At 64.1% G+C, this 57,671-nt stretch carries 46 protein-coding genes and 2 pseudogenes (1 of these 48 running past the window's edge); 27 read left to right on the top strand and 21 right to left on the bottom strand.

All coding sequences use genetic code 11. From position 1 onward, the window contains the following. The 6 genes in view from E3T61_RS19910 to E3T61_RS19885 are tightly spaced (at most 46 nt apart) and all read left to right on the top strand, a layout consistent with a single transcriptional unit that may run on beyond the window. Positions 1-501, top strand: the 3' portion of a protein-coding gene (locus tag E3T61_RS19910) for a hypothetical protein (RefSeq protein WP_206751536.1). The gene continues 1,056 nt to the left of window position 1, outside the view; the window shows 501 of its 1,557 coding nt (coding positions 1,057-1,557); the start codon falls outside the window, past its left edge; the stop codon is at positions 499-501. Continuing rightward, on the top strand, positions 494-2,194 hold the full coding sequence (locus tag E3T61_RS19905; protein WP_134642577.1) for a hypothetical protein: 1,701 nt from the start codon (positions 494-496) through the stop codon (positions 2,192-2,194). The genes E3T61_RS19910 and E3T61_RS19905 overlap by 8 nt, the downstream gene beginning before the upstream one ends. Then, positions 2,191-3,723, top strand: a complete 1,533-nt coding sequence (locus E3T61_RS19900) for an ATP/GTP-binding protein (protein WP_134642576.1) — start codon at positions 2,191-2,193, stop codon at positions 3,721-3,723. The genes E3T61_RS19905 and E3T61_RS19900 overlap by 4 nt, the downstream gene beginning before the upstream one ends. A gap of 19 nt (positions 3,724-3,742) precedes the next feature. After that, positions 3,743-4,804, top strand: a complete 1,062-nt coding sequence (locus E3T61_RS19895; protein ID WP_241992708.1) for a hypothetical protein — start codon at positions 3,743-3,745, stop codon at positions 4,802-4,804. Between the two features lie 46 nt (positions 4,805-4,850). Continuing rightward, positions 4,851-6,584, top strand: a complete 1,734-nt coding sequence (locus E3T61_RS19890; protein ID WP_134642574.1) for a type IV secretory system conjugative DNA transfer family protein — start codon at positions 4,851-4,853, stop codon at positions 6,582-6,584. Next, the gene (locus E3T61_RS19885; RefSeq protein WP_134642573.1) at positions 6,577-6,984 is read left to right on the top strand and encodes a DUF4913 domain-containing protein; all 408 of its coding nucleotides are present in this window, start codon (positions 6,577-6,579) and stop codon (positions 6,982-6,984) included. Before E3T61_RS19890 ends, E3T61_RS19885 begins: the two co-directional genes overlap by 8 nt. Before the next feature lie 302 nt (positions 6,985-7,286). Here E3T61_RS19885 and E3T61_RS19880 read toward each other — a convergent pair whose 3' ends face one another. Further along, positions 7,287-7,748, bottom strand: a complete 462-nt coding sequence (locus E3T61_RS19880; RefSeq protein WP_241992711.1) for a DUF488 domain-containing protein — start codon at positions 7,746-7,748, stop codon at positions 7,287-7,289. Positions 7,749-8,217: 469 nt separating this feature from the next. On the opposite strand from E3T61_RS19880, the gene E3T61_RS19875 reads away from it, so the two are divergent. The 6 genes and pseudogenes from E3T61_RS19875 (at position 8,218) to E3T61_RS19845 (ending at position 13,730) form a co-directional block, all read left to right on the top strand. Then, the gene (locus E3T61_RS19875; protein WP_134642572.1) at positions 8,218-8,607 is read left to right on the top strand and encodes a VOC family protein; all 390 of its coding nucleotides are present in this window, start codon (positions 8,218-8,220) and stop codon (positions 8,605-8,607) included. Between the two features lie 514 nt (positions 8,608-9,121). Continuing rightward, a complete protein-coding gene (locus tag E3T61_RS19870) occupies positions 9,122-9,484 on the top strand; it encodes a TniB family NTP-binding protein (RefSeq protein ID WP_241992710.1) in 363 nt (120 codons plus the stop codon). A gap of 167 nt (positions 9,485-9,651) precedes the next feature. Beyond that, positions 9,652-10,434: an alpha/beta fold hydrolase gene (locus E3T61_RS19865; protein WP_134642571.1), complete on the top strand. Its 783-nt coding sequence runs from the start codon at positions 9,652-9,654 to the stop codon at positions 10,432-10,434. A 767-nt stretch (positions 10,435-11,201) separates the two neighbouring features. Further along, positions 11,202-11,657, top strand: a pseudogene (locus tag E3T61_RS19855) (recombinase family protein); the annotation flags it as partial. A gap of 110 nt (positions 11,658-11,767) precedes the next feature. Then, on the top strand, positions 11,768-12,880 hold the full coding sequence (locus tag E3T61_RS19850; RefSeq protein ID WP_134642569.1) for a type IV toxin-antitoxin system AbiEi family antitoxin domain-containing protein: 1,113 nt from the start codon (positions 11,768-11,770) through the stop codon (positions 12,878-12,880). Next, a complete protein-coding gene (locus tag E3T61_RS19845) occupies positions 12,870-13,730 on the top strand; it encodes a nucleotidyl transferase AbiEii/AbiGii toxin family protein (protein WP_134642568.1) in 861 nt (286 codons plus the stop codon). Before E3T61_RS19850 ends, E3T61_RS19845 begins: the two co-directional genes overlap by 11 nt. Here E3T61_RS19845 and E3T61_RS19840 read toward each other — a convergent pair. The 3 genes from E3T61_RS19840 to mobF form a co-directional block, all read right to left on the bottom strand. Next, positions 13,708-14,574 (bottom strand): hypothetical protein, encoded by an 867-nt coding sequence (locus tag E3T61_RS19840; protein ID WP_134642567.1) that lies wholly within the window; start codon positions 14,572-14,574, stop codon positions 13,708-13,710. The genes E3T61_RS19845 and E3T61_RS19840 overlap by 23 nt on opposite strands. Then, positions 14,574-15,260: a helix-turn-helix domain-containing protein gene (locus tag E3T61_RS19835; protein ID WP_255455717.1), complete on the bottom strand. Its 687-nt coding sequence runs from the start codon at positions 15,258-15,260 to the stop codon at positions 14,574-14,576. The genes E3T61_RS19840 and E3T61_RS19835 overlap by 1 nt, the downstream gene beginning before the upstream one ends. A 179-nt stretch (positions 15,261-15,439) precedes the next feature. Further along, positions 15,440-19,252, bottom strand: a complete 3,813-nt coding sequence (mobF, locus tag E3T61_RS19830; protein ID WP_134642607.1) for a MobF family relaxase — start codon at positions 19,250-19,252, stop codon at positions 15,440-15,442. Positions 19,253-19,562: 310 nt separating this feature from the next. On the opposite strand from mobF, the gene E3T61_RS19825 reads away from it, so the two are divergent. Next, positions 19,563-19,892, top strand: coding sequence for a hypothetical protein (locus tag E3T61_RS19825; RefSeq protein WP_134642565.1), 330 nt, complete (start codon positions 19,563-19,565; stop codon positions 19,890-19,892). A 236-nt stretch (positions 19,893-20,128) separates the two neighbouring features. Continuing rightward, on the top strand, positions 20,129-21,559 hold the full coding sequence (locus E3T61_RS19820; RefSeq protein WP_134642564.1) for a hypothetical protein: 1,431 nt from the start codon (positions 20,129-20,131) through the stop codon (positions 21,557-21,559). Positions 21,560-21,633: 74 nt separating this feature from the next. On the opposite strand, the gene E3T61_RS19815 is transcribed toward E3T61_RS19820, so the two are convergent. The 6 genes from E3T61_RS19815 to E3T61_RS19795 all read right to left on the bottom strand — a co-directional run bounded on the left by E3T61_RS19815 (position 21,634) and on the right by E3T61_RS19795 (position 27,218). Next, positions 21,634-22,725 carry a helix-turn-helix domain-containing protein gene (locus E3T61_RS19815; protein ID WP_166793325.1) on the bottom strand — a complete coding sequence of 364 codons (1,092 nt, stop codon included), beginning with the start codon at positions 22,723-22,725 and terminating at the stop codon, positions 21,634-21,636. Next, positions 22,709-23,431: a hypothetical protein gene (locus E3T61_RS21990; protein WP_166793324.1), complete on the bottom strand. Its 723-nt coding sequence runs from the start codon at positions 23,429-23,431 to the stop codon at positions 22,709-22,711. Before E3T61_RS21990 ends, E3T61_RS19815 begins: the two co-directional genes overlap by 17 nt. A 186-nt stretch (positions 23,432-23,617) precedes the next feature. Beyond that, positions 23,618-24,631: a zinc-dependent alcohol dehydrogenase gene (locus E3T61_RS19810; RefSeq protein ID WP_134642562.1), complete on the bottom strand. Its 1,014-nt coding sequence runs from the start codon at positions 24,629-24,631 to the stop codon at positions 23,618-23,620. Next, positions 24,628-25,488 carry a fumarylacetoacetate hydrolase family protein gene (locus E3T61_RS19805; protein ID WP_134642561.1) on the bottom strand — a complete coding sequence of 287 codons (861 nt, stop codon included), beginning with the start codon at positions 25,486-25,488 and terminating at the stop codon, positions 24,628-24,630. Before E3T61_RS19805 ends, E3T61_RS19810 begins: the two co-directional genes overlap by 4 nt. Before the next feature lie 27 nt (positions 25,489-25,515). Next, on the bottom strand, positions 25,516-26,418 hold the full coding sequence (locus tag E3T61_RS19800) for an SMP-30/gluconolactonase/LRE family protein (RefSeq protein WP_134642560.1): 903 nt from the start codon (positions 26,416-26,418) through the stop codon (positions 25,516-25,518). Beyond that, entirely contained in the window at positions 26,415-27,218 is an 804-nt protein-coding gene (locus E3T61_RS19795; protein ID WP_174777054.1) for an IclR family transcriptional regulator, read from the bottom strand. Before E3T61_RS19795 ends, E3T61_RS19800 begins: the two co-directional genes overlap by 4 nt. Positions 27,219-27,266: 48 nt before the next feature. Between E3T61_RS19795 and E3T61_RS19790 the strand changes: the two genes are divergently transcribed. The 4 genes from E3T61_RS19790 (at position 27,267) to E3T61_RS19775 (ending at position 33,365) form a co-directional block, all read left to right on the top strand. Then, entirely contained in the window at positions 27,267-28,982 is a 1,716-nt protein-coding gene (locus E3T61_RS19790) for an IlvD/Edd family dehydratase (protein WP_241992707.1), read from the top strand. 13 nt (positions 28,983-28,995) lie between these two features. Beyond that, positions 28,996-31,836 (top strand): FAD-binding and (Fe-S)-binding domain-containing protein, encoded by a 2,841-nt coding sequence (locus E3T61_RS19785; protein WP_134642605.1) that lies wholly within the window; start codon positions 28,996-28,998, stop codon positions 31,834-31,836. Further along, a complete protein-coding gene (locus E3T61_RS19780; protein WP_134642558.1) occupies positions 31,833-32,510 on the top strand; it encodes an SDR family NAD(P)-dependent oxidoreductase in 678 nt (225 codons plus the stop codon). Before E3T61_RS19785 ends, E3T61_RS19780 begins: the two co-directional genes overlap by 4 nt. An 87-nt stretch (positions 32,511-32,597) precedes the next feature. After that, positions 32,598-33,365 (top strand): HpcH/HpaI aldolase family protein, encoded by a 768-nt coding sequence (locus tag E3T61_RS19775; RefSeq protein ID WP_134642557.1) that lies wholly within the window; start codon positions 32,598-32,600, stop codon positions 33,363-33,365. A 50-nt stretch (positions 33,366-33,415) separates the two neighbouring features. On the opposite strand, the gene E3T61_RS19770 is transcribed toward E3T61_RS19775, so the two are convergent. The 6 genes and pseudogenes from E3T61_RS19770 to E3T61_RS19745 all read right to left on the bottom strand — a co-directional run bounded on the left by E3T61_RS19770 (position 33,416) and on the right by E3T61_RS19745 (position 42,313). Beyond that, positions 33,416-33,985: a Gfo/Idh/MocA family protein gene (locus tag E3T61_RS19770; protein WP_420898506.1), complete on the bottom strand. Its 570-nt coding sequence runs from the start codon at positions 33,983-33,985 to the stop codon at positions 33,416-33,418. Beyond that, positions 33,909-34,250: pseudogene (locus tag E3T61_RS22725) on the bottom strand (Gfo/Idh/MocA family protein); the annotation flags it as partial. The gene E3T61_RS19770 and the pseudogene E3T61_RS22725, both read right to left, overlap by 77 nt. Positions 34,251-34,384: 134 nt before the next feature. Continuing rightward, the gene (locus tag E3T61_RS19760) at positions 34,385-36,802 is read right to left on the bottom strand and encodes a glycoside hydrolase family 2 protein (RefSeq protein ID WP_134642555.1); all 2,418 of its coding nucleotides are present in this window, start codon (positions 36,800-36,802) and stop codon (positions 34,385-34,387) included. After that, positions 36,799-38,574 carry a family 43 glycosylhydrolase gene (locus tag E3T61_RS19755; protein WP_134642554.1) on the bottom strand — a complete coding sequence of 592 codons (1,776 nt, stop codon included), beginning with the start codon at positions 38,572-38,574 and terminating at the stop codon, positions 36,799-36,801. The genes E3T61_RS19760 and E3T61_RS19755 overlap by 4 nt, the downstream gene beginning before the upstream one ends. Then, the gene (locus E3T61_RS19750; protein WP_134642553.1) at positions 38,571-40,871 is read right to left on the bottom strand and encodes a glycoside hydrolase family 3 N-terminal domain-containing protein; all 2,301 of its coding nucleotides are present in this window, start codon (positions 40,869-40,871) and stop codon (positions 38,571-38,573) included. The genes E3T61_RS19755 and E3T61_RS19750 overlap by 4 nt, the downstream gene beginning before the upstream one ends. Positions 40,872-40,951: 80 nt before the next feature. Next, positions 40,952-42,313, bottom strand: a complete 1,362-nt coding sequence (locus E3T61_RS19745) for an MFS transporter (RefSeq protein WP_241992706.1) — start codon at positions 42,311-42,313, stop codon at positions 40,952-40,954. A gap of 163 nt (positions 42,314-42,476) precedes the next feature. On the opposite strand from E3T61_RS19745, the gene E3T61_RS19740 reads away from it, so the two are divergent. Further along, entirely contained in the window at positions 42,477-43,127 is a 651-nt protein-coding gene (locus E3T61_RS19740) for a TetR/AcrR family transcriptional regulator (RefSeq protein WP_166793322.1), read from the top strand. A 146-nt stretch (positions 43,128-43,273) separates the two neighbouring features. Here E3T61_RS19740 and E3T61_RS19735 read toward each other — a convergent pair whose 3' ends face one another. Then, positions 43,274-44,329: a LacI family DNA-binding transcriptional regulator gene (locus tag E3T61_RS19735; protein WP_198418735.1), complete on the bottom strand. Its 1,056-nt coding sequence runs from the start codon at positions 44,327-44,329 to the stop codon at positions 43,274-43,276. A gap of 215 nt (positions 44,330-44,544) precedes the next feature. Here E3T61_RS19735 and E3T61_RS19730 point away from each other — a divergent pair, with 215 nt between their 5' ends. The 5 genes from E3T61_RS19730 (at position 44,545) to E3T61_RS19710 (ending at position 51,005) form a co-directional block, all read left to right on the top strand. Then, entirely contained in the window at positions 44,545-45,522 is a 978-nt protein-coding gene (locus E3T61_RS19730; protein ID WP_134642550.1) for a glycoside hydrolase family protein, read from the top strand. Between the two features lie 109 nt (positions 45,523-45,631). Continuing rightward, complete coding sequence (locus tag E3T61_RS19725; RefSeq protein WP_134642549.1) at positions 45,632-46,957, top strand: sugar ABC transporter substrate-binding protein; 1,326 nt, start codon at positions 45,632-45,634, stop codon at positions 46,955-46,957. Between the two features lie 60 nt (positions 46,958-47,017). Next, on the top strand, positions 47,018-47,980 hold the full coding sequence (locus E3T61_RS19720) for a carbohydrate ABC transporter permease (RefSeq protein ID WP_241992705.1): 963 nt from the start codon (positions 47,018-47,020) through the stop codon (positions 47,978-47,980). Further along, positions 47,977-48,828, top strand: coding sequence for a carbohydrate ABC transporter permease (locus E3T61_RS19715; protein ID WP_134642548.1), 852 nt, complete (start codon positions 47,977-47,979; stop codon positions 48,826-48,828). The genes E3T61_RS19720 and E3T61_RS19715 overlap by 4 nt, the downstream gene beginning before the upstream one ends. Before the next feature lie 5 nt (positions 48,829-48,833). Next, positions 48,834-51,005: an alpha-galactosidase gene (locus E3T61_RS19710; RefSeq protein ID WP_134642547.1), complete on the top strand. Its 2,172-nt coding sequence runs from the start codon at positions 48,834-48,836 to the stop codon at positions 51,003-51,005. On the opposite strand, the gene E3T61_RS19705 is transcribed toward E3T61_RS19710, so the two are convergent. The 3 genes from E3T61_RS19705 to E3T61_RS19695 all read right to left on the bottom strand — a co-directional run bounded on the left by E3T61_RS19705 (position 50,981) and on the right by E3T61_RS19695 (position 53,487). Further along, positions 50,981-51,460: a TetR/AcrR family transcriptional regulator gene (locus E3T61_RS19705; RefSeq protein ID WP_134642546.1), complete on the bottom strand. Its 480-nt coding sequence runs from the start codon at positions 51,458-51,460 to the stop codon at positions 50,981-50,983. The two genes, E3T61_RS19710 and E3T61_RS19705, sit on opposite strands and share 25 nt — an antisense overlap. 267 nt (positions 51,461-51,727) lie before the next feature. Further along, on the bottom strand, positions 51,728-52,420 hold the full coding sequence (locus E3T61_RS19700; RefSeq protein ID WP_134642545.1) for an ABC transporter ATP-binding protein: 693 nt from the start codon (positions 52,418-52,420) through the stop codon (positions 51,728-51,730). After that, positions 52,417-53,487, bottom strand: coding sequence for an ABC transporter permease (locus E3T61_RS19695; RefSeq protein WP_134642544.1), 1,071 nt, complete (start codon positions 53,485-53,487; stop codon positions 52,417-52,419). Before E3T61_RS19695 ends, E3T61_RS19700 begins: the two co-directional genes overlap by 4 nt. A gap of 165 nt (positions 53,488-53,652) precedes the next feature. Between E3T61_RS19695 and E3T61_RS19690 the strand changes: the two genes are divergently transcribed. From E3T61_RS19690 to E3T61_RS22180, 3 genes are read left to right on the top strand one after another with little or no spacing between them, the layout of a single operon-like run. Next, a complete protein-coding gene (locus E3T61_RS19690) occupies positions 53,653-54,840 on the top strand; it encodes a sensor histidine kinase (protein ID WP_134642543.1) in 1,188 nt (395 codons plus the stop codon). Next, complete coding sequence (locus E3T61_RS19685) at positions 54,837-55,463, top strand: response regulator (protein ID WP_134642542.1); 627 nt, start codon at positions 54,837-54,839, stop codon at positions 55,461-55,463. Before E3T61_RS19690 ends, E3T61_RS19685 begins: the two co-directional genes overlap by 4 nt. Next, entirely contained in the window at positions 55,447-55,773 is a 327-nt protein-coding gene (locus tag E3T61_RS22180; protein ID WP_134642541.1) for a family 20 glycosylhydrolase, read from the top strand. Before E3T61_RS19685 ends, E3T61_RS22180 begins: the two co-directional genes overlap by 17 nt. 697 nt (positions 55,774-56,470) lie before the next feature. Here the strand turns inward: E3T61_RS22180 and E3T61_RS19675 are convergent. Beyond that, a partial coding sequence (locus E3T61_RS19675) for a sialidase family protein (RefSeq protein ID WP_206751535.1) occupies positions 56,471-57,671 on the bottom strand: 1,201 nt, incomplete at its 5' end.

Here is a 57,671-nt window from a genome sequence, read left to right as displayed (position 1 = left end):
GGGTCCCAGTCGATGCAGCAAGCCGATGCGAAGTACGGCGACAGCAGCCCCAACAGTTCGGCGAGCAGCAAGAGCGATGACAGCTTGTCGGTATCCGACGAATCCGGCAGCTCACCGGTCACCACCGGCGGCACCGGCAGCACCGGTGGCGGTGGCGGTGGTTCGGTCGCGGCCGAGGGCGACACAGCGACGTCGTCAATCTCGGAGGCGGCCTCGCTCGGCAGCACGTCCGGCGGAGCCACCGCCGGCGCTGCTGCAGGTGGCGGGGCCGCAGCGGCCGGCGGGAGCGCTGCGGTCGCGGAGACCGGGATGGCGGCGGCGGGTGCGGCCGAGTCGGCAACCGGTGTCGGGGCGGCGATCGGGATTCCCACGATGATCGCTGCCGGTGCGAAGGCTGGTTTCGATACGACGAAGAAGGTCACTGATTCGGTGACGGATGCGGCGGTCGCTCCCGTGGAAGACCACGAGCAGCACTATGGAAAGGACTCCACCCATGAGTAATCCGGAGTCCTACGTCAGGCACCTGGGCGGCGAGACGGGTCACCGCGGGTTCTTCGGCGGCACCGCCTCCAAGACCCGCGTATTCCTGTTGGCCGTGTTCATCGGCGGCGGCATGGCCGGCATGGTCATGGGTTTGGGCCTGCCGGCCCTGCTCGTGGCAGTGGCGGGTGTGGGCATCACGATGCTCACGACCGCACGCACGCACCGGGGCACGGTACTCGAGCGCCGCCGGAAGCGGGCCCGCGCCAGGGCTCGCCGCCGGCTCGGCACCGACGACTTCGTGCCCTACGAAGTCGGGGCGTGGGACCAGCTGCAGGAAGCCATCAACCAGGGCACCAAGGCGGAGAAACGGGCCGCGGAGCGCACCGCGTTGAAGATGCGGGCGAACCCGGACGGCTCCGATGGGATGGGCTGGCTGCAATACGCCTCGAACATGCCCGGCATCGCCTGGCACGCTCCGATCGGTGAGCAACCGTACCTGTCGGTGGCGTTCTCCGTGTCCGGGCAGCTGCGCGGTATGGAGACCGCGGCCGCGCTGACCCGGGCGGCGAACGCCTGGGGGAAGTTCCTGGCCCGCCGGGCGGCACCGTCGTCGTTGATCCGGGACGTGCAAACTCTCACTCGCGTGTTGCCGCCGGACTCCGCCCGGCAACAGCAGTGGGTGAAGACCCGCCTTGAGCCCGTCCAGGACGACTGGACGGCCGCCCAGCGGGAGTCGTTTGAGGCACAGAAGCTTTCTTACGACGAAGTGATCCGCAAATCCAGCGCCGACGCGATGGTGCAACGCCACTACGTTGTCGTGTCCTGGCCGTTGGATCAACAGTTCACCGACGCCGCCACCAAATTCGGCCGCGGCCGCGACGCCTGGCGGGCACTCATGGCCGACCAAATCCTGGCCACCGAACGCGGTCTAAACGACGCGAAGATGGGCGACGTGCGCGCCCTGACGGCGAAGCAGACGACCGCGTTAATGCTGCACCAGCAAAACCCACACCTGCCCATCGACCTCACCCGCACCGTCGACCCCCTCCAGGCCGGGCTCCGCTCCCACGATGAGTTCTCCGCACACGTCGTCCAGGACGTCGACCCGACGTCACTGATCATGGGGGAGGACGGCCCCGTGTCACCTCCGGTGACCTGGTGGCACCGGACGGCCGCGATCCACGGCCAGAACCTCGCCGTCGCCGCCCGCAGCCCGCTCTGGTGCCTGGACCTGCTCATCGGCCGCGAACTCACCTTCGTCCGGTCAGTATCGTTCCACCTGCACCTGGTCCCCGCCGGACAGGCCAAAGCGAAGGCCCGCGCGGACGTGGTCCGGGACCTCGCCGGGGTCATGGCCGACCAGCAGAAAGGCCGCCTGGTGTCCGACGATTCGACGACGCGGATGTCGGCCGCGCAGCGGCGCTCCGCGGACCTGGCCGCCGGTTCCCACCATCACGGCGTGGATTGGATCGGGTTCATCACCATCTCCGCGCCCACCCGCGACGACCTCGCCCAAGCGTCCCGCCAGCTTGAAGAAGCCTGCGCAACAGGCCTCGGCATCGAGCGCCTGGACTGGCAGGACTCGTTCCAGTCCGCCGCGTCCGGCACGACCTGGCCCATCGGTCGGGGCCTTCGCCCCGCAAGCCCGACATTGACGTCCCGGTCGATCAACCGGCTCGCCGGCCGCACCGAGAAAGAAGCACTCTCATGACCCACAAACCCGCCACACCCGTCGATACGGCCACCGACGGTCGTGCACCTTCGGCGACGAGGAAGCCTTGGTACGGGTCCGTGCCGGGCCTGAAAATCTTCCTTTCGCCCACGGAGAGCATCCCGCCGGTCCTCACCGGTGAAGAGGGCGCGGCGGCCACCGACCAGGTCGGGCCGACAGCCCGGCCGGTGGACGTGCCCCCGTTCTCCCGCCCAGGATCCATCCTGCGCGCCTCACCGGGCGCGGCAGCACGCGGTTGGTACGCGCCGAAGCTGGCCGGGGCACCGACAACAACCAGGCAGGCCGAGATCCTGAACACCGGCATCATTGGTGCCCCAACGGGGATCGAGGGTGTCGTCAACGGTACCGACAACCTCTCGTCGACGATGATCAGCCACGACGCCCCGACTGCATACAACGCGTCCCCAAGGAAGTTGACGTCGCCGAACGTGCTCATTATCGGCACCGTCGGGTCAGGGAAGTCGTCGTTTACGAAAACGGTGATGGTGATGCGACCGTTGCTGTTGAAAAACCATCGGGCGGTGGTGTTTGACAAGAAGGACGAGGGTGGCGAAGGCGAATACGCGGCTCTGACCCGGCGGATGGGTACCGAACCGCTCCGGTTCGACCCGGATGGCACGGGGACCAGGTTCAACCTTTTGGACCCCCACATTGCACGCGGCACTGGGCTGCAGGGGCAGATGCTGCTCATCAACGCGGTCGCCCGCATCGCCCGCGACGACACCGCCGCGACAGAATGGGAAGAAAAAGCCACCCGGCACGCCCTGCAGCTGCTCTTCGAGAAGTTCCAAGACACCGAAAGGGCTGCGACGACGACGGACCTGATGCCGTACTTGGGCATGGTGCCCACAGATCAGGGGCTGTCGCCGGAGGCGTCGGAGCGGTTTCACCAGGCTGGCTTGTCGATCCGGTTCGGCCTGCAGAACCTGCTGGAAACCTACGCCGGCGTCTTCGACGGCGAAACCAGTAGGCACGTGGACCTCTCCCACAAGCTCACCACCTTCGACGTTTCCCAGCTGCCGGACTCGGGGCCGGCAATTCCGACGGTGATGGCGATCGGGAACATGTGGCTGATGGGCCGGCTCCGCCAGGAGCGCGGATTCATCACCAACGTGATCTACGAAGAGGGCTGGCACATGATCGGCGGCCCCTCCGCCCAGCTCGTGAAAGCCAACCAGAAACTCTCCCGCTCCCTGGGGATCTCCAACGTCTTCGTCATGCACAAAGGCACCGACATTCCCGCCGACAGCCCCGGCTACACCGTCGTCCAGGAAGCACAGACGGTGTACGCGTTCCGGCAGGACCGCCCCGAAGACGCCAGGTGGGCGCAGGAGACGTTCAACTTCGCCCCCGACACCGCCGCCACCCTGATGGGATTGAACCCGGGCAACTGCGTGTTCAAGTACGGGTCGAACCCGGAAACCCACATCCGCCACATCCGCTCGGACTGGGAGATCGAGGTCACCAACACCGACTCCGCCATGGCCGCCGGCGACACCACCAGCTGACCGGCGTATGCAGAAAGGTATGTGGGGGACCGGGGCCGTCGTGCTCCTGGTGTTCATCTTCACGGGGCTGCTGCTGATCACCGGTGGTGGCCCCGGCACGAGCGCGTGCGCGGCGGTCGCGGCGAACCCGCAAGGCGCCGCAGAACGCTCCGCGGTCGCCGGGTACCAAGGCGACCAGCTCGTGAATGCGGCCCTGATCATGAACGCCGGGGCGACGCTGGGCGTCAACGTGCACGGGCAAACCATTGCTGTGATGACGGCGATGGGTGAATCCACGCTGCGCAACATCGAATACGGCGACCTGGCCGGCCCCGACTCCCGCGGCCTGTTCCAGCAACGCGACACCTGGGGCACCCTCGCCCAACGGATGAACCCGACCCAGGCGGCGTCGTTCTTCTTCGAACGTCTCCTGCGGGTGTCGAACTGGGAGACGATGACACCCACGGCCGCAGCGCACGCCGTGCAGATCAACGCCGACCCCAACCACTACACGAAGTACTTCAACGGTGCTGAAGCCGTCGTCACCGCGCTCACCACGGGTGATGCCGCCTGCGCGGCCGGGATCGGCGGGGACGCCCGGGCCCTCGCAGCCGGCCTGGTCGTCAAGATCGACGCGGGCAACATCACCGGGTTGTCGCCGGATCACCTCCGCGAGATCCGCTGGATCGCCGACGGCGAAACCAAAGAGAACTGCGGCATCGACACGCGGATCCTGCAGGTGATCACCATCGCCACGAACACGTTTGGCAGCGTCGGGATCTCCGACATCAACCGGGCCTGCACCGGCCAAGTCCTCGGCTCCGGATTGACGTCGCCGCACTCGGCGAACGGGGGCGGCCACGCCGTCGACTTCTACTCCTTCGACCGGATGCCCACCACCGGCGCCGACGCGAACGCGTTGAAGCTGCTCAAGGCGCTCAGCCCAGTCCTGCCGGCCGGGTCCGGCACCGGACAATCCCAGTGCCGCGCCGACGCCGGCGTAACCCTGGACCTGTCGATGACGCAGTTCAGCGACTACTGCAACCACGTCCACATCGCCGTCGACCCCTACAACACCGACCCCCTAAAACTCGGCACCTAATGCCCCACCTGACTACGCCTGCGCGCCAGGCTGCAAGGAGAATCCAATGATCGACTGGAAAGCCCGCATCATGACCGGCCTCCTCGCCATCCTGACCGTCCTCGGGCTGCTCGGCGCCGTGCACGCCGGCGCCGCCCTCACCCCCACGGGTGTGACATACCCGTGGAACCCCGCCGCCCTGGCCGGCGACTTCCTCTTCCGCGACGCACCCTGGCCGCCCGCGGCCACCTGGACGTCCCTGACGGCCCTGATTCTCGTGGTGGCGGTGTTCGCGTTCATCCTTGCCAAGCAAGCGCAGTGGGCGTCGACCAAGCGCAACAACGTGGCCCTCAAGCACATGGCCACTACCCGTCAGTCAGCCGTGCTGCGTGAAACGGCTCGGGCGAAGGAGGCGGCGCAGCTGCACCCGGCCGCGGTGAACCTGCCGGCGGGGGAGCGGGTCGGCCGGCTCGTTGGCCGTGGGAACCGGTGGGTGTATCAGGGGTGGCGGGATTTGGGCGTGTACGTGTTCGGGACCGGCCGCGGGAAAACCTCCGCCCTCGTCATCCGCCACATGATCGAAGCCCCGGGAGCGGCGATCATGACGTCCAACAAAGTCGACGGCGTCCGCGAAGCCCTCGCCGGCCGGGCCGGCCACGGCCATGCGTTCATCTTTGACCCGAACCGGATTTACCGCCGCGACACCCGACCGGATTTCGTGTTCAACCCGCTCGACTACGTGCAGAGCGCCGCGGACGCCCGCGAACTCGCGGCGATCTTCGAAGCCTCCACCCGGAAAGCGTCGGACCGGGGCGGGGATTCCCAGTTCGACACCGCCGGCCGCGACATGCTCGCCTATTTCTTCCTCGCGGCCGCGCTCGAGCACGAACCGCTGTCGCAGGTGTTCGCGTGGATCGCCCGCGCTGAAGGGCACGAGGTGCAACGGATCCTCGCCCGGCACGGGAAAACCGGGCCGTCATCCACAATCGAGGGCATCCTGAGCTGGCCCGAGAAGACCAAGGGCAGTGTCTACGCCACCGCACAGCGGATGGCTTCTGCCCTCGCTGGCGATGATCTCTTGGCCTGGACGAGCGCCGACGGTGTCCGCCGGTTCAACCCGGACGAGTTCATCCGCAGCGCCGACACGCTCGTGCTGCTCTCCAAAGACGGTGAAGGATCTGGCGGTGCCATCCTCACTGCCCTCATCCGCGCGATCTGCAAGACCGCCGAGCACGCTGCGCAGGGCAACGGCGGCCGGCTCACCGTGCCGCTGGTGATGGAGCTCGACGAATGCGCCAACATCGTCCGCTGGCCAGAGCTGCCGTCGGTCTACTCCTTCTATGGGTCGATGGGCATCATCCTGAACTCCTACTTCCAATCCCGCGCCCAAGCGATCGACGCGTTCGGGAAAGATGGCTGGCAAACCCTCTGGGACGCCGCCGCCACCCGCGTCTTCGGTGGGGGATCCGGCGACGACGAGTTCCTCCGGTCCCTGGCCGCGCTCATCGGCGAGCACGATGAGATCACCTACGGCAGCTCCACCAGCAAAGACGGACACATGTCCACGTCGACCAACACCCGCAAGGTCAACACCCTCGACATCGCCGCCCTCGGCTCCCTCCCTGAATGGCGCGCGGTCATGTTCAGCTCCAAATGCCGACCAGTCATGGTCAACACCGTCCCCTGGTTCCGCGACAAAACCCTTACCGCCACCATTAACCGCACCGCGCCGACCAAGACACCGGACCCGGTACCGGTACCCGAGGACACCGCTGCAGCGGAGGTGGCAGCACGTGGCTGAGTACGACGACTACGACTCAGCCGACACTGGGGAGGATGCGGTTGACGTCCGCCAGATGTTCCTCGACTGGCTAACCAGCCACCTCAGCACCGTCGAGGTCGTCGGCACTAAACCGACACCGTGGTGCGACCAATGGTGGCTACACCCGGAAGTCGTCGCCCGGTTCAAAGCGCTCTGGCACGCCAGCATGCAAGCAGACGCCAGCGTCATGGACGGCGACGCCGGCGCCGTCTCGTCCTGGTGGATCAACCACTGGGACCGCCACGCCGCCGTCATCTTCGACAAGTCAACCGGTCCCTTCCGCGACTGCGACCCCGACCAAGGACACTTCCACCGCCGCAAAAACGGAACGGTCAGGATTGTGCCCGCATCGATGCCGCCGGACAACGTGGAGCTGTAGCGGCACGCACCGCTGGAGCAGACTTGTCACGTCAGCCAGGTGGTCGAGAACGTGCACCGACAGAAAATAATCATTAATCGCATATTTCTCAAAAAGGGGTGTTGGCGCTGCCATGCCGACTGCGCCGGTCGGATGTGACTTTCGGCGCTATGTGAGTGAGGTCGACTCCAGCCGCGTCAGGACGCTGCCCCGCAGGACTCCCTTCGGCTTGCCGTGCCCTGCTGCTTCGCCCGCTCTCAGGCCTGCTGGTCTTGGCTAAGCGTTGCACCACGGGTATCGAAGCAGCTTTGGATACTGCGATCTCATTCATCCGCACCTTCTCCGTCGGACGGATACCACACCCGGTCGCCGTCCACTCTCGCGAAGCGCGTCAGGGCGCGTGGTTTTGTGGAGGTGGGGCTCATGATGTCGTTGACAGGAATGCGGCGGGCAAGGAGCGCGTCCGCGATGAGGGATCGGTGACAGCGCCAAGGCACCGCTTCTGCACACATGATTGCCGCCGTGTCGTTAGAGGCGTAGCCCAGGAGCGTACGGACGCCGTCGGCAAAGGCGGTTGTTTGCATGTAGTCGGCGTAACTTCGGAAACTTTTGTTGCGCCAGGATCCGTTGATGGACTCTTGTGCTGCGGGTGTACGGCGAAGTCCTCCAAGTTCAGCGAGGCGTAGATACTTGATGCCCTGAACGGTCAGGCTGCGTGAGAGTTCCTGTTCGCCAAACTGGGGGTTGTGTCGGGAACCGGGAACCGTCCGAACGTCAACTAACAGGCTGACGTTTGTTCAACTTCAGCATCCGAACAAATTCTTCGATCGGATGGGTGGAGTGACCGATCGTGTAGACGGGATGAATCGTCATTCAGGGCTTCCTTCTCGGTGACCCTGTTCCGTTGCCAATCAGGGTAGTGATCGCTGTCCAGAGACTGGCATGCTTCTGTCTCGAAACCCCATGAGTTACGAGACATCGCAACGAGACCGATCGAGATTCTTCGCCTCTCGAACCCCGTCCCACCTACCAACCAGACCCAAAGCGGGAGTGAGAAGAGAATCTCGAAATGTGAGTCGCAGCGCTAAGTGGCCGACTTTTGTCGCTGGTCAGTGGCCGAGCAGTAGCGCCTCTGCGTCGATGACTTCGGGTGTGACTTTGGTGAGGGCGTTAAGCTTTATGACTCGTCCGATTTGGGTGACGAGCCGATCGAGTCGTTGAGTCTCGCGACTTCGAAGAACATTGGATGATCAAATGCCCCGGTTCACCGGAATCCACCATCTCGCGTTAACTGTCAGTAACCTCGATACCAGCGCCGCGTTCTATCAGCTGGTCTTCGGTTTTCCTCCGACCGATGAGCTCGATGGTGAGAAACTGCACCGCCGCCTCTTCGCCTTGCCAGGGGGCGTCAACATTGGTTTGACCGAACACACTCCCACCACGACCGAGCGATTCACTCCCTTCCGTCCCGGCATGGATCATCTCGGCTTCGCCGTCGAAAATATAGAGGAACTCCAACGCTGGGCCGAGTACCTCACCGGTGCCGCCATCGACCACTGCGGCCTCATCGAAGCGGACTACGGAACCGCTCTCAGCTTCAAGGACCCAGACGGTGTGGCACTGGAGTTCTTCGTCAGCATGTAGGCTCCGAACCTAGCTCCGCCTCTTATTGGCCCCTCCGGCAGGCCTCTAATCCGCTCCAATACCGTCTCGTAACCCTAGGGAAATGAGACGTCTCACGGTCGCGATCTACACTTTCTCAATTTGTCATTTTCCGAAGTCATCTGAAGCGGACTTTGGCGGCGGTTCACCGCGACATTGCGGCAGCTTGCCGGGCACGAGGACTCCCGGCTCCGTCCCGGAACACGGTGGGGCGGCGAGTCCAGGCGTTGCATCCGGTCGAGGTGGGCCGGCGGCGGGGTGGTCCGGATGCGGTGCGGCGCTTGCAATCCGCCGGCGGCGACGTGCCGGTGATTGACACAATTTTGGAGCAGGTGCAGATCGATCACACCGTCATCGACGTGATTGTCGTCGACGAGTGTGAGCGGCAACCGATCGGTCGTCCGTATCTGACCGCGGCGATCGTGGAAAAGTTCCGCCGCGGACACCTACCGATGACCGAACCGGACGGGAACACATTCCCGTGTTGTGCGTGCAGATGCCGTCCGAACCGTCCGTGCTGCGCTTCTACATCGCGCTCCTCGCCGCCCTCGGCGCGCCCCTTCAACCCCGACGACGCCTGGCCGACGTGGAACAAGTGTCGCTGAGCTTGCTGCGTGCGACCGGAGTGCGCACGCTCGTCATCGACGAGCTACATAACGTCCTCGCCGGGCAGGGCAACAGCCGCCGCGAGTTCCTCAACCTGCTGCGCTTCCTCGGCGACGCAATGCGCATCCCGATCATCGGCGTCGGAACACGGGAGGCGTATCTTGCGGTCATCTGGAAATGCCCTCGCATTGGCAGAACGGATGACCACCCCATGCGAGCAGGACCACGCGACAGGAGCCCGGGCGGGTGCTGAACCATTACCAATGGCGAACGGCCCGCAGCATCGCTCGACGAGCCGGAAGGACCCACCGCATTTCTGTCGAGTTTGAACGCTACCGCAGGCTAGGCACGCCGCCCGTTTAAGGTTCCGCTTGCGGTGACCAGACCCTGCCGAGATCCGCGTGGGATAGCGTTGCGGGTGTGACGCTAAACCATATTCGACGCGGAAGTGGCAGCCCGCTGCTGCTAGTACACGGTCTGGGCGCAGGGTGGCGATCCTGGGCCCCGATCCTCGACGAACTGGCCGAGCGCCGTGAGGTCATCGCTGTCGACCTACCAGGGTTCGGTGAGACACCGCCGTTGACCGGCGAGGTCTCGATCGCCACGCTGACCGACTCCGTCGCGGACTTCATCCGCGAGCAGGGGCTGGACGGGGTCTCGACCGTCGGCCAGTCAATGGGCGGCCGAATGGTGCTTGAGCTCGCGCGGCGGGGAGTCGGCGGTGACACTGTGGCGTTGGACCCGGGCGGCTTCTGGAGCGACCGCGAGCTCGTCGTCTTTGGCGCCACGCTGCGGCCGTCGATCGCTCTGGTCCGAGCGCTGCGAGGCATGCTGCCAGCCCTTCTTGGCAGCTCTGTCGGAAGGACTTTGCTGCTGGCGCAGTTGTCGGCGCGGCCCTGGGCGCTCTCGCGCGAGACCGTGCTGCCGGACGTGCGCGGACTGGCCGATTCCCCGGCGACTGGCGCCGCCATGGACGCCCTCACCAAAGGACCCAAGCAACAAGGCGCCCCGGCTGGCACAGTGCCCGGCCGGGTCACGATCGGGTGGGGGCGGCGTGACTTGGTGACCTTGCCTAGACAGGCCGCTCGCTCCACGGAACTGTTCCCCGACGCCGTGCTGCACTGGTTCGAGCGGTGCGGTCACTTTCCGCAATGGGACGTACCGCATGAAGCGACCCGACTTATTCTCGACAGCACCGACTAGGGTTGGCTGCTGCCCAGCCGACGACAGCATCCGTCGCCGTAGGCGGATCCTCAATGGTAAACCTCGTAACTAATGTCCCAGTTGACGTTCGCGCTACGGGAATTATTGCAAGTGTCGTCGGTGGCCGGAGCAAGTTGTGCAGGCGAGTACGAACATTTGTGCAGACGACTTCGAAAACTGACGCAATTCTCGGGTGATCTCGCGACCCGACGAGTCTCATATCCTCTTGCTTGAATTTCGGTACTCACCGTTAGTTATGCGACACCCAAGGATCAGAGTGACGAAGCTGGTCGGCCATGCGCGCGTATCGACGCGCTGGCAATCCGCTGACTGGCAACAGGCCGACATTCTGGCCGCAGGGCGTCCGGCGCGATGACCTCTACGTCGACCACGGAGTCTCCGGCGCTCGAGCATCACGACCGGACTTCGACCGCGCACTCGACGCCCTCGAGGCCGGCGTGTGTTTCGTCAGTTGGAAACCAGCCAAAAGAGCGATAACTTTCCTGCCATCTGAGCGACCGGGAATCTGCTGAGCTGGACGTCGGTAGCGACAGCTGACGGCGTCTCCTTGGACGCCCCAAGCGTGGCCGCCGCTTCATCCAGCCCTGCTCTCGCGCTGAATCAGCGGCTGCGGCAGGTACACACGACCATCGCTGTTCCGAGTCGCCCGGGCCGCCACGGGCCGGTGCTGAAACGGCAGGATGGAGGTGATGAAACGGCCGGAATGACGTACTGAAACGGCAGGTTCCTAAGTGCTCACACACACCGGCGACACTCTCGTCATCACGACTCTGGACCGGCTGGGGCGATCGACACAGAACATGCTCGCCTTCGCCGAAGAGCTGCGCGGCCGCGGCGCCGGCCTCCGCGTGCTGAACCTGGGCGGCGGCGACGTCGACACCGCGACGCCCATGGGTTCCATGCTATTCACGATCATGGCGGCGCTCGGTCAGATGGAACACGAAATCAAGCGAGAGCGCATAGTCGACTCGATCGCCAAGCGACGCGACGCCGGCAAGGATCTGGGCCGTCGCCCGCGGATCATCACCGACCGCCAAATCCTCAACGCCCGCCACCTCATAGAACGCGGCGAGACAGCGGCCCAGGTCGCGCGTGATCTTGGATTGTCTAGAGCAACCTCCTACCGACGAGAGCACGCCCTGAGCCCTATGCCCGATCAAGTCGCCGCTGACGACACCCTGACAATCGATGACGCCATATAGCGATCACAAAACACCGCCAAAGAGCGCTAAGGCAGTCCGCGCAATACTCTGGGCCACCTAGAACACCCAACATATGCTTTGAAAGTGTACATAACCTATACTTTTCAAGTATGAGCGTAATTGTTGAACCGATCCTGGAGGAACTGGCCTCGGGCCAGTGGGGTCTACTCACGGCCGCGCAGGCGAGGGCTCGCGGTGTTAGTCGAGCCAATCTCTCGCATCGGGAGCGGGATGGGCGTCTGGAACGTCTCGTTCACGGCGTGTACCGGCTCGGCGGCGTTCCGGTGGCGCCGCTGGATGATCTTCGGGCAGCCTGGATGTCCACTGGTCCGGAACTGCTGGCCTGGGAACGGCTCGAGAATCCGCACGTGGTGATCGGCGGCGCCGCGGCCGCCGCGGTGCATAAGTCTGGCGATATTGAGCCAGCCCCGTATCGGATGATCACCAGCGAGCGTCGCCAGACCCAACGACCAGACATCGCCTACTCGCGTCGCCAACTGGAACCGCGAGACGTCGTCGTTGTCGAGGGTCTCCCGGTGACGAGCATTGAGCGCACCGTCGCTGATCTTGTCGATGAGGTGGGCGACCTCTCCCTGGTTGGGGATGTTCTGGCCGACGCAACCCGAGGAGAGCACGCCATCGACCTAAATCACCTAGGACGTCTTCTTGCCCCTTTCGCGGCAAGGTACGGCCATCCTCGACGGGACGGCACGGCGCTTCTCGAACAAATACGACGAAGTGCCGGCATCGACGACGTCGCCGCAACTCTCGCGCTCATTCAGCGACCCGCTGTCGGTGCCGCCCTCGAGCAGGTCATCACCCGCGCAGCAGGCGAACAGCTCAGGGTCCTTGCTGAGCAACTTCAGTTCCAGCTGCACGGAAGCACCCAACTCAACGAACAGCTCGAACAACTGCTTGCGCCGGTGAGAGAAGCGCAGAGTCGCCTAGCTTCCGAGATCGCGGACGCCGTGCTGACCCCCTTCCTGGAACTCCATCGGGGGCAGATGGAGCAGATCACCAAGGGAATCGCGGACCAGATGCCTACCTTCACGATGCCGAAGATCTCGGTTCCAGCCATGAACTTCGGCGGGGCTGTCCCTCTCATGACCACAACACACGCAGTGCCGGCATCCTCCGCCATCGCGCCCAAAGATCCAGACGCTGGAGAGTCACGCCGCGGCCAGGAACCGACCACCGAAGAGGAAACGACCGATGAAAACTGATCCCTACCCAGACGGACGGGCAATGCTCGCCGCTCTCAAAGAGAAGGCACGCTCCGCGCACCGCGCTGGACTGGGGACTTCGATCCAGAGCCTTCAGGATCTGGCCATCTTCGACCGTTTTCTTTGCCGGGTCTTCTCCGTAGACGATTGCCCGTTCGCGCTGAAAGGCGGAACGAGCATGCTCGCGCGTCTGCCCGGAGCCCGGAGAACAACCGACGTCGACCTCGAAACAGCCGAGATGAGCATCGATGAGGCCACCACCCAGCTCACGGCGGCCGCCAGCGTTGATCTAGGCGATCATCTCGAGTTCCGATATCTTCATCACCGCGATACGGGCGGACCCAACCAGCCGGGTCTGCAGGCTGCTGAGGTCACGTACAGCGTCACCGTCCGAGGCGCCGGCACTCGGAACCCGATCAAAGTCGACCTGGCCATTCACAAGCGCACGCCGACCGCACCGCTGGAGAGCATCGTCCCAGCGTTCCGGCTCGACCTACCCCGCCTCGGTACCGTCTATGCCTATCAAGCGATCGCCGTCGAGGACCAGATCGCGGACAAGGCCTGCGCCACGATGTCGATCTACGGCGGCCTTCCCTCCACCCGATCAAAAGATCTCATCGACCTGGCCATCCTCGCCCGAACAGTGCGGATCGATGCCCGCCAACTCCGCAGCAGCGTCTTCACAGAAGCGGCCCACCGGCATTTGCCCGCATTCATGACGCTCGCGGTGCCCCGATCGATGACTGACCCATATCCCAACGGAGCAAAGAACGTGGCCGTCCTCAGCGATCTCCTCAATCGGGGGAGAGCCTTAGGAGCCGACGTGCTCACTGTCCAAAGATCGCGGTGAACGAGATGAGCCACTCATCGATGGACTCGTAGATGGCTGATTCGGGAAACCTGGCGCCCAAACTTGCTGCCATGTGTTCTCGGACAAGGGTGTCGTTTTGTGCGGAGTACATCTCGACGAGATGCTGAGCCCCCTCGTGAACAACGGTGCGAATTTCTGGTCGTTCGGCTGAGTGCTTCATCATCGTTTCCGCCATGACGGCTCCGTCGGTGACCATCATGAGCAGGGCGATGTCGCCGGAATCTTTGGGGCGCAACCGGTCAGGGCGTCTGTCAACGTCCGCCAACCGTTCGGAGACCTTGTGGGTTTTAGCTATGAGTAGCGCGGCCGGCCCTGCAACGTGCACATCGACGGAGAGTTCTGGTTCGCCGTCAACAGTGGTGATCGTGGTGACGGTGCGGTCGTGGATGGCCAGCTCGAGGCCGTAAGCGCGGGTTGTTGCACTCTGCTGCCCAGCGATTCGAGCTGAGCGTCCTTTCGAGCCGGCATACGTTTCCGGGACGAGGAGGTCGACTGTCGTGCGCTGTTCCCAGGACAACCCGCGTTCGTTGACCAGGCCGTAGATTCCGGGCCTTTCGGGACGCGCCGGTTCAAGCCCGATGTCGGCCAGGAGCTCCATGATTTTGGGGTCTTCAGCGATCAGGACTGGGTTGATGGCGAGGTCACCGTCCCGGGTCGACTCCATGTCGATTGGTCCCCACTTTTTCTGCACCCACACATGGACGGCGTGCGCTCCTACGACGGTCACCGCATCCGCATGGTCGCCCAACGCCAGGATGGTGGTGATGAGCAGGCGCCGGGATCGTTCAGCACCGTATCTGGCATCCTCGAATTGCAGTGCCACTACGCCGCTACCCCCGCTTCCGTCAGGGCGATTCGCCCGGCGAGTTGCGGTAGGAAGCTCTGGGCAACGTCGGCTTGGCGGCCCGGTGAAGCCAAAGCGTCGAGCATGCCCCATTCCGGCGCGAGCATCGCCGTGCCGTTGACCCACGTGGTGAATCTGCGCACGTTCTCGGTAATGGGAAGAACAATGACGCTGGACTTCGCAGTCGGAGACATTGGAGGAAGCTCATCCAAATCTTCGGGCCGCTCCACGTAGACGACCGGGGTGAACGACCGGGTGGACGAAATATCCGCTGCCACCGCCTCCAGCGACGACACCGCCGGGTTCGCGCCGCGTGCAACCAGGTAGTGGATGAGCTCACCCACCGGCCGATCCAACGCGAAGATCCGCACCCCTGGACGTTTGATGACGGGAGCGAGGGTGGCCGTTTGAGCGAGCTTCTTAATCAGGCGGCTCCGATCGGCGGTAGACGCCGTCCGGATCCGTTCGACCGCCACCGCGTATGGCGCGTCGCTGCCCAAGTCCGAGAGAGTTTCCGTCAGTAGAAATCCGGCACCGGTAGCGAGCTTCTGCAGCATCGAATAGGTCGGATCCACGACACCGGACTCGATCCGAGTGATCGTCGACGTCGGCACTCCCACAAGCTCGGCAAACGACGACTTGGTCATCTCTCTTTTAACGCGCATACGAGTAACTAGCGACGCGGCGGACTGAAAGCTCATATCCCCAGCGTACATTGCATATGTGCAATGGGTTGCATATGTGCAATTCATTGGACGGATCGTAGATCCATCCGGGAGGGGTGTCACCATCCACGACACCAGATTCCGGGCGTGCGGGTGGGACAACGGTGGTCAGTCGCCGGTTAAAGCTCTCGGCCGTTGTCCCGGGTGCGCTGGTCCTCGCGTTGCTCTGCGGCCTGGTCGCTACGATCCGCTTGGCGTGCCGTGACCGTGAGGCCCGCTGCACGCTGTGCCTCGCGCTGCCTGTCGGCTGTGGTCCGGTTCGCCGCTCGCATCGCTTCGAGCGCGGTTGGGGGCTTCTGCCGTCCAGTGCCTGTTGCGTCCGGCTGGGCGCTCGGGGTCTGCGCCGGGTGTTGCGCTGCCACGCGGGCAGCGAGCTCCGCGCCCACGGCACGCTCGCGGTAGGCCGCGGGGATGGCGTCGGTTTGGCCAGGGTCGACTCTGTAGCGGTCGCGGAACACGGCGACCTCGGCAGCAAGCCGCACCCATTCTTCGCGCGGCGCCCCTTCGGCCGGGACGTCGCCGAGCTGCTGCGCCCAGGCGGGCTGCTCGGTCACGATTGAGGTGCCGCGTTCTTCAAGCCGCACGGACAAGTACTCGTAGCGTTCGGCGAGGTGCTCCCGCCAGGCGGGGTCAGTGCCGGGGGAGTCGAGCGCACGCCGGTCCGCGATCCACGCCGGGACGGCCGGCCGGTCGGGTTCTACGGCTTGGTCGAGGGCGGGGGCCGTCTCGAGGCGTCGTTCCATCCGGTAGGACAGGACGGCGCCGACGTCTTCGGCCGTTCCACGTTCTCGTTCGTTCCACGATTCCCGCAGCACGGTGGCTGCGTCCAGGCCCTGCGTTTCGGCGCGGGTCAGGGCGGCGTTGACAGCGCCCCAGCTTTCGGAGTCGGTGAGGCTGGTGGCCTCTGCGCCCGGGAGGGTGCGGTGCACGAGTTGGTCGAATCGGACCGTGTTGGCGCGCTCGGCGACGTCGCCGTACTGGTCGATAAGGGTGACCAGGTCATCGACCCGGGCTTGTTCGGCGCGGATGGTTTCGGTCGCGGAGAGCAATCCGGCGCTGTGGCGGGCGATGCTCTCCAGAACGTCGCTGACAGGCTGGGCATCCTCAGTCTCGACGTACAGGTGATTCGCTTCCTTGCCACGGGTCAGGCCGACGTACACGAGTTCTCGCGACGTCGACGCGTCGGCCAGGACGTGTGCGGTGTCGGCGGTCAGGCCCTGCGCGCGGTGGATGGTGGATGCGTAGCCCAGCTCAACGTTTCGCTGCACGTACTCGGCCGGCAGGGTGATGCGGCCGCCATGCCCGGCGTGGATGACGGTCAGCGCGCCGTCGCCGTGCACCTTCCGCACAGTCCAGACGTCGCCGTTCTTGACCCGGTCCGTGCCGCGGCCGGTGCGGAGGGTGGCGTCGTTGAGGCGGGTGACGATCCGGTCGCCCTGGTACGCGGCCAGGCCGTCGCGCAGCTGCGCCGACGTCCGCCCGGAAACCTGGCCGGCACCCATCCGGTACGCCTGCGCCCGCGTGTTGAGGTCGGTGACGGTGACGTTCTGCGGGGCCAGCATGACCGTGTTCTTGCCGGCTTCGTCGTCGTGCTGCCAGGCCGCGAACACGTTGTCGGTCATCCGGTCGATGCTGCCGCCGGTGACGCGGTCGTTGTCGACGTACCAACGGAACGGGTCACCGACCGTGGCCGGGTCGCGCAGTTGCCGGGATGCTTCGGCTTCAGCCTGAGAGGCGAACCGGTGGATCTGCTCGAGTTGGACTGAGCCGACTTCACGTTCCAGCAGGCGCAGCGCTCCACCGGATTCGACGGCGGCGAGCTGACGGTCGTCACCAATCAGGCGCACGTGGGCGCCGTGGCGTTCCGCGATGCTGGTGACTTTCGCCAGGTTGACGGTGCCTGCCATGCCCGCCTCGTCGACCACGACGATGTCGCCCGGCCGCAGCTTCAACTCGTTTGGGTGGCGGCTGTCAGGTGTGGCGTCGCCGTGGGTGTCGTAGGCGCCGACGAACGAGTGGATCGTCGCCGCTGGCACGCCCACAGCGTCACGGAACACGGTGGCTGCGGTCGCGGATGGGGCCAACCCGATCAGCCGGCCACCGGCGTGCTCGGTAGCGCGGGCAGCCAACGCCAGCGCGGTTGTCTTACCCGCACCTGCGGGACCAGTCCCAACGACGAGCAGTGTGCCCGACGTCGTGAACTCCCGGGCAAGGGCCCGCTGGCCGGCGTCAAGTGGGCCGCTGTGCGCCGCGGCGGTCCGGTCGAACTCGGCCATGGTCACCGGGGCGATTGACCGGGTGCGGGCAGCCGCAAGCAGGGTGTCTTCGGCGGCCAGTAGCCCGGTGGAGGTGAAAAGCATGCGGCCCTTGTGCTCGTAAATGCTCACCCCGTCCCGACGGGTCAGCGGCTGGAACGCACCATGCGGAGCTGGCGGGGTGACCGCGATCGAGTCCGTCTCCAACGCTCGCCGTGTGATCTGCTCCACGGTGCCGGCGGGCACGGGGCCGCGGCTGGTTTCGTTCTGGACCCAGCGTCGGGCTTCGGCTTCGATCATGTGCGGACCCCAGACCGCGTGGTGCTCCGACACCGTCGCGACGACCTCGCGGGCAGCACGGTCGAGGTCGACCAGGCACGGCCCGGTCCTCGCCTCGTCCGTGGCACGTGCTGCGGCACGGGCGTCCGTAAGGAGGTTTCGGATGGTGGATGCGCCGACGCGTTCAGTGCCCTTCGCTGCCCACTCAGTGCGGAGTGCAGCGAGGGACCGTGCGTGTAGCTTTTGCGGGCGGGTGTCGAGGGTGGCCTGCTGGGCGAGCTTGATGCGTGCGGTCGCGTCGGGGGAGCGGCCGTGGCTGGCCCGGTAGTCCTTCTCGAGCTGGCCCACAGCCTTCTTGATGTCCGCAGACCGGGTCGAGAACTGCGACGTTAGGCGCTCGTCGATACCCGCGATCTCGACCACGGGACGCTTGCCCGGGGTGACTTCGCGCAGCTCCGTGGTCAGGCCCAGGGTGCTGGTGACCTCGTCCATGACACGTTGGTTGTAGAACTCAGATGCGGCGACTCCCTGACGATGGAGAAGTTTGGAATCAAGCGTCCGCCACTTGCCATCGACGCTCTTGACTTTGTTCGCGACGACCAGGTGATCGTGCAGCTGCGGGTCGCCGTTGCGGGAGTCGTAGTGGCGGAACAGGGTTGCGATAAGACCGCCCTCGACGTCGATCTGTGCGACGCCGTTTGTGCCGGCGCGGGTGGCGACAGCCTCCCGCTCGAGGTACTTCACCGTGTCAGCGATAGCGACAGCCTGCGCGTCCTCGATCGCGTTCCGGGTGGGCTCGTCGCCCAGACCCCAGAGCACAGACACGCTCTTCGCAGGGGAGAAGACCAGGTCGAATCCGGCGACGGCTTGCTGCGTCGGCCGGGTCGCCGCAGTGATGAAACGGCCGAGCTCTTCCTTGTCAGCGGCTGGACGTCCCTTGGCCTCGCGGAAAGCCAGGGCGCCCTCGCGGGCCCGGATCACGCGCCGCTCGGCGACGTTAGGTTCACGTCGTTCCGCTTTCTCGAACGCAGCGTAACCGGCGTCGATCTTGTCCTTCAGGTCTGTGCCGCCGGTGCTATAGCCGTAGTACGACCGCCCCAGCTTGGCCTCCGCGATAGCCCCGGTCGCTGTCTTCCCCTGCGCCTGAGCGGCGGCGATGATCCGTTCCGCGTCCGGGTGCAACCCTTCACCGTAGAGCGCCTTCATCTGCTCCTCGGTGACCGTCCCGGACACACCCAACGGGGCCAGGCCGCCACCGACCCAGACACCGGGAGGGTTGCCATCCTCGGTGTAGTAATCACCCAGCTCACGGTCATTCTCACGCTTGACGTCACCGGTCACGGTCTCGCTCGTGTAGTACACATACCCGTCTCCCGCGGAGAGGATATGCATGGTCATCACACGCTCACTTTACCTCGTTGATTGCTAATGCCAGAGGTGTGACCAGTTCCTGTCCGAAGAATAAGGATGCTTGAGGTCTAGGACTGAAAGGCTGAAGCGGGCGTGGTGGAGGAAACAAGGTGGGGGAGTGGGCCGCAAGCCGGTTGGAAGGACCATGATCAGAACCTCGGAATGAGGTGGCATTCGCGTTCCCGGACGAGACGGCCGCGCACCTCCGTCGCCGGGTCTTGTCCGATCCACCGGGCCGGTTTCCACTCGGTGGCGGGCTCGCGCATAATAGACTCCTTGACCCGCGAAAGGGGCACACATGACCGAGGCACGCAATTCCGCCAAACAGAGCACCGCACGGGCTCGCGCTCGTGAAAAAGCAGCGGAGTTCCGCGCGAAGCAGGACAAGCTCGAACAGCTGGCAACCGACTATTTCGTTGCAGCTGATTCACTCGAAGGTATCGAAACTGCAACACACAAGGAGGTTGCTGCTGTACACGATCGTGCTGCTAAGCAGAGCCTTGTTGTGCGGCAGCGCGCCGCAACAGCAATCGCGTCAATGCTTGAACTCGGAACATCGCGTAGCGAGGTCGCAGACCGATTGGGCGTGGCTTTGCGCGAGGTAAAGAAAACGCAGGAATCTTCTTAGAGGCTGTGAGCCTCACGATCCTCATCGCCGCTCAGCGGGGATGCGGGCCGTGCTACGGCGCCCTCCACCGCGTCCATGTCGAAATTCATCGGGCCGATCACGACGGTTGCCGACCTTCAAGATGGCGCAGAGGCCAGCCACGCGCCCAAGAACGAAGGACTCGACACGTTCGTGCGTACAAGGACAACGGTTCTGCCACAATCAGGGCATGAGCCAACCCGACGCAAAGCCTCGCTATGCGCTTTTCTGAAGCCTTCGGCATCACACGAGGGGAAGAGGACGACTGGTTCGATCCGCATCTTACGATCGACACAAGGCTGTTCATCGACCCACTGCTCCTCCTTGAGGCCGGCGACGACTGGGCCCAAGCGCACGACGAGCTGATCGCACATTTCGTTCACTGCTACGAACTCGTCGCACGGGCGATCGGTCCAGACTCAGTTTCGGCAGTCACGGCAAGGCGTCTCCTAACCTTTCCCGAACCAGGCGAGATTGGTCTGGGTTTCACGGCGGAGGGCACCAACGGATCTGGAGGCGGCGCTCAGTTCGCCAGGAGAATGGCGGATGGCATCGCTGTTGCGATCGCGGCGGGCCTGACCGAGCCTGAGCACATTGAAGAGATCGGAATCCTCAACGAAGGCATCGGCGCCGACCGCATCTCCGATGCCACAGCGAATGTGCTGAAGGCGCGCTTCATTATGTACACCCAGCAAACTGCCCAGCGACACGGTGTGCAACTTGACCCACACGAGGTCCGTAACGCGCGCGTCGTCCCCAACGTGGGTCGATGGGTGAAGGAGACAGTTCAATTGCCAACCAACCCGGTGACTGGAAAGCCAATCATTCTGGTTCCGCGGCGGATACTGAACGAATTGCCAACTCTCAACGCCGATGATTGGTTCGACTCGAATCTCAACAGCGATATTCGAGGCCAGCTCAACCTCACGGTAGGAGCCAAAGTACGGAAATCCGCCATCGTGGACTGGGCTCGTCGTCACCCTGAGCGAGTCCGAGCTTGGGCGCGAGATCAGACCTCGCGCGAGGACTTATTCGGCTATGACTTCGCAGCCGATCCGAGGGGAGTTGTTCAGTGGGACGGGGAACCCGTCGACTGGGCGAAGGATCATCCGCTGGAGATCGCGCCCGTCACCTCTCAGGATCAGCTGCGAGAACTCATCTTCCGAATCGTCGAGCAGTATCGGCATTTCATTGAGGACCAGCGCGGCTGGAGCTTGCTCCACAACGAAGATCACACCGTTAAGAACGAGCTCGCGGCTCAGCTCGTGTTCCTCGGGATGGCCCAGCACTACCTGCGTCTCTTCAACGTCGAAATAGACCGCGAGGTTGAACTCGGGCGCGGCCCGGTCGACTTCAAAGCATCTTCGGGCACTTCTATCCGGGCGCTCATCGAAGTAAAGAAGGAAGACAACGGAAAGTTTTGGAACGGTCTGGAAGCCCAACTTCCGAGTTACTTAATCTCCGACGACTGTGACGAAGGTTGGTACGTCGTCCTTCGATTCCGTTCCAACCGTCCGTCCGACAAGCGCCTTCGCGAATTACCAACGGTTGTTCAGGCCGCCGCAACTCGCGTCGACAAAATGCTTCACTACGCTGTGGTTGACGCTCGACGGAAAGAGTCGGCTTCCAACATAGAACCCGACGCGTAGCCATGCTCGGCTCCTATTGGTTCGAGACGTCTCACCGCCACCTCGGCGATGCTCAGAGACGCCGCGGTGTTCTGCTAAAGGGCGACAACCGGTCGAGCACGACTTCCTGCAACGATGAGCGCAGCATCCTCGAGCGCAATATGCGCGTCGTTTGCAATCGAATCCAGAGAGATCCCGTTGGATTCGGCCAGGGCGACCGCCTGGGCTAGAAGGCTTGGGTCGTCGGGGCTCTGCAGCGGGAATGGCTCGTTGCGGCGCCCGTACTGCGAATTCAGGGCGACCACCGCACGTCTGTAGGCGACGTCGGTGATGACTTCCAGGGTGCGCGCGCGGTACAGGAGAGCAGCGATGGAAACACCCCACTCCTGCTTGAGTTTCACGTAGGTGCCGAGGTCATACCGCCTGGGCAGCACAGCACGCATGTGTTCTTCCGGCATGAGGAATTCGGCTGCAAATCCGTGGGCCTGGTTCTCCTGAGTCCCTCCAGGATCCGCCTCCGGATGACACACGAGGTGTCCTAGTTCGTGTGCCAGGTCAAATCGACTTCGCGCGATATCACCTTTGTTTTCCCCTAGGACGACAACTGGATGGTCGCTTTGGTATTGGCTGAACGCGTCGATACCTCCGTCAGCGAGAGTAAGGCGCGAGATGACAATGCCGTGCGTTTCCATATGGCGTGCAAGATGACCGACAGGCCCGTCAGGAAGGCACCATTCGGTGCGCACGAGCGCGGCAGCAGCACGGAATTCCTCCCGGCTGGCACCGGGTACGAGGGTGTGCACTGGTACGGATGCGCTGGGCAAGCGAACGTAGCGCTCGAGAACCTGGGTTAGGTCCAAGACCATTTCAGACCAAGTCCACGCGTTGGCTCGAGTCTGCTTCGACGTCGACCGCAGGCTTCGGAAGTGCGTGCCCTCGAGCCCTGCCATTGAGACGGAGCGAGTCCCGAATGTCAGAAATGCTGCCGGCACACCTGTTGCCATCGCAAGCTTTGCGAGTCCTGCAGGAGTTGGTGTGGCCCGTCCAGTTTCGTACTGCGAGATCGCCCCGCTCGAGAGGTCGACAGCTTCAGCCAATTCCCGAATGTTTAAGCCCGCACGGTAGCGTGCCAGCCGCAACCGATCTCCAGAAAAATTGGCGGCCGCTTGGCTACTTCTGCTCTGCATGACGCGACTCGTTCGATTCCTTCGGTTCCCGAGCGATGGCCTCAAGGCCGAGCTCAGGCATCGGCTGTTCGATGTACGTTGTCGCCGCGCCCTCAATAACGATGGCCTCTGACGGTTCGAAAACACCATTCTTGTCGATCCGCCGCACCGCCGACCACGTCACGGTCTCGTTGTTCTCCACAACGAGCCGGCCGACGTTCACGGCAATGAGGCCGTTGGTGGAGTTACCGCTCCATACTGTGTGAATAATCTGTCGCCCTGGCAAGGCCACGTGGTCGAGACCGTCAAGGGTTGATTGGACCAGCGAATTGGAACGACCAGCATCGATACGCGAGTCGGTCGTTCGATCGAACGAGAACGACGCCTCGACATCTGCAGTTTTCGCTGTGGCGAAATGCAGCTCCAGCGCATCACGCGTCGCCCGCAGGCCGGCACCCTTGTTTCGGACGCGGAAACCGTGGGCTTCAAGCTCGTCTTTAACGAGCTCGCATGACCGCTGGTACCGGTCCACGCCGAAAGTGAAGCCGTTGGACCCCGGGTCGTTGTGGTGCGCGAGTGCGATGTTGTGACCCAGCCGGCCCATCTCGACGAAGACAGCTAGGAGCGAGTCTTCAACTACGACACCAGAGATGATTTCCATGTGCCAACCATAGCGGATAAATAGCAAATTGCGTTGTTTTGTATAGCGTTTGGTCGCGTTTCTCACGCTCGTATTTAGCCGATAATAATGATTATGTCAACAGGTAGCCGACATCTTCGCATCAGGCGCGAATACGCCGGTTCGGTCGACGTCCCTTATGCGGCGCGGATCCTCTCGTCTGCACGATGACGCTGGAGTGCTCGCGGAGTGGTGGGGTTGCTCATAACTGGAGTGATCATGTCGTCCTCCGGCTCAGATCCGAGGGTCTACGTGCATTTTCGGCCCGTCCCCGGCCTCGTCGAAGCGCTGCCCCGCCAGGATCGCCCCGACTCCGTCCAGTCCGACGGTGGCCGCCACCAACGGGCGCGGGTCAACGGCGCCGGATGCGTAGGCCTCAATCGTCCCGGCAAGGCCGGGCGACGCGCTCAGGATGCCTACGCACGTGACGTCTTTGAGTGCCATGGTCCTGGTGTCGATGACGCTGGGACTACCGGCCAGCCCTACGTAGACCACACGCTTGGCCGGTTCGACAAGCTCCAGTGCCTTCGCCGGCAGCGCCGGCGCGTTGGAGGCATCGATGACCGCGTCCCATGGCAGATCGGGCAGCTTCGATTCGCTCCACACTCCATCAAACCCGAGGGCTCGGGCGAAGTTCAGAGAACGCTCCGAACGGCCCATCAGGTGGACCTCCGCGCCGCGAGACTTCGCGAACATGGCGGCGAGGAGTCCGATTGTTCCGGCGCCGAGGATCAGCGCCCGGTCGCCCGCGGCAAGGTTCGCACCCCACACCGAGCGCAGGGCGTTTCCGCCCGGCTCGACCAATGCCCCAAGAACGTCATCGACGGTGTCCGGCAGGGCATGAAGTGCGCTGACCGGCATCGCGAGTTGCTCGGCGAGGGCCCCAGCGAACCCGTTGCGAACCCCGACCTCGTATCTGAACTCGCACACGTGCTGATTGCCGGCGAGGCACCGGCGGCACACGCCGCACCCGAGCATGGTGTCGCCCGTCACGCGTCGGCCGATCCACGACGGGTCGACATCGTCCCCTACAGTCGCAACGGTTCCCATCCATTCGTGTCCCAGCCGGATGGGAAACCGTGCGTGGCCCTCGTGGAGGTACTGCATCTCGCCGGTGAAGAACTCGACGTCGGTGCCGCAGACGCCCACCCGTTGCACGTCAATCACCACGCTACCGGGAGTTGCCGTTGGCGGGGCGAGGTCCTGCACCTCGAATTCGCGAGGAGCGGTGAGAACGAAGGCCCTCATCGAGGCGCGATCACGGTCTGGCGCTGGGCGCCCAGCCCGTCGATCCCTAGTTCCATGACGTCCCCGGCCTGGAGCCAGATAGGCGGCGTGAACCCCATTCCCACGCCCGGAGGAGTTCCGGTGTTGATGAGATCGCCGGGCTCGAGGACGAGGAACTGCGACAGGTAGTGCACGATGAAGAACGGGTCGAAGATCATCGTCGACGTGGAGCCGGTCTGCCGGCGCACCCCGCTCACGTCCAGCCACATGCCGAGGTCGTGCACGTTGTCGATTTCGTCGGATGTCACAAGCCATGGTCCGGCCGGGTTGAAGGTCTCACTCGACTTGCCTTTCGACCATTGTCCGTTGCGTTCGAGTTGGAAGGCACGTTCGCTCACGTCGTTGACGACGGTGAAGCCGGCGATGTAGTCGGCGGCGTCTTCGACCGAGTCGAGGTAGCTGGCTCGTTTGCCGATCACGATGCCGAGTTCGACCTCCCAGTCGGGCTTGGTGGCTCCCCGCGGGATCCGGACGTCATCATTCGGTCCGATCAGCGTGTTGGGGCTCTTCGTGAACAGGATGGGTTCGGCGGGCACTGCCTGGCCGGTTTCGGCGGCGTGGTCGCTGTAGTTGAGCCCGATGCAGAGGATCTGGTGCGGGCGCGCGATGGGGGCGCCGATCCGTTCGCCGGCGAACTTCCTGACGTCCCCGCTTGCACGTCGCGCGTCGACCACTGGGGCGATAAGTGCCAGGCCACCGGATGCGAAGAATGCCTCGTTGAAGTCGGTGACCACGTCGGAGAGGTCGACGTAGCTGTCGTCGTCGATGCGGGCTACTGGTTTCTCGGATCCTGCGGGTCCGATGCGCATGAGGTACATAGATGTCTCCTTGTTGAGGTAGGGGGGTCAGTGAACGGCGGCGCGGGTGCCCGCGAACACCCAACGTGTGCTCGGCATCCCGGTGGCTCCGACGTCGGCCAGGAACAGTCGGCCGGCATCGGGATAGGTCAAGAGGTCCGGGCCGTCCAGGTCACGGGATGCGGTCGTGATGAGGAGGGTGTCGAGTTCATCGCCGACGAATGCCACGCTGGAGACGTGAGGTGCGTTGACGAACACGGTGTCGGTGTGGCGGCCCGAAGGGTCGAAGGAGCGCACTTCTCCCTCTCCCCAGATGGCGACCCAGAGGTTGCCCTGTGCGTCGGTGCAGATCCCGTCGGGATATCCAGCCTCGATGTGCAGGTGCTGACGTCGCGGCCCGATCTCGCCGGATTCCACGTTGTAGTCGCGCACCCAGATGATGCCGGGGGCAGTGTCGGTGCTGTACATGAGTGCGCCATCCGGGGACCAGGCGATGCCGTTTGACAGGGTCAGGTCGGAGTCGACCACGGTGAGGCTGCCGTCTGTCTCCAGCCGATGCAGAGTCTCCTCGCCTTCCCGGCCGTCCAGGGCAAGGGTGCCAATAAGGACCCGCCCCGCCGGGTCACAGGCTCCGTCATTGGCGCGGCTGGCGACCCCCGGTGCCACGATGACGGGCCCGTTCAGGCGTTTGCCGTCCGGCGTGACGACAAGAAGCCGGTTTTCCGTGGCGACCAGGATGTCTCCGTCCTCGCTGGGAACCGCGGCTCCCACACGACCATCGAAATCCAGCTGACGAATCGGTTCGACGACCCCTTCAACCAAAGTCCCTTCGAAAACAGTGCCGCGCTCGACGTCGACCCAGATGAGGGTCGAGGTTTCGGATACCCAGACGGGACCCTCGCCGAGCACGTGTCGCTGGCCCGCCTGGGGGTGTGCGTGGTACTCGGTCATTGGAGCTCCTCATCGGACTTGCCCTCGACGATGGACCTGATGACCGACAAGTCGTCGATGAGTGTTTGGAGCGGTGTGCGGTAGGCCAGTGCGCTGACGCTCACCGCGCCGCTGGGCGCGCTGGGTGACGTCAGGTAGATCGGCACGGCGAGGCAATTCACGCCAGGCTCGTTCTCCTGGTCATCGACGCTGTACCCGCGGGCCCGGACGAGTTCCAACTGCTCATGCAGTTCCCGGGAGGTTCCGGCGCTGCGGGCAGTGCGACGTTCCAGCTGTCTATCGCCGACCCACGCCTCCACCGTGTCGATGGTGGGGAGCTTGAGCGCAAGAAGCATCTTCCCCACCCCGGTCACGTGTGCCGGATTGCGGCCGCCAATGGTCGACGTCAGTCGCATGGCACCGACAGCGGGGTCCACTTTGGCCCGATAGACGACGTCGTGTCCGTCTAGGACGGCATAGTGCGCCGTCTCGCCGTACCGTTCGGCCAGCCGGTCGAGGATCGGCTGCACACGGAGGTGGTCGGGTCGTTGCTCATGGTTGGCGAACGCCATTCGGAGGAACTCGTCCCCGAGAAGGTAGCGACCCCGGCCGTCCTTCGCTGCGAGGCCGGCCTTGCACAGCGAGGCGAGTGCCCGGTGCACTGTGGGTTTGGGACTGTCGACCGTGCGGGCCATCTCGTCCAGGGAGACACCCTCCGGATATTTCGCGAGTTCGGTCAACACGGCCAGAACACGAACGGACCCGACGAGGCGCTCGTCGGTCTGCTGTTCGGTGTGGATGTCGGGAGCAGTAGCTTTCATGGTGTTCCACATGTTATACATAGATTTCAACAAACGGAAGAAGTCCTCGTGGTGGAGCAACGCAGCTCAGAGTGGTACGCGGGTACCGATCGCAATTCCTACATCCACCGGGCCTGGATGCGCCGAGGCCTGCCGGAGAACGCCTTCGACGGTCGCCCGCACATCGCAATCGCCAACTCCGCCTCGGACCTCACCCCGTGCAACTCCCACCTAAACGAGGTCATGGAAAGCGTGAAGGCCGGCATCTACGAAGCCGGTGGCATTCCCCTAAATCTCCCTGTGGTGTCTCTCGGCGAGACGCAGGTACGGCCGACCGCCATGCTGTGGCGCAACATGATGGCCATGGCGACGGAAGAGATGCTTCGCGCCAACCCCATCGACGGCGTCGTGTTGCTAGGCGGCTGCGACAAGACGATCCCGGCCCTGCTCATGGCCGCGGCATCCGTCGACCTTCCCGCTATCGTTGTGCCGGGTGGGCCGATGAAGACCGGCACCTTCCAGGGCGTCCCTCTCGGCTGCGGCACCGACGTGTGGCGCCTAAGCGAAGAGGTCCGGGGCGGCACGCTCAGCCAGGAGCAGTTCCTCAAGAGCGAATCATCGATGATCTCCAGCAAGGGGCACTGCAACACAATGGGCACCGCGTCGACGATGGCGCTCGTGGCCGAAGCCCTCGGCACGATCATCCCCGGACTCGCGGGCACACCCGCCGCCGACAGCCGCCTGCTCGAGAGCTCCCACGAGACCGGCCGCCTGATCGTCCAGCTCATCGCCGAGGCCCGGAGCCCGAGCACGTTCCTCACCAAGGGCTCCTTCCACAACGCGATCGTCGCCCTGGCCGCGATCGGTGGCTCCACCAACGCCGTCGTACACCTCCTGGCCATCGCCGGCCGACTCGGCATCGATCTGAGCCTTGACGACTTCGACCACATCGGGTCGGGCGTGCCGTTGCTGGTGAACCTGCAGCCCGCCGGCCGCTTCCTCATGGACGACTTCCAACGCGCCGGTGGCCTCCTCTCCGTGCTCCGGGAGGTGAAGGATCTCCTCGACCCGACGGCCCTCACCGTCACCGGCAAGCCGCTCGTGGATTACCTCGACTCCGCACAGATCTGGGACCACGAGGTCATCACCGTGCGCGCGACCCCGCTAATTCCCGACGCCGGGATCTCGGTCTTGCGCGGAAACCTGGCACCGGGCGGCGCCATCATCAAGCCCGCCGCCGCCTCCCCCCACCTGCTCACCCACCGCGGCAAGGCCGTCGTGTTCGACACGATCGAGGACATGCACGCCCGCATCGACGACCCCGACCTCGACGTCGACGAGAACTCCGTGCTCGTACTTCGCGGTTGCGGCCCCAAGGGATACCCGGGAATGCCTGAGGTCGCCAACATGCCGCTGCCCAAAAAACTCCTCGAGCGCGGCGTCCGCGACATGGTGCGCATCAGTGATGGCCGGATGAGCGGCACCGCCTACGGTACCGTCGTCCTCCACGTCACGCCCGAGGCCGCCGCCGGTGGAGCTTTGGCGATCGTGGAAAACGGCGACTACATCATCCTCGACGTGCCGAAACGGCGCCTGACCCTCGATGTGTCACATGAGGAGCTGAACCTCCGCTCCCCCAACAAGGCGACCACCGACGGGTTCGCCAACCCGAAGCGCGGCTGGGAAAGGCTCTACGTCGACCACGTCATGGGCGCCGACACCGGCGCCGACCTCGACTTCCTGCAGGGTTCGTCAGGTCACAAGGTCTCCCGTGAGTCGCACTAGCCTCACGCTCGGCATGCCGCCGCGCCTGCCCGCCGTTGATCCCGCACTCCTGGCCGCGCTCGAGGACGTCGTGCCGGACGGTCTGCACTCTCGGCCATCCGACCGTCTCGGCCAGGCGCATGATGCGTCCCATTACCTTCTGACCCCCCAGGCGGTCGTCACGCCGACCGGAGTCGACCACATCGCCGGGCTGCTGCGGGCCAGCGCCGCACAGGGCGTCCCGCTCACCTTCCGCTCCGGCGGCACCAGCCTCAGCGGCCAGGCCTCCACGGCCGGAGTGCTGGTCGACACCCGTCGCAACTTCCGGGAGATCGAGGTACTCGACAGCGGACTGCGCGTGCGCGTGCAACCTGGCGCGACCGTGCGGGCCGTGAATGCCCGGCTATCCGCTTACAAACGCAAGCTCGGACCCGACCCGGCCAGTGAGGGCGCCTGCACGATCGGCGGCGTCGTCGCCAACAACTCCTCCGGGATGTCCTGCGGCACCGAGTTCAACACCTATCGCACGCTCGAGTCCGCGGTTCTCGTGCTGCCCCGCGGCGCGGTCATCGACACCGCCGACACGGATGCAGACTCCCGCCTCCGAGCCCTTGAACCCGAGCTACACGCGGGCCTGCTCCGCCTCCGCGACCGGGTGCGCGCACACCCCGCGTCAATGGCCACCATCGCAACCCTGTACGCGATCAAGAACACGATGGGCTACGGGCTCAACTCTTTTGTCGACCACGACAGCGCCATTCAGATTCTGCTCCATCTCGTGGTCGGCAGCGAGGGCACCCTGGCGTTCGTGGCCTCCGCTACCTTCCGCACCCTGCCGACCCTGTCGCACCTGGCCACTGGGTTCCTCATCTTCAACGACCTTGATCATGCCACCGGCGCTCTCCCCGACTTGGTCGCCTCCGGATTCGCGACCATCGAACTGCTCGACGCGACATCCCTCCGCGTCGCCCAGCGCGACCCGCAGGCCGTCGGCGCCCTGCGCGCGTTGAACGTCGAGTCTCACGCGGCCCTCCTGGTCGAACACCAGACCGACTCCCGAGATCTGCTGCTCGACCGGATGGAGTCCAGCCGTCCGCTCCTAGAGAGCCTGCCCCTGGCCTCCGGTGCGCAGCTCAGCCCCGACCCGAAGACTCGCGCGGCGCTGTGGCACATCCGGAAGGGTTTGTACGCCACCGTCGCCGGGAACCGTCCGTCCGGCACGACCGCCCTGCTCGAGGACATCGCCGTGCCGGTGCCCGCACTGCTCGACACCTGCAAGCAACTCGTCGAACTTTTCGACAAGCATCATTATGAGGACAGCGTCATCTTCGGCCACGCGAAGGACGGCAACATCCACTTCCTCTTGAACGAACGCTTCAGTGATGCCGCGTCGCTCAAGCGCTACGTGGCATTCACCGACGAGATGGTCGACCTCGTCCTGGGCAATGACGGCACCCTCAAGGCCGAGCACGGAACCGGCCGCATCATGGCGCCGTTCGTCCGCCGGCAGTACGGCGACGAACTGTACGGCGTGATGCAGGAGGTCAAGCGCCTCGCCGACCCTGCCGGTTTACTCAACCCCGGTGTCTTACTCAACGAGGACCCCAGCTCCCACATCTCGAACCTCAAGGTCACCCCAACGGTCGAGAAAGAGGTCGACCGTTGTGTCGAATGCGGATATTGCGAACCTGTCTGCCCGAGCAAGGACCTTACCCTGACACCGCGCCTGCGCATCGTGCTGCGCCGGGAGATGGCCGACGCCGCGGCGGCCGGGAACACAGAACTACTGAAGAGCCTTGAGGCGGACTACCAGTACGACGGAATCGACACCTGCGCCGTTGACGGCATGTGCGCCACGGCCTGCCCGGTGCTGATTGACACGGGCGACCTCGTTCGCCGCCTGCGCAATGAGAAGCAGAACGGCCTCGCGCAAGCCGTCTGGAAGGCAGCCGCCCAACACTGGGATGCGGGTACCAACATCGGCGGCTTCGTGATGGACACCGTCAAGAAACTCCCCGCACCCCTGGTCACCGGGGCTGCATCGGTAGCCCGCGCGGTCATCGGCAAGGACACCGTGCCGCTGTGGGAGAAGGACCTGCCGGGCGGCGGTTTCCCCCGCCGGTCGATCGCACAGGAGAATCCTGAGGCCGTCTACTTCGCCGCCTGCATCGGCACCATGTTCGGCCCCGCCGAAGGCGCACCCGGAGTCACCGGCGCGTTCCTCGACCTGTGCGAGCGAGCCGGCGTACCGTTGCGCACACCCAACGGAATCGCGACCATGTGCTGCGGGACACCCTGGAAGTCCAAGGGCCTCACCGACGGGTACGACCAGATGCGGGAACGCGTTCTCCCCGCCCTCTGGGAGGCGTCCGACCACGGGAGGCTCCCGGTGGTGGTCGACGCGGCATCGTGCACCGAGGGGGTGGAAAAGCTCCTCCACTCCAGCGATCGCCGATTTCCCGGCCTGCGAATCATCGACGCTGTCGAGTTCGTGGACGACCGGGTGCTGGGGCTACTCACCGTGACCGCCCCAATCGGCTCTCTCGCCCTGCATCCAACGTGCTCATCCACCCACCTCGGCACCAACGAAGCGCTCTCCCGCATCGCGGGCGCTATCGCTGCCGAGGTCGTCATCCCGGACGGATGGGGATGTTGTGCGTTCGCCGGTGACCGCGGCATGTTGCACCCCGAGTTGACGGCGTCAGCAACTGCCCGGGAAGCGGCATCTGTGACGTCCCGGTCGTTCGACGCGTATGCGTCGACGAACCGTACCTGTGAACTGGGGCTGACCCGGGCCACCGGACATGAATACGAACACCTGCTCGAAACCCTCGAGCGGGCCACCCGACCCACCCAAACGAAGGCACTGCAATGACGAAGACAGCCGTTATCACCGGAAGCATGAGCGGCCTGGGAGCGGCAGCCGCCACCCGGCTCGCCGAAGACGGGGTCAAGGTCATCCGCTTCGACCTGGCCCCTGGATCGGACGTGGTCGTCGACGTCTCAGACTCGGCCGCCGTGGATGCCGCAGCCGCCGACGTCGGGCCGATCGACATCCTCATCAACTGCGCGGGCATCGTCGGCCCGAACAAGCCGCTATGGGAAGTTGCCGACGCCGAGTGGGACAAGGTCTTTGCCGTCAATGTGCGCGGCACCTTCAACATGGCCCGGGCGTTCATTCCCGGCATGCGGGACAAGGGGTGGGGCCGCATCGTCAACTTCGCGAGCATGGCCGGCAAGGACGGCAACCCGAACCTCTCCGCCTACTCCGCCTCGAAGGCCGCGGTGATCGCGATGACCAAGTCCCTCGGCAAGGAGCTCGCCACCAGCGGCATCCTGGTGAACGTCATCGCACCCGCCGTCATTGAAACCCCGATGAACGACACCACCGCCCCCGAGGTTCTCGCGCACATCACCAGCCTCATCCCGATGAAGCGCGTCGGTCGAGCCGAGGAAGTTGCCGAGCTGGTCGCCTGGCTCGCCTCCGACAAGGTCAGCTTCTCCACCGGAGCTGTCTACGACATCAGCGGAGGCCGCGCCACATACTGACTGGGACTCGTGCGCCCTGCGGCCCGGCATGGGCGTCCACTGTGTTCCTTCAACCATGCACGACAACGATAGAAAGCGATCATCAACGTGAAGACAATTTGGGAACAAGGCGGAACCGGCATCGGACTTTGGTGCATCCTCCGCGACCCGATCGTGCTCGAGATGGCGGGAAAAGCCGGGTTCGACTACATCACCGTAGACATGCAGCACGGCTTTACCAACTGGGCGACCGTGGAGGGTGTGGTTCGGATGTTGCGCGGCACCCCCGTGACTACACTCGTGCGTGTCTCAGCAAACCGCGAGGAGTTCATCACCCGTGCGCTCGACCTCGGCGCCGACGGTGTCATCGTGCCCCTGGTTGAGACGGCGGAACAGGCGAAGCGCGCCGCGGACGCATGCCGTTATCCTGCGAAGGCGGACGGTTTGCTCGGCGGAAACCGTAGCTTCGGCCCGCTCTACGCTGACCTCGACGGCGCGCAGGATTCCGATGAAACCAACGCGAAGGTGCTCTGCGTTGTGCAGATCGAGACAGCGACCGCGCTCGACAACCTTGACGACATCGTCAATACTCCCGGCATCGACGCGATATATGTTGGACCGTTCGACCTCGCGCTGAGCGTGGGACTCGGCGGCCGGACCTACCGCGACTCGGACGTGATGCGCGACCACATCCAGCGCGTGATAGACGTCGGCAACGCCGCCGGCATCGTTGTCGGGATGCACTGCGACGGCCCGGAAATGGCCGCCTACTGGCATGACCACGGCGCGCGGATGCTGACCACCGGCCACGACACCACCACCGTCTTCTCCGCCTACAAGAATCTCGAGAAAGAAGCGCGCTCCCTCATCCGATAGCCCGTTCGCGGGTGAACACTCCTTCACATAGAGAGCGAGCCGGTTTCGCGCTAGCTCGGTTCGCGGACTCGCAAGCCTGCAGCGGAGTAGATGCGGTCGATGGTTCGCATTGTGGCTGTGACCGCTGCAGGGTTCGTGACGTTCGGACCGCCGTGTTCTACCGCTCCGCGGAACGCTTCGAATTGGTAGTCGTAGCTGGGGCGTTTGTCCGCCCGTTCCCGGAACCAGATGCCGGACCCATCCACGGCGAGCCGACCGCCCTGCTTTGGATGGTACGGCCAGGGGATCCTCGTCCGGGCATGATCGGTGCGCAGCTCCACCTTCGCCGCAAAAGCGTGACGAGACCACATCGAGCTCACGATGGTGGCCTGTGTGTCGCCGTACCGCAGGCGCGCTGTCATCTGGCGATCGATGTCTCCGCGAGTCAGCGCCTGAGCGGCTACGACCGTGGGGTCGGTGCCCAGAATGTCGTGCAGCATCCGGATCGGATAGCATCCCAGATCCATGAGTCCGCCACCGACGAGGATGAGATTCCATCTGATGTCATGTCCGGGCGGGATCGGCACGCAGAAAGCGGCCCGTGCTGACCGGACAGGCCCGAGCCTCCCGGTGGCGATAATGTCGGCGATACGGGACGTGAACGGGTGATGGGTGGTGTGGTGGGCCTCCGTGACAACTAGTCCGCTGGCCTCGGCGCTGGCGCATCCTCTCGGCCTCCGCAGCGTTTGCCGCGAATGGCTTTTCGACGGTCACATGCTTCCCCGCCTCAAGCGCTGCCTGCGTCCACCGTCCGTGGAGCGCTGCCGGGAGTGGGATGCAGACCGCATCGATCGACTCGTCCTCAAGCAGTTTCTCGTAGGTGCCGTGCCCCCGTTTTATGCCATGTCGTTTGGCGGCAGCTGCCGCTCATGCGGGGTCTCGTGCCGCGATCGCGGCGACCGTGACACCGTGGATTCGTGCCGCCGGATCGATGAGAGCGCCGTTGGTGATGCGCGCGGCACCGAGAACGCCCACGCGAATCATGTGCCGACCAGCACCGCGAGCTGCAGTTCGGCTGACCCGTGCCGCGTGCTCGTCGCCTTGACGGAAACGGGACCGGCAGTGCCATCGCTTCTGATGATCGCCAGAGCGCGCCCGTAGTGAGTGGAATGCTGGGCGGCTGAAAAGGATTCTGTCGTTGCCGGGGCGCCACTGCCTAGCGCGGCGAGTGTGGCGTTGCCACTGACCTCAAGGGTGATGACGTCGTCCTGGAGCATTTCGACCACGCCATTCTCGTCGGCTATCTCGATGCGCACGAACACCAATTCTTGCTTGTCGGCAGGAAGGTGAGACGTTTCGGCAACCAGCGTCAGGGTCGGCGCATCGCAGGAGCGGAGGCTGCTCCGGGCAGTCTCCACGCGGCCGCGGTATCCAACGGCTACGACTTCTCCGGGCTCGTATTCCGTCCGGTACCTGGTGACGAATCCAACTCTTGCTCCGGCTCGTTTTCGTCCCAGCGTTCGGCCGTTGACGAAGACTTCCACCTCCTCGTCGGTGGAGTACACCTCCAGCTCTGCTGCTTTCCCTTCCGCACCAGCCCACGACCAGCTGGCAACCGCGTCGGTGCTTCGCCAAGCCGTCCGCCGAATCTTCTCGCCTGCCCGGTCCAGCGGCCGCACCGTGACCGCGGGTTCATCAAGCAGTCCCCAGACGGCACGGTTGAGGAGCGACTGTGCGCCCGGAACGCCAGTGATGTCGATGGCCCCCGGTCCCGCAGTAACGTGGGGGAACGGTTTCGACAGGGTCGCGGTTAGCGAGTCCTCCCCGTACGCCCAGGTGCCAATTCCAGCTTCGCCGAGATAGTCCCAGGCGGTCCAGCTGAAGTCGCCGATTACGTTGGGCAGTTTCTCGACGATCGGCCAGAGACGGACGATATCGCCGGGCAGTGACTCCGAACCGAGGACGACGCGATCGGGGTGGCGTTTTGCGTCGCTCTTGTAACGTCCCCACGCGTAGTTGTATGAGGCGACGTCGAGTGTGGCGAGGACATCGCGGGTGGTTTTGTCGGCGCCTGGTGCGCGTGCAACGAGCTGCATGATGCTGCCCAGCTTGTCGGCCATAATGTTTGCCGCGGTGCTGGTGACAGCAGTGGGCCGCTTCTTGTTCGGCGTCGCCGGAGCGGGGGCCGCTGACTGGGCGCCAGCTTTCCTGCCGGCCATCAGGTTCAGCAAGAAGTTCACCGCCGCGGTGACTGGCCGGTCTGGGTCGAGGGCTTTGACGAACGCTCGCATTTCCCGGGCTGTCTCGACTCCCGCCGGAGTGCTCGTCTCAGTGTTCTCATTTCCGATGGAGTAGATGATCACCGACGGGTGGTTACGGTCCTTCGCCACCATCGAGCGGGCATCATCGGGCCAGATCTCTTCGAACCGTGGCGCCAGATCGAATGCGACCTTCCGGTTTGACCAGACGTCCGTCAACTCATCCAATACATACAGCCCCAGCTCGTCGCATGCGTCGAGCAGGTCGCGGGACATCGGTGTGTGTGCACTTCGGATGGCGTTGAAGCCGTTTTCTTTCAAAATGCGAGCGCGCCGGTATTCCGCCGCTCGGAATGTCGCCGCACCGAGCGGTCCGCTGTCGTGGTGAACACAACCGCCACGCAAAAGGGTGCGGACGCCGTTGATGAGAAGTCCTCGGCGAGGGTCCACGTCCACAGTGCGCAGGCCAGTCCGCATTTCTTGCTCGTCGACGATGACGCCAGCGACCAAGAGTGCGACGTAGACCGTGTACAGGTGCGGGGATCGGTCAGACCAGGGTTTCGGATTGGGGACTTCCAGCGTGAGGGTTGTCTGGGGGCCTGTCACGAGACGCCGAGACTCGGCAACGGAGACGCCGTCATCAACGAGGCGAACTAGCAGCTCTGCACCGTGCGCGGCTCGATCCAGATCGACGACGGCCTCGAGGATTGCCGGGTCGCCCAGAGAGACGGTCCGGAGCGTGAGTCCCCCGTGGTCGAGGTGTACCGGGGAGAAGTCCTCGAGCCACACTCTCCGGTAAATTCCAGATCCCGAATACCACCGGCTGTTGGGTTGGTCGGCGTTGTCGACCTGCACTTCGATGAGGTTCTCGGCCCCGGCGACCACCCCGGGGAGCGGCACGACGAATTCGCGGTAGCCACTGATGTTGTTACCGACTTCTTCGCCGTTCAGCAGAATCGTGGCGTCCCCGTACACGCCCTCGAAGAACAGTCGGAACAACCTGTCGTCGGCGTGTGCCGGCGCGAACCATCTCTTTGCGTAGACGTAGGACCCGCCGGCGAAGTATCCACCGTGAGCACCTGATGGGGCGTCAGCGGTTCTCGTTTCGCTGATCATTGCGTCGTGGGGCAGCGTCACGGGCGCCGGCGCTTCACCCTGGGCGCCGAACGTCCACCCATCCGTGAATAGCGTGGCTGTCACCTGCTCACGCGACTCTCTGTGGTCTGCGCTGAAATGGCGACGACGGCACCCGCGGTGATGCCGTTCTCATTGAAGGCGTCGACCGCGACCCAGTATTTTTCGCCCGCGTTGAGGGAACTGAGGTTGAGGGCTGACTGGCCGTAGACAAGCCAGCTGTGGTACAGCTTGCCTGGCTGCCTTCCGTAGCGGACGTTGTAACCGTCAGCGTTGTCGTCCTCTCGCCATGAGACGGACGCCGTCAGAGGGTCGAGCCGGACGGCATTGGCCTCGACCGGTGCCGGTCGTGAACCCACTCCCCTCCCGAAAACGCGAATGCCGCTGAGGGCCAGCGGGGCGTCGAACGGCATCGCGTGTCCGATGACGCGCACGTAGCGGGCGGGGGTCCCGTTTTCGATTGTGATCATCTTGTGCGGAGTGTCCTGCCCAGTGCCGCGACCGTCCCAGTGCACGGACCAACTCTCGCCGTCCTCGGAGGATTCGAGCACGTATTCCGTCGGATGAGTTGCCGGGTCGACCAGTCGCTTGTGTCCGGCCATGTGTCGCAGTGAAGCCTTCGGCGGCGCCGGCGTGATCTTGGTCAGGTCATGGTCGGCGAGGTTAACCTGCACGGCGTGCACCTGAACGGTTGCGCCCAGGTCGACGGTCAGGCTCTCTCCAGGAGCGCTGATCCCGGCCACCCACCAATCGCGAACATTCTCATTGACCGCGAGGCCGGGTCCATGGCCCGGCTGTGACGAGGTTGCGGCCACGGGTTTGCGGTAGGACAGCAGCATCCATCCGGCGAAGATGTCGTCCCAGGGGTCGAATGGGCCGTCTGGAACACGCGACGGATAGTCTGCGAAATTCTGATTGCAGAACAGCGTGCCGTCTTCGTCGAATCCAGCCGGAAAGAGACCGACACGGCGCTCATAGGTCTGGTTGACCGAGATGCGCATCGTCGAGGCGTGCCACCAGTTCCCGTGCTCGTCCTGGAACGTGCTGCCATGACCGGCGCCCGTGATGAAGCCGCCGGGTTTCGAGGAGAACGGGCTGTCCATCGAGTATTCGTACGGGCCGAGAGGGCTCTTGCTCGTATAATAGCCGTCAGCGTAGGTGTTCAGCTCCGTTGCAGGTGCCGAGTATTGAAGATAATAGGTGTTTCCTTGTTTGGTCACCCATGCGCCCTCGATGAAAGGTCGACCGCCGAAGATCAGTTTGGACATCAGACTGTTCTTCTTGGGATCGTGGTTCTCGCCGTTGCGTTCCCAACCCCGCGATTCCCGGTCGCTCGAAATCAGGGCTTTCGGTGTCCCGACCTGCTCGAAGGTTGTGGGGTCGAGCTCAACTCCTTGAAGGGGAACCCGGGCGTCGCATCCCCAATAGAGGTAGAGGCGGCCGTCGTCGTCCTGGAAGAGATTCGGATCCCAGAAGGCGAAAGTCCCCGGTGTGATTTCGACGAAGTCGTCGGCGAGCGGATCGCGGCTGCGGTAGAACGGCGACGGCTTACCGCGGCGGGAGGCCGAGATGATCAGCGCCCCGTCGACCTCACGCACGTCTGGTGCGTAGTCATACGCCGGGAACTTGTCACTGCGTTGGAGGGTCCACGAGACGAGGTCATCCGAGTGGAAGAAGCCAGGCGTCATGGAGGCAAACATGAAATAGGAACCGCGGAAGAGCACGACCGACGGATCGGCCGCCTCGCGGGAAAGCGATCGCTTCCCTGTCAAGCTCCGGACATCCGAATAGGCGTACGCCAGGTCAAGCGGGTTGCAAATCACTCGGGACTGGGTCATGCGGTCCCTCGGTCCGAACCGGTGTCTGAGTCGGTCACTTCGAATTGAGTTGTGAGATCAGCTGACGAACTACCCCCGACCCAAACGTCGATAGTGGTGGCGTCCTGCACGTAGCCGTCCGTCACAGCACTCCAATAACGCAGGTCCTGCGGAGCGAGGGTGAAACGCACAGTTCGAGTCTGGCCGGCAGCAATGGTGATGCGCTCGAAAGCCTTCAGTTCTCGAACGGGCCGTGATGACGTGCCGTACCGCTGGTGGATATACAGCTGCACGACGTCGTCAGCGTCAACTGCAGAAGTGTTCGTCACGTCCGCGAACACCGTGACCGATTCGCCGACAGGTACCGCCGTACGATCCATCCGGAGGTTCGTGTATTCGAAGGTTGCATACGAGAGGCCGTACCCGAAGGGATATAGAGGAGTGCTCGGCTCTTCCCAGTAACGGGCACCCTGGTCACCTGGCGCGAATGTGCGGTAGTGCGAATACACGATCGGGACCTGGCCCACGTGGCGCGGCCAGGTGAACGGCAGCCGTCCCGCCGGCGATGTGTCACCGAGCAGGACGGAGGCGACCGCGTCCCCACCCCTCGTCCCGGGATACCAGGTCTGCACTATGGCGGGTACGTTCGCGTCAGCCCATCGGAGGTCCAGCGGCCTTCCGGACATAACCACGAGCACGACCGGGGTGCCGGTTTCGACGATCTGCCGCAGCTGTTCTTGCTGGTCCCCGGGTAGGTCGAGAGTCGATGTTGATGCGTTCTCACCAATCTGGTTCTGGCGCTGGCCGACGACGACGATGGCGAGATCTGATCGGGCCGCGAGCTGCACGGCCTGCTGAACTTCTGCAGCGTCATCGTAGTTCTCTGGTGTCGCGACGACGGAGGCGTCCATCTGGTCGAACATCGAGGGGAAGACCCGGGGCGGGATCCCGGCACCGGGGGCATAATCCACCGTCACCCGGTCGCCGATCCGGGAGCGCAAGCCTTCAAGGATCGTGACCGTTTCATCGGTGTCATGGTCGAAAACCCAAGGCCCAAGGGTATCTCGCTTGCTGTCGCCGAGTTGACCGATTACGGCCACTGACGACAGGGAGGCGGTCGTCAGTGGCAGGGCTCCTCCGTCGTTTTTCAGCAGCACGATAGATTTCTCTGCCGCCTCGCGCGCGAGTTCGCGACTCTCTGTCGATATCAGGACCTCGGTTGCCGCGTCCTCGTCGACGTATGGCTGCTCAAAGAGACCGAGCTTGAACTTCACGGTGAGCACTCGACGCACGGCCTCATCGATGACCTTTTCTTCTAACAGGCCATCCAACACGGCCTGGGCCAGTCGAGAGAACGCCGGATTGAACATGCACATCTCCATGTCGACTCCCGCTTTGAGTGCGCGTACGCCAGCGTCCGTCAGGTCCTTAGCGAAGTGCTGAGTTTCCAGTGAACGGACGGCGTTGTTGTCAGAGACCACGAAACCGTCGAAGCCGAGTTCGTTGCGCAGCACGTCGGTGAGTAGACGCCGGTTGCCCGATGCCGGCACACCGTTGTAGTCCATATACGCGCTCATGACATTCACTGCCCCGGCCTCGATCGCCGCGCGGAAAGGCGGAAGATACACGTTCCACAATTCAGAGTCGGAAATTTCCGCGTCGTCGTAGTCCCGACCCCCGCGAGCAGCCCCGTATCCTGCAAAATGTTTCGGCCCAGCCAGGATATTGCTCGGCCCAAAGTTCCCTTGGAACCCCCGGACTTGCGCGGCCGCCACTGCAGCGCCAAGCACGGGGTCCTCACCCGATCCCTCGATGATCCGCCCCCAGCGGGGGTCGCGGGCGATGTCAACCATTGGAGCGAACGACCAGTGGATGCCAACCGACCGTGCCTCGCGAGCAGCTGTTGCCTGAGCCGCCTCTATGGTGTCAATGGACCAGGTGGCCGCCAACGCGAGCGGCACCGGAAAAATGGTTCTGAGGCCATGTATTACGTCGAAACCGAACAACAGGGGAACGCCAAGGCGGCTCTCCTCGACGGCGAGACGCTGCATCCGATTCGCCGTCGAGGGCTCCTTTACAAAGAGAACGGATCCGGTCAGCCCCGCTCGAACCGCATCGGACACCACCTTCGGCTGCTCGGCGTAGGCACGTTGCTCTGCTGGTAGAGCATCGATATCCAACCCTTCGGGCACTTCGATGCCCAAGTGAAAGTACTGTGTCAGCTGTCCGGCCTTCTCCTCGAGGGTCATCCTCGAAAGCAGGTCGGCGACTCGAAGTTCCACAGGAAGCGTCGGGCGGCGAAATGGTAGATCGGTCATGAGGTCCTCATGGTCGTGAATGAAGGGCGGCAAGCCCTGTCGGGTCGTTGTGGATTGTTTCGGTCATGTGCCGGGAGGGATCACCGCACTGATTTGACTCGCATGACCAGCAGGCCGCCGATAATGGTGAACACGCCGGCGAGCACGTACAACAGGGTGTAGTTCTTGTCTCCCGATGCGGATACTCCGAGGACGAGAACGATCGACGCGACGAACGGTGCCGTCGACTGGGCGAGGGCGGTTGAGTACCCGGTGATGCTGACGAATCGGCCCGCATCAGTCTCTTTGGCGGGAAGCACATCGATCAACAGCGCCTGATCGACGGCCGAGAATACGCCAATCGCGAGGGTGCTCAGCAGGCTGCCCACGAGAAGAACCGGCAGGTCGGGGGCGAACGCCATCAGAGTGTTGGCGGCAGCGAAGAGTATCCCGGCCCCAAGCACGAAAGGCTTACGACGGCGCAGCCGGTCCGTGAGGAATCCACCTCCGAGGGCTCCGCCGATCGTCCCGACGATTCCCAGGAGCCCGGCGACTGCGATCAGGCTGCCAACGTCCTTCACCTCGAGGCCGAGCTTGGACGCGAAGAAGAACGCGGTGTAGGTCGAGCTGATGGTGAGCCCGAAGAAGAAGAAGAGACGCCCAAGCCAGTTCCACGCGAAGTCAGGGTTGGTGCGGGGGTCGAAGACATACCCGGCGATAACGGAGCGAGCGGTGAGCGGCTTGTCGAAGGTGAGCCCCCTGCTATCCGGCTCATGGTAACGCACGACGAAGAGCCCGACAAAGACGACGGCGAAGATGCCAGGCACGAGCATCATCAGGATGGGGTTCGCGGAGAGCGAGCCGCCGATTACGGCACCTACGACAGGGGCAACCTGCTGCGCCATCCCAGTGATCCCAGCTACCTTGCCACGCTGCAGTGCAGGAAGCCGGTCGGCCTGAATGGTGACGAACCCGTTGACGACGAGACTGAAGGTGATCTGCGCGAGTACCCATCCGAGGCCCAGAACGAAAATACTCGGTGCTAGGGCCATCACGGTGAGGGCCAACACGCCGCCGATCGTGCCGCCGATCAGCCATGGACGGCGTCGGCCGAATCGGCTCCTGGTGCGGTCGCTCAGCTGACCCGCGAGCGGACCAAGTGGCAAAGCGGCGACGGCACCTACACCAATGATGATGCCGAGATACTCGTCACGACCTGGGGCTAGGTCTTGCACGCGAATCGAGAGTGAGATCGCGACCGGAGTGACATATGCGAGGTACACGCCGAAGATGCCCGCAAAGATGAGGGCGATCCAACGACGACTGACCGGAGGAAAGTCATCGCCGGATTCGGGGAGTCGTTTCGCCTCCGCGACGCTGGCAGCCGTCTGCTGCGCGCTAGGGCCAGCGAGCGGGAAAGCCGCGCCGGCTGTCGAATCGATTCCATCGTCGTGGGTTGCCACGGTGACTCCTTTGTCATGGTCGGGTAGCGAAGTGCGGAGGTGTGAGACTCGCGACCAAATTACCTCTGCGGCGCGAAGTTCAGCCTGAATGTATCATGAAAATCGCGCTACAAACGTAATTTCATCGAATTCCCGAACCGTGCCAGCGGAGGAGCCACAACACATGAGCAGCAGCGACGAAGCACGCACCGCCCGCGGCCCGTACGCGAAGACGGCGACGGTACGTAGGAAGATCATCGAGGCCTGCCTGGAGGTGTTCAATGAGAGCGGCTATCGCGCGATGACCGTGAAAGCAGTGGCGGAGCGTGCGGGAATGAGCCAGCGCGGACTTGTTCATCACTTCGCAACGAAGGAAGCTCTTCTCTTCGCAGTGCTCGAAGCACGAGACCAGGCAGACAGCGAAGGAGCACCCGAACTGGGCAGCGCACGTGCGCTGTCGTCGGTTTTGACGAAACACTTCGAGAACATGCACAAGGGCACCCTTCTGGAGCTGCACACAGTTCTGGCGGCTGAGGCGATTTCTCGCGATCATCCCGCGCATGAGTATTACTCCAATCGATACGCAGAGCTACGCTTCTATCTGACTGCGGCGTTCGACGCCCTACAGGCAGACGGACTCTTCGATCCGAAGGCCAACTCCTCGACTCTCGCCAGTATGATCATCGGCCTGATGGACGGTCTGCAGGTTCAGTGGCTCTACGACCCAGCCTCGGTCAATGTGGAGAAGTCATTTGATGTCTTTCTTAGCGCCATCGGCCTGGACGTCAGCAAGGCGGGATCGACCCAGCCTGCTGTCGCAAGGCGTTCTGACTGACAGGGCAGACCGAACTCGCGCCGACAGGTCATCAAGGTTGCGACGAGTCGTTCAAGCAGGTATCGGAAACGCAGAACGCTGATGCTGATTGCGCCCTTTGGCTTCCCTTCCCGCTCACGGCTGACCACGGCGGGTGTATGGGCTTCTTAGCGAACCCAGTTCGTCTCATCATCGGGGTGCTCGATGCGGCTTCCGACCTTCTCGGGAACCTTCACTGATCCGCGAATACGCAGAGGCATCGGCACGAGGTGTTCACCTGGGGTGTGTTCGCCGTCCAGAAGCAGCCGCACCGCGTGGGCACCCATTTCTTCGAACGGTGCCGCGGCCGTGGTGAGCATCGGGTCGAGGTACACGGCAATGTCATCGTCGTCGAATGACACGACCGCGACGTCGCGTCCGGCCTTCAGACCCGCCTCGCCCAGGGCTCGGTAGGCACCGAACGCGAGCCGGTCGTTCAGGCAGATGATGGCCCGTGGTTGAACGTTGGCCTGCAACAGGTCGTGGATGGCTTGATAGCCGTTGATGACCGACCACGGTTGGCAGTGGAGCTGTGCGATCGGCGTCACCCCCCGTTCACGAAGAGTGTCCCAAATTCCCGCCAGGCGTCGTTGCACGGCGACCGTGAACCACTCGTCGGCCGGGTGGTCCAGAGAACGTCCGAGCACGACCACGTTCTCGGTGTGCCCGGCGTCCAGGAGGAGCCGGATGATGTTCCGTGCACCCTTGTACTCATCTGCGAGGACGGAGTCGGCCACATCGTCGGAGACCGCATTGAGCATCACTACGGGTGTGGAGCCAACGTTGGCGGGCACATGCAACGACTGCGGTCGGGTGGCTGCGTAGATGATTCCGTCGACCTGCCGGTCGGTGAGAGCGTCAACTGCGTCGTGCACCGCCCCCTCCTCCCCTTCGGTCTCGGCGATGAACAGCACATGTCCGTGCCGCTTCGCTTCCTGGAGCGCTCCTCGAATAAGGCCGCTGGCGAGGCGGTCGGTGGCCACCTGTTCGGAGATGAATCCGATCACATGGGACTTCTGGGTACTCAGTGCTCGGGCGGTGAGGTTGGGCCGATAGCCGAGCTCGTCGGCGGCCGCTCGCACCCGTATTGCCGCTTCTGCCGACAAGCGGGTGCCCTGGCGGTTGTTCATGATCAGCGACACGGAGGTCGTGGAAACACCGGCGAGCTTGGCGACGTCCGCCATCGTTACTCTCTTTTGAGCCACGGTCGCCTCTATTCCCAGGTTGATCCGCTCATCGTATCGGAATATCTGCTAAACCGCTTGACACGCGGTGCTAAATCGCATAACTTCACTAGTCAAGCGTGTTAGCGACCGCCGATTCCGGCTCAACGACGAAGGACTACCGTGCATTCCACCGACACCTGCGACCCCACCGATGCACGAAACCGCGGTGCGTCGTGCTGAACCTCGACGGCTCGTGGGTGTGGGATTTCTGGTTGGCCGACGACGGCGACCTGCACCACCTCTACTTTTTGCACGCACCCACCTCGCTCGGCGACGAATCCCGTCGCCACCGTGCTGCCCGCATCGGCCACGCCGTGTCCGACAACCTCACCGACTGGACGCTCTGCCCGAGCCCCTTCCCAGTCGGAGATCCAGGCGCGTTCGATGAAACAGCGACGTGGACGGGCAGCGTGGTCCGCGGCACCGACGACGTGTGGCGGATGTTCTACACCGGCGCCCGGTTCCTCGGCGATGAGCCTGCTACCGCGAACATCGAATCGATCGGAGTGGCGACGTCGATGGATCTCCAGACGTGGGTAAAACAGCCCGGTCCGGTCACGACCGCAGACCCGCGCTGGTACGAGACGTGGGGCTCCTCCACGTGGAAGGAAGAGGCGTGGCGAGACCCGTGGGTGTTCGCCGATCCCGCCGGAGACGGCTTCCACATGCTGGTCACGGCCCGCGCCAACCACGGAGAGATCAACGATCGCGGTGTCGTCGGGTATGCGCACAGCGCGGATCTCCGCAGTTGGGAAGTCCGCCCGCCGCTGTCCGAGCCGGGCGCCGGCTTCGAACACGTCGAAGTTCTCCAGGTCGTCCAGGTCGACGGGTTTTGGGTGCTGGTGTTCTCGTGCCCCGCGGGAGCGGCTACGCCAGAACGCGCTGCGGAGTTTCCCGACGTGGGCACCTGGGCGATGGTCGTTGACGACCCCACCGGCCCGTTCGACCTGTCCGCAGCGCAGCCGCTGACCCCGGAAAATCTCTACTCCGGCAAGCTCGTGCAGCACCGGGACGGGCAGTGGGCTCTCCTGGCCTTCCACACCAGCCAGACCGGAGCTACCTTCCACAGCGAGATCTCCGACCCGATCCCGTTCCGGATCACCGCCGACGGAGAATTCGCTCTCGACCACCGACAGGGTGCTTCCTCGTGACAGCCGTCCCGCAGACATCACCGCGCATCGCAGGCATGCGCTCGGTGAGCAGAACCATCGCACGCCTGTCTTTCGTATCCACAGTGGGATACAACCAACAAGGAGAGTCATGACAATCACACGCACTATGCGACGAGGCATGGTCGCCGCGGTCGCATTCACCGCCACCGCACTACTGGTCACCGGCTGTTCGGCAGGCGGGAGCGGAGCCGCTGCCGGCGACGGCGCCGGAGACATCGACGTCTGGGCGTTGCAGGGCCAGGACAGCGAGAACGCCGCGCTGCAGGCCGCCGTCGACGGATTCAACGGCTCCCAGTCTGACGTCACTGCCAAGCTGCGCCTGATTGCGTCGGACACGTACACGACGACGATCACCAGCACGCCGAAGGATCAGCTGCCGGACGTGCTGCAGATCGACGGCCCGACGCTGGCCAGCTACGTCTACAACGGAAAGCTCACCCCGATCAGCGACCACGTCTCGCAGGAGACGATTGACAACGCCACCGCCGGGTCCATCGCTGAAGGCACCGCGGACGGGGAGCTGTACGCACTCGCGCAGTTCGACTCCGCGATGGGACTCTACGGGAACAAGGCGATGCTCGATGCGGCCGGGGTCACCTACCCCACCTCGATCGACACCGCCTGGACCGCCGAAGAGTTCGAGACCGCGCTGAGCGCGCTCTCCGGTTCCAGCCCGTCCGGGAAGGCCCTGGACCTGAATGAAGCCGGACTCGCGGGCGAGTGGGGAACGTACGCGTTCGCACCGTTCGTCTGGTCGGCAGGCGGAAACCTGCTCGAGGACAACACGGCGACTGGCGCGCTTGACTCGGCCGCGAGTGTTGACGCGCTCACCCAGGTCGCCGGCTGGAAGCCCTTCGTGGATTCCAATGCCGACTCCAAGGTCTTCCCTGACGGGCGCGTTGCTCTCGGTATCGGTGGGCACTGGAACTACCCGACCTACAGCGAAGCGCTCGGCGATGACCTCCTGGTGATGCCGCTGCCCGACTTCGGCACCGGCGCCAAGGCCGGCGCCGGGTCGCTGACCTGGGGAATCGGCTCCGGAACCCAGGACGGCAAGGCGGCCGGTGCGTTCATGGACTACCTTCTGAACGATGAGAGCGTCACCGCCATGACTCAGGCCAACGGTGCACCCCCGGCCACGAAATCGGCGTTCGACGCAGACCCGCTCTACAAGGAGGGCGGACCGCTTGCCCTGTTCGGTGAGCAGCTCGCCAACGCGTGTGCATCCGACGACATCACCGACACCTGTGTCGCGGTCTACCGGCCGATCACGGCCGGCTACCCCACGGTCACGTCGCAGTTCTCCAGTGCTCTCTCGGCGATTTGGGGTGGCGCTGACCCGGCCAAGGCTCTGGGCGACGCGGCGACGTCGATCGACCAGAACTTCGCGGACAACGACGGATACCAGCAGTAATCCCCCGGGTGTGGGCGCTCGCAGGCCGGGCGCCCACACCCCCTCCGAAAGGCAACTCCCATGGCTAGCCCCGTATCGACGGCGATACCCTCCTCGCAGCTCACAGTACGCAAGCCCCGGTTCCGCTGGCGCGACACCCGTGACGGTGTTCTCATGTCCGCCCCGGCCATCATCGGGCTGATCGCTTTCGTCGCTGTCCCGTTCATCACCGCCATCGTGCTGTCCCTCTATAACGTGCAGGCAGATATGGCGCGAGAACCCCGCTTCTGGGGGTTCACCCACTACATCCGGCTGTTCACCGACCCGATCCTCTCCGGCACATTCCTGCGCTCGCTGCTGAACAACCTGGTCTTCGCCCTCGTGGTCATCCCGGTCCAAACCGGGCTGGCCCTGGTGCTCGCCGTTCTGCTGAACCGGAAGCTGCGCGGGATGAAATTCTTCCGCACCTTTTTCTTCATGCCGGTCGTGTTCCCGATGGCCCTGGTTGCCGTGATCTGGCGACTGATCCTGGAACGCGGTGACGACGGACTGCTGAACGCATCCGTGAGCGTCATCACCGGTGGGCTGGTCCCCGCTCACGACTGGCTCGGCTCATCCGCGACGGCTCTCGGATCGGTCATCCTGCTCTCGATCTGGCAGGGCGTCGGATTCCAGATGGTGATCCTCCTCGCCGCACTGCAGGAGATTCCCGAAGAACGCTACGAAGCCGCCCGGCTCGACCGAGCCAACGGCTGGCAGCAATTCCGTCACATCACCATCCCCGGCATCCGCAACACGCTGATCTTCGTCACGCTGCTCACCACGATCCTCGCGTTCCGGGTCTACGACCAGGTCTACATCCTGATCCGCACCGCCGGCGCGAATGAAGAAGCCACTCAAACCCTGCTGTACACAGGCACCAAGGCGATCTTCTCCGAGAACAATCTGGGCCGCGCGTCGGCGATCTCGGTTGTTCTGTTCGTCATCATCGTCATCATCACCCTGGTCCAACGGGGCCTACTGCGTCAAAGGAGCGAAGGATGAGCGCCAACAACCGCGCCCGCCGCACGGCCGCGGCTTTCCAGAATTACGCCGTCTTGATCGTCGCGGCGCTCTTGATGTTCGCCCCGATCTACTACCTGCTCATCGGCAGCCTGAAACCGTCCTCGGAGGTTCTCAACGGGTTCGCCGGGTTCCTGCCCACCGACTTGTCGTTGGACAACTACGTCGCGGTCTTCCGGGCCCTCAGCTCCGATGCGTCAGGGTACTTCTGGCAGTTCATGGCCAACTCCCTGTTGATCTCGATCGTGGTCGTCGTCGGCGGGCTGCTGGTGAACTCCCTCGCCGGATACGCGTTCTCCCGGCTGGAGTGGGTCGGCCGCGACAAGGTCTTCATCCTGATCATCCTGCTCGTGATCGTCCCGTTCGAATCGGTGGCCATCCCCCTGATGGCGCTGATGCAGGGGCAACGAGACACCCTCCTGGTGCAGATGCTGCCGTTCATCGCGAACGCGTTCTCGGTGTTCCTCTTCTACACGTTCTTCCTTAACCTCCCCAAGAGCGTCGAAGAGGCCGCGCATCTGGACGGGCTGGGAGCTTGGGGAACGTTCTTCCGGATCGTCGTCCCGAACGCCAAACCCGTCTTCGCCACCGTCGCGATCCTCACCTTCCTCAGCTCGTGGGGGCAGTATCTCTGGCCTTCACTCGTGACCTCTGACCCTGCCGTGCGACCGTTGCCGCTCGAGATGGGAGTGTTCTCCGACCGAGAACCGGCCGACTGGGGGCAAGTCTTCGCCTTCGGCACCCTGCTCGTCTTGCCGGTGTTGGTCGTGTTCCTGATCTTCCAGCGGTACTTCGTCCAGTCCGTGGCCGGCTCCGCGGTCAAGGGCTGAGCGCAATGGTTCCCCACGCTGAGATCGACACGATCTCTCCAGCTCCGCAGCCAGATCGCATCCTTCACCTTCGACGCGGGGGCACCAGCGTCGTCATCGACCTGGACAGCCCCTACGGGCCGGCGATCGTGCACTGGGGAGCGGCGTTGACCGTTACGACCGCCGACACACTGCGGCACCTGGCCCTGGCCGTGCAGCCGCAGCGGGTCACCGGCGGTCTCGACCACACTCCTCGCGTAGCCGTCGTGCCAACGGCGTCCAGCGGATGGCCCGGCACCCCAGGCGTTGAAGGACACCGCGCTGACGGCACCGACTTCAGCCTCCTGCTTACCCTCAGTGAGGTCGACGTCACCCCCACTGCGGCGACCTTGACCCTCACTGACCCCGAAACCGGACTGCTCGTGGTCGCCGTCCTCTCCCTCGGCAGCGCGGGCGTCTTCACCCAGCAGCTCACCGTGACCAACACCGGGGACACCGCCTATACGGTCGATCGCCTCCAGGCGACATTTCCGATCCCCATTGACGCCGCCGAGATCCTCGACACGACCGGACGCCACCTGCGCGAGCGCACCCCACAGCGCCACGCATTCACCTACGGCAGCCACGTCCGCGAGTCCCGCCGCGGCCGCCCCGGCGCCGACTCCACCCTCCTGTTCACGGCCGGCCAGCCCGGCTTCGGCTTCGAAACTGGGCTCGTGCACGGCATCCACGTCGCCTGGAGCGGCAACCATCGCGTGGCCGGCGAGAAGGTCACCACCGGTGAAGCCTTCCTCACCGGCGGTGAACTCTATCTGCCGGGCGAGATCACGCTCCTGCCGGGAGAGTCTGTGCAGAGCCCCCGCGTGATGGGCTCGTGGGGAGTGGGCCTTGATGAACTCGCGCATCGGATCCGCACCGAATGGCGAGCCCGCCCGCACCATCCGCAGCGCCCGCGACCCGTTACCCTCAACACTTGGGAAGCCGTCTACTTCGACCACGACCTCCCCCGGCTGAAGTCTCTCGCCGACATCGCCGCGGAGGTCGGTGTGGAACGGTTCGTCCTGGACGACGGTTGGTACCACGGACGACGCGACGACACCGCGGGGCTCGGTGACTGGCATGTCGATGAGACCGTGTGGCCGAACGGACTCGCCCCCATCATCGACCACGTCATCGGACTCGGCATGGAGTTCGGGCTGTGGGTGGAACCCGAAATGGTCAACCCCGACAGCGACCTCGCGCGCACACATCCGGAATGGCTACTCCGCGCCCGCACCACGGAGCCGATGTCGGGACGCAACCAGCAGGTCGTCAACCTCGCCGACCCGGAGGCCTACGCGCACATCGCCGAGCGGTTGCACACCCTGCTCGACGAGTACCGAATCGCCTACCTCAAATGGGACCACAACCGTGACCTCGTCGACCCCGGTGCCGGAGCCGGCGGGCAGGCGCGTGCGCACGCACACACGCAGGCGTTCTACCGGCTTCTGGACGAGCTGCGGGCCGCGCACCCGGGGCTCGAGATCGAGAGCTGCGCCTCCGGCGGCGCACGCGTCGACCTCGGCGTCCTCGACCGCACCGACCGCATCTGGGCCAGCGACAACCTGGACCCGATCGAACGCCTCCGCAACCAGCGGTACACGTCCCTGATAGTTCCACCGGAGATGATGGGCACGCATGTGTCCTCGCCGACGGTCCACACCACCGGCCGTGTCGTTGACCTCGCCTTCAGTGCCGCCGCAGCCCTCTTCGGGCACTTCGGCATTGAGTGGGACCTCACCACAACCGACGCGAAGACCCGGGCAGAGCTGGCCGAATGGGTGCAATTTGCCAAACAGATCCGCCCTCTCGTGGCACACGGCCGTCTGGTGAATGTCGATCTCGCCGACCCCTCCCTCGATGTTCGCGGGATGGTCAGCGATGACGGTGACACCGCAGTCTTCACGATCGCCCAGACGGAGATGAGCGCCACGTATCCAACCGGCCGCATTCGTCTCCCCGGCTTGAGACCGGACCTTCTCTTCCGCGTGACGCCCATCCTTCTCGCCGATGCTCACGGCTCGGGGCTATCTCCGCTCCGATGGCTGGAGAACGGTGCCGTCCTGACCGGCGCGGAACTCGGCACCGTCGGCGTGCGACCGCCTACCATGAAACCCCAACAGGCGGTCGTGCTTCAGCTCACGGCCATTGGTCGCTGACTGGCAGCGCCGCGATGCGGTGCCAGAACGGCGCGGACCTGGCCACGGATGTCATCGAGGACAGTACCGTCACTCTGCTGCATGTGAATCGTGGCGGTGACGCTGAGGTGAATGATGGCACTGACCACGCGTGCCACCGTGGTCGCGTCGGCCTGGTCGAGTGCACCGTCACGAGCGAGCACCTGGGCGATGCCGTCCTCGAGTCTGGCAGCACGGGCGAGTCCTTCGCGCCGGTTCGGTTCGGCAGGGTCGCCGAAGACAAGTTCATGAAGGTAGAGACGACCGTTGTCGATTTGCTCCCGCGCACAGACCACCACGGGCCGCATCACCGCCATGACCGATTCCAGGGGGTCCGTCGCCTCCGCGGCGATGGCGGGCAGGCCGTCGTCGATGGCCGCGGCGAATTTGTCGTTCTGCACCATGATCAGCAGCTCGGCCTTCGTCGAGGCGTACAAGTGAGCGGAGTCACCCTCACACGGCGGTTCTCCGCAGTGTGGGCAAGCGGCCCCCGCCCCACTCAAGTGCCGGCGCAGGACCTGATCGTTATCGCAAAGCGGGCTCTCGCCCGGTAGCGGGTCATCGCAACCAGACACCCAGCAGACCTTCGCCTTACAAGCTCCGAACGCAGCGGAAGCCAAGATAGATGGTCGGCCCGCGCCTACGCTGAACACAGGGCAATGACTTGGGTGCTGAACAGCGTTCTCTTGCAAACGAGTGTGGACTCAGACGGCGGGAAGCGCGTCGACAAGTTTGCCGTCGACGAGGTGCACAACTCCATGCATGCGCGGGAGGTGCACGAGGTCGTGGGTGACAAGCAGGGTTGAGGTGTTCAACTCATCGGTGAGGCGCAGAATCAGGTCGATGATGCTGGCGCCGCGTTCTTGGTCCAGAGCGCTGGTTGGTTCGTCGACGAGAAGGACGCTGGGGTCGTTCATGAGTGCCCGGGCGATGTTTACGCGCTGGCGCTGACCGCCGGAGAGCTGGTGCGGACGTTTGTCACGTTGGTCCGCGAGGCCGACCGCGTCGAGGAGCACATCGGCCCGCGTGGCGGCCTTTCCCCGGTTCCTCCGGCTGTGCCGGGCGCCAAGCTCGTTCATGACGGCCAGTTGCTCCCGCGCGGTGAGGGAGGGGATGAGGTTGGATTGCTGGAAGACGATTCCGATCTTGTTGCGGCGCAGTTCGGTCGCTTCGCCTGGGGTCAGCCTTGTGGCGTCGATGTCGTCGATGCGGACCTGGCCGGAGTCTGGCCGGATGAGGGTTGCCGCGACGGCGAGGAGGCTGGATTTTCCGGAACCGCTGGGTCCGGTGATGCCGGTGACGGTTCCGGGGTGGGCAGTGAGGGTGACGTGGTCGACGGCGGTGACGCGGCTGTCGCCGTCGGGGAAGGTGAGGGTGATGTTGTTCAGGCGGATCATCGGTTGCTCCCAAGTGCGGTGAGGGGGTCGGCGGAGGTGACGGAGCGGAGCGCGAAGGCGGCGCCCGCGAGGCCGAGCGCGATCATGATCACGCCGGGCAGAACCGTCGTGACCGGACTGAGCAGGAACGGCAGTGCAGTGCCGGCGAGAGTTCCCAGGACGGCGACGAGTCCTAAACCGGCTCCGATGCCGACAAGCAACACGATAAGTGCTTGGCCGAGAGCGTCACGAACAAGTGATCTGGTGCTGGCGCCGAGGGCTTTGAGTACGGCGATATCGCCTTTTCGCTGCATGGTCCAGACCGTGAAGAACGCGCCGATCACCAGGCCGGAGATGCCGAACAACATGGTGACCATGAGCAGCAGCGATCCGATCTCGGAGCGGAACGCGCTGAGCGCCATCAGGGACCCCAGGGTGCTCTCGGATACTGTCGCGTTCATCGCATCGGCGGCAGCCCAGTCGGGGTTTCCGGTGACGGCAAGGACGGTGGCGTAGGCGTCGGGGTTCCCGGTGGCGGCGGAGTAGGCCTGCCAGTCGTGAAGGGTCATCTGCACGACCGGGGTGTGGCTGTACCAGCCGTCTCCGTCGATGGTCTCGACGGTATAGGTGGTGCTGGCGATCGTGACGTCCTCGCCGGTTGTCACGCCGAGCTCTGCTGCTGCGGGATCGGACAGGCCCAGGCGGCCGTCGCGGGTGGGTGCGGCCCGGTTGAATCCCGGTTGCACACCGAAGAGCGCGATCGCGGCGCGGGTGGTGCCGGCTTCGCCGCGGGTCTGGCTGATCCCGATGGGTTCCGCGGCGGTGACCGCATCCGTTGACGCCCAATCCCTCGCCTGCTGCTCTGTGATGGTGGAGTCGGAGAAGGTGGCACTGGATTCCCCGGCAGCAGGGGCAGAGAACACGATGCGGTCGCCGGGAAGTGCGAGCACGGCCGAGATGTTCTGAGTCGCGAGTCCTCCCGTCAGCCCGCTGAGAAAACCGACGAGAACGGTGATGAGGCCGACGACGGAGCCGATGAGGACGAACCGGCCTTTGGCGAAGCGAAGATCGCGTAACGCGACGAACATGTGTGTGCCTTTCCTGCCACCGAGTGTGATGACAGTTCCCACTTTCCCGTTTCGTGACGGTTCCGTCATCGGCCGCCCGAACACCGTTTCGCACCCGGAGTGTGTACTCGCCCGTCGTACTTTCGAACGATGATCCTCAGACGGTGGACACGTAAACTTCAGCCCATGGTCCACACTGCTCTGACCCCGGTCTTCGTGGGTCTGCGAACTGGCCTGCACATACTGTTCGTCGCCTTGACCGTTCTCGTCGTCGTCCGCGCGGTGGTCGCCCCCACGGACGCGAGCATCACCGTCATCGTCTTGTCGGTGGCCCTCGTGGTGACCTACGGCCTCGGGGCGGTAATCGGCCGTCCGGGTCGATTCCGCACTCGCTTTCCGAGGCAGAGCTGGTTGGCTGTGCTCACCCTCGAGTGGGTGGCCCTCCTGTGGCTGATCCAGGAGGCCGCATACCTGGTCTTTCCCCTGTTCTTTCTCTACCTCCATCTCCTCGGTCGATGGCGGGGGTCCGCCGCGATCCTGGTTTCGACGGTCGTGGCGATCTGCATTCTCGGGGTGCACGGCGGCTGGACCGTCGGCGGGGTGGTTGGCCCCTTTGTCGGCGCCGGTGTCGCACTCCTGATCGGCCTCGGCTATCAAGCGCTGGCCCGCGAGGCTGAACAGCGCGAGGCCCTCATGAGGGACCTGATCAACACCCGGGGACAACTCGCGGCGACCGAACGTGAAGCCGGCGTTCTGGCAGAGCGCGCCCGCCTCGCCCGAGAGATCCACGACACGCTGGCGCAGGGGCTCTCCAGCATCCAGATGTTGCTGCACGCCGCCGAACGCACCGACCCCGACCGGCCCGGCGTCGAGCACATTCAGCTGGCACGTGAAACGGCCGCGGCGAACCTAGCCGACGCCCGCCGGTTCATCCGCGAACTTACCCCACCGCAACTTGACGACCAAGGTCTGGGCGGAGCGCTCCGCAGGCTCGCTGATACGCAGTGGTCGAAGCGGGGTCTCGATGTGAACGTTCGGGTTTCCGACAGCGTCGCGCTGCCGATGCATCTGCAGACTGCGCTGCTCCGAATCGCACAGGGCGCAATCGCGAACGTCATCCAACACGCCCACGCCACTACCGCGACCATCACCCTCGCCATCGACCGGGACGAGCTGTGCTTCACCATCGTTGACGACGGGACCGGGTTCGATCCGCTTCTCTCCACGAGGGATTCGGCGGAAAAGACGGATTCATTCGGCCTGCAGGCCACTCAAGAGCGTGTGCAACAGCTCGGCGGCACCCTCACCATCGACACCGCACCCGGCCGCGGAACTACCCTGGCCGTCAACCTATCCCGCACGGAGACCCCATGATCAGACTCGTGATCGCGGATGATCACCCCATCGTCCGTGCCGGACTCAACGCCCTGTTCAGCCTCGAGGAGGACTTCGACGTCGTCGCCGAAGCGGCCACCCCGGACGAGGCCGTGCAGGCCGCCGAGCGTGAGAATCCCGATGTCGTGCTGATGGACCTCCAATTCGGTGCTGGTGAGGCTACCACCGGCGCCGACGCCACCCGACGCATCCGGGCGCTTGATGCGGCCCCGTATGTGCTGGTACTGACGAACTACGACTCGGATGCTGACATCCTCGGCGCCGTCGAGGCGGGGGCAAGCGGCTATCTCCTCAAAGACGCACCACCGCACCAGCTGATTGCGGCGGTCCGCGCCGCCGCCGCCGGGGAGAGCGCCCTCGCACCCGTGATCGCCTCTCGGCTGTTGAATCGGATGCGCGCCCCCCAGGTCAGTCTCAGCGCCCGTGAAATGGAAGTGCTTGAGCTCGTCGCTCGCGGTAAATCCAACACCGGCGTCGCAGCTGATCTATTCCTCACCGAAACGACTGTCAAGTCGCACCTCGCACATATCTTCTCGAAGTTGAACGTCGGCTCCCGAACCGCCGCAGTATCCGCCGCCCGAGACCGTGGAATCCTACGCTGACCGTGCTCCCCATCTTTCCAACTCATCGCCCAACCCGTGTCCACTCTCCGGGGCCAAGGCCAGAGCAACGCTCAGCGGCCCGAGCATCTCAGTCCGGGCCGCTACCAGTACTTTGGAACGCTGCTATCAAGTATGTGGACCAGCGGTACCCCCAAAAGGTAGCTCGCCAACGAGGTTGTCGTTTTCTGTTCAGTTAGTCCTCCACCTCACCGATGACCAGGGCTGGCACCTTCATATCGACTCTTGGCCGGAGCTAACCGGCATCGGCGCCTCGACCTCCGTTGATGGCGTGAGCGGCGGCTTCTATTAGAAGGACGACTATCGCAGAATCGTCGAGCACGACCGTGGTTGCACATCGGCGGTGACGAATCATTGTCGACGCCCGAGGCGAATTACCTCGATCTCGTCGACCACCTCACGACAACGGCCGCCGCGACGGGCAAGACCGTCATCGGGTGGCACGAAATCGGCGCGTCAAGAGCGCTTCCGGCCAACACCATTGCGCAATATTCCCTGAGGCGGGCCGAAAGCCCGTCTGGACCGGTCTTGGCAAGCCACTTCGGCCCCCTTCATGACGTTGGCTACGCCGATTCCTCAGGAAACGGGAACGCACCTCGCGCCCCGATGTCGTCAACCCCGACGATGCGCCGGTTCGATATCGACAACGGCTAGCTCTACCAGGTCCCCGCCCGCACGGATCGCCGCAACCACAGCATCCTTGACCTGCCGAACATCGCGACCCTGTTCCAGGACAAAGATGCTTCCAGCTACGTCTACTGAATTTCTTCTCATTTGCACCCTTTCGGACTCTTCTGCGACGCTCTGTAGCGATGGCCCACGGCTGGCGCGGGAGCGGCAAAAGGCGGTATTCGATGCTAGACCCGCTGCAATCTGGTGGGGTCCAACCGAACACGTTTTCCTTGGCCGCGAATGAACGTCGATCTACTTTCACTGCACAAGTGCAGCCCATCACCGACCCCTCCATCAAATCGCCCGTTTTCGAGCAACTAGGTCGTGGGCACGCGGGCAACGACGATGTCATGGCTTCCCAGCGCGTTGAGAACGGACGTCGCCTGTAGCAGGGCGCCTTCGTTCGTCCACGTCAGCGATTGGCTGTAGCCAGAGTTCTCGAGGTCGAGGTGACGGGAGGCAGACACCGGGAGGCTGAGAGACCGCCACTCCCCGCGGCCACCACGCAGATTGATAAGTGCGAGGTTCGATTCCGTTCCGTCGGCTTCGATGGACAGGCGGCCGGTAACAAGCAGATTCACCTGTCCATCAGCGTCAACTCGCCAAGCCACATTTGGACTTCCAGAGAGTGTGGTACCTGTCGTGCTGACAAGTAGTTGACCCAAGTCGTCGGGGGCTCCCCAGCTAAGACCATTGGTTGAACTCGCGATGTAGACGGGAACGGTTGTCGGGCCCACAACCTCGAACACCGCTTTGTAGCTGCCGTCAGGAAGTTCACCGGTCCCTACAAGCATGCCTGGGCGCCGGTACCCATCGGACACTCCAAAGTCGATGACAGGCTCGTCCCAGTTCCGGAGGTCCTTGGTCGTTCGGTGCACGAGGACTTGGAGCATTCCTCGGTCCTTTTCGCGTTCATCGGCATAGACACATACGAGCTGCCCGTCAGCCATGAACAGGTCGGGTTCCCAAACTGCCGTGGTCGTGGCGTGAGCGGAGGAATCGTAGATCGCAGGGCCGCCTGCGTCGACCTGGGACACGAAGGACCAGGTTTCGCCCCGGTCCACGCTTGCGTAGATCACGATGTGCGTTTCGGACATGTCCTCGGGGATCGCGTTGCCGGCAAGCAACAGTGAACCTCGTGGATACCCACCGAACTCGACAGAAAGCTCGAAAAGAGAAGGTTGGTAGCGGTTCCCCATCCCCAAAAACGAGTCCACCACTTGCGCGACTAGGCTCCAACTGCGGCCGTCGTCATCACTTCGCCACACTGGGAAAGCCCGCCCATCAGCTGTTTCATCGACATAGACCTCCGCCGACAGAAAAATGGCTCCCTCGTTGGGTCCCGAAGGGTCCGTCACCAGCAGTCGGGTGTAGTTGGCGCCAGTCTCGTCGGCGCGGCCCGGACGTACGATGCACAGCTCGGGGGCGCTGGTTGAGAGCGGCAGCGGATATACAGAGTTCACTTGTTCCTCGCGTAACGGTCGTGATGGCAGGTGCTGACCGACGAAATCCGTCCTC

The sequence above is a fragment of the Cryobacterium lactosi genome, from assembly GCF_004403945.1.
GTDB classification, from domain to species: Bacteria; Actinomycetota; Actinomycetes; order Actinomycetales; family Microbacteriaceae; genus Cryobacterium; species Cryobacterium lactosi.
The sequence above is the reverse complement of the archived record's forward strand: the minus strand, read 5'-3'. Positions and strand labels throughout refer to the sequence as shown.

Bases quoted from the DNA above. Each gene is read 5' to 3' on its own strand.
- E3T61_RS19795 (WP_174777054.1), bottom strand. From the start codon at position 27,218: ATGAAAGCTACTGCTCCCGACATCCACACCGAACAGCAGACCGACGAG.
- E3T61_RS19805 (WP_134642561.1), bottom strand. From the start codon at position 25,488: ATGTACCTCATGCGCATCGGACCCGCAGGATCCGAGAAACCAGTAGCC.
- E3T61_RS19740 (WP_166793322.1), top strand. From the start codon at position 42,477: ATGAGCAGCAGCGACGAAGCACGCACCGCCCGCGGCCCGTACGCGAAG.
- E3T61_RS19700 (WP_134642545.1), bottom strand. From the start codon at position 52,420: ATGATCCGCCTGAACAACATCACCCTCACCTTCCCCGACGGCGACAGC.
- E3T61_RS19735 (WP_198418735.1), bottom strand. From the start codon at position 44,329: ATGGCGGACGTCGCCAAGCTCGCCGGTGTTTCCACGACCTCCGTGTCG.
- E3T61_RS19715 (WP_134642548.1), top strand. From the start codon at position 47,977: ATGAGCGCCAACAACCGCGCCCGCCGCACGGCCGCGGCTTTCCAGAAT.
- E3T61_RS19810 (WP_134642562.1), bottom strand. From the start codon at position 24,631: ATGAGGGCCTTCGTTCTCACCGCTCCTCGCGAATTCGAGGTGCAGGAC.
- E3T61_RS19820 (WP_134642564.1), top strand. From the start codon at position 20,129: ATGCGCTTTTCTGAAGCCTTCGGCATCACACGAGGGGAAGAGGACGAC.
- E3T61_RS19800 (WP_134642560.1), bottom strand. From the start codon at position 26,418: ATGACCGAGTACCACGCACACCCCCAGGCGGGCCAGCGACACGTGCTC.
- E3T61_RS19845 (WP_134642568.1), top strand. From the start codon at position 12,870: ATGAAAACTGATCCCTACCCAGACGGACGGGCAATGCTCGCCGCTCTC.
- E3T61_RS19685 (WP_134642542.1), top strand. From the start codon at position 54,837: ATGATCAGACTCGTGATCGCGGATGATCACCCCATCGTCCGTGCCGGA.
- E3T61_RS19785 (WP_134642605.1), top strand. From the start codon at position 28,996: ATGCCGCCGCGCCTGCCCGCCGTTGATCCCGCACTCCTGGCCGCGCTC.
- E3T61_RS19720 (WP_241992705.1), top strand. From the start codon at position 47,018: ATGGCTAGCCCCGTATCGACGGCGATACCCTCCTCGCAGCTCACAGTA.
- E3T61_RS19780 (WP_134642558.1), top strand. From the start codon at position 31,833: ATGACGAAGACAGCCGTTATCACCGGAAGCATGAGCGGCCTGGGAGCG.
- E3T61_RS19900 (WP_134642576.1), top strand. From the start codon at position 2,191: ATGACCCACAAACCCGCCACACCCGTCGATACGGCCACCGACGGTCGT.
- E3T61_RS19750 (WP_134642553.1), bottom strand. From the start codon at position 40,871: ATGACCGATCTACCATTTCGCCGCCCGACGCTTCCTGTGGAACTTCGA.
- E3T61_RS19690 (WP_134642543.1), top strand. From the start codon at position 53,653: ATGGTCCACACTGCTCTGACCCCGGTCTTCGTGGGTCTGCGAACTGGC.
- E3T61_RS19725 (WP_134642549.1), top strand. From the start codon at position 45,632: ATGACAATCACACGCACTATGCGACGAGGCATGGTCGCCGCGGTCGCA.
- E3T61_RS19825 (WP_134642565.1), top strand. From the start codon at position 19,563: ATGACCGAGGCACGCAATTCCGCCAAACAGAGCACCGCACGGGCTCGC.
- E3T61_RS19755 (WP_134642554.1), bottom strand. From the start codon at position 38,574: ATGACCCAGTCCCGAGTGATTTGCAACCCGCTTGACCTGGCGTACGCC.
- E3T61_RS19905 (WP_134642577.1), top strand. From the start codon at position 494: ATGAGTAATCCGGAGTCCTACGTCAGGCACCTGGGCGGCGAGACGGGT.
- E3T61_RS19710 (WP_134642547.1), top strand. From the start codon at position 48,834: ATGGTTCCCCACGCTGAGATCGACACGATCTCTCCAGCTCCGCAGCCA.
- E3T61_RS19895 (WP_241992708.1), top strand. From the start codon at position 3,743: ATGTGGGGGACCGGGGCCGTCGTGCTCCTGGTGTTCATCTTCACGGGG.
- E3T61_RS19875 (WP_134642572.1), top strand. From the start codon at position 8,218: ATGCCCCGGTTCACCGGAATCCACCATCTCGCGTTAACTGTCAGTAAC.
- mobF (WP_134642607.1), bottom strand. From the start codon at position 19,252: ATGACCATGCATATCCTCTCCGCGGGAGACGGGTATGTGTACTACACG.
- E3T61_RS19695 (WP_134642544.1), bottom strand. From the start codon at position 53,487: ATGTTCGTCGCGTTACGCGATCTTCGCTTCGCCAAAGGCCGGTTCGTC.
- E3T61_RS19890 (WP_134642574.1), top strand. From the start codon at position 4,851: ATGATCGACTGGAAAGCCCGCATCATGACCGGCCTCCTCGCCATCCTG.
- E3T61_RS19815 (WP_166793325.1), bottom strand. From the start codon at position 22,725: ATGCAGAGCAGAAGTAGCCAAGCGGCCGCCAATTTTTCTGGAGATCGG.
- E3T61_RS19870 (WP_241992710.1), top strand. From the start codon at position 9,122: ATGCCGTCCGAACCGTCCGTGCTGCGCTTCTACATCGCGCTCCTCGCC.
- E3T61_RS19835 (WP_255455717.1), bottom strand. From the start codon at position 15,260: ATGCGCGTTAAAAGAGAGATGACCAAGTCGTCGTTTGCCGAGCTTGTG.
- E3T61_RS19850 (WP_134642569.1), top strand. From the start codon at position 11,768: ATGAGCGTAATTGTTGAACCGATCCTGGAGGAACTGGCCTCGGGCCAG.